At 56.7% G+C, this 57,671-nt stretch carries 56 protein-coding genes and 1 tRNA gene (2 of these 57 running past the window's edge); 33 read left to right on the plus strand and 24 right to left on the minus strand.

The genetic code is table 11. From position 1 onward, the window contains the following. Positions 1-926, minus strand: partial view of an alpha/beta hydrolase family protein gene (locus tag ABNS66_RS00550; RefSeq protein WP_286695161.1) — the 5' portion only. It extends 283 nt beyond the left edge of the window; the window shows 926 of its 1,209 coding nt (coding positions 1-926); its start codon is at positions 924-926; the stop codon falls past the left edge of the window. A 146-nt stretch (positions 927-1,072) separates the two neighbouring features. Between ABNS66_RS00550 and xerC the strand changes: the two genes are divergently transcribed. Together xerC and ABNS66_RS00560 are read left to right on the plus strand one after the other, a co-directional pair. Beyond that, the gene (gene xerC / locus ABNS66_RS00555; RefSeq protein WP_204994754.1) at positions 1,073-1,966 is read left to right on the plus strand and encodes a tyrosine recombinase XerC; all 894 of its coding nucleotides are present in this window, start codon (positions 1,073-1,075) and stop codon (positions 1,964-1,966) included. Positions 1,967-1,968: 2 nt separating this feature from the next. Next, positions 1,969-2,676, plus strand: a complete 708-nt coding sequence (locus ABNS66_RS00560; RefSeq protein ID WP_286839747.1) for an HAD family hydrolase — start codon at positions 1,969-1,971, stop codon at positions 2,674-2,676. Here ABNS66_RS00560 and ABNS66_RS00565 read toward each other — a convergent pair. The 5 genes from ABNS66_RS00565 to ABNS66_RS00585 all read right to left on the minus strand — a co-directional run bounded on the left by ABNS66_RS00565 (position 2,673) and on the right by ABNS66_RS00585 (position 5,974). After that, complete coding sequence (locus ABNS66_RS00565; RefSeq protein WP_286695164.1) at positions 2,673-2,870, minus strand: hypothetical protein; 198 nt, start codon at positions 2,868-2,870, stop codon at positions 2,673-2,675. The genes ABNS66_RS00560 and ABNS66_RS00565 overlap by 4 nt on opposite strands. 200 nt (positions 2,871-3,070) lie before the next feature. Beyond that, a complete protein-coding gene (gene glnK / locus ABNS66_RS00570) occupies positions 3,071-3,409 on the minus strand; it encodes a P-II family nitrogen regulator (protein ID WP_027873226.1) in 339 nt (112 codons plus the stop codon). A 145-nt stretch (positions 3,410-3,554) separates the two neighbouring features. Then, entirely contained in the window at positions 3,555-4,814 is a 1,260-nt protein-coding gene (locus ABNS66_RS00575) for an ammonium transporter (protein ID WP_204994756.1), read from the minus strand. A gap of 70 nt (positions 4,815-4,884) precedes the next feature. Next, on the minus strand, positions 4,885-5,223 hold the full coding sequence (gene glnK / locus ABNS66_RS00580) for a P-II family nitrogen regulator (protein WP_027873228.1): 339 nt from the start codon (positions 5,221-5,223) through the stop codon (positions 4,885-4,887). A gap of 61 nt (positions 5,224-5,284) precedes the next feature. Continuing rightward, positions 5,285-5,974, minus strand: coding sequence for a TorF family putative porin (locus tag ABNS66_RS00585; protein ID WP_348655189.1), 690 nt, complete (start codon positions 5,972-5,974; stop codon positions 5,285-5,287). 339 nt (positions 5,975-6,313) lie between these two features. Between ABNS66_RS00585 and ABNS66_RS00590 the strand changes: the two genes are divergently transcribed. The 3 genes from ABNS66_RS00590 (at position 6,314) to ABNS66_RS00600 (ending at position 9,440) form a co-directional block, all read left to right on the plus strand. Further along, on the plus strand, positions 6,314-6,571 hold the full coding sequence (locus ABNS66_RS00590; protein WP_027873229.1) for an accessory factor UbiK family protein: 258 nt from the start codon (positions 6,314-6,316) through the stop codon (positions 6,569-6,571). A 60-nt stretch (positions 6,572-6,631) separates the two neighbouring features. Then, positions 6,632-8,110: a YifB family Mg chelatase-like AAA ATPase gene (locus tag ABNS66_RS00595; RefSeq protein WP_286839742.1), complete on the plus strand. Its 1,479-nt coding sequence runs from the start codon at positions 6,632-6,634 to the stop codon at positions 8,108-8,110. 91 nt (positions 8,111-8,201) lie between these two features. Next, entirely contained in the window at positions 8,202-9,440 is a 1,239-nt protein-coding gene (locus tag ABNS66_RS00600; protein ID WP_286695166.1) for a diguanylate cyclase, read from the plus strand. A gap of 3 nt (positions 9,441-9,443) precedes the next feature. Here ABNS66_RS00600 and ABNS66_RS00605 read toward each other — a convergent pair whose 3' ends face one another. After that, a complete protein-coding gene (locus tag ABNS66_RS00605; RefSeq protein ID WP_286695167.1) occupies positions 9,444-10,436 on the minus strand; it encodes an AraC family transcriptional regulator in 993 nt (330 codons plus the stop codon). 109 nt (positions 10,437-10,545) lie between these two features. Here ABNS66_RS00605 and ABNS66_RS00610 point away from each other — a divergent pair, with 109 nt between their 5' ends. From ABNS66_RS00610 to rep, 5 genes are all read left to right on the plus strand, one after another. Continuing rightward, on the plus strand, positions 10,546-11,064 hold the full coding sequence (locus ABNS66_RS00610) for a 2,4'-dihydroxyacetophenone dioxygenase family protein (RefSeq protein ID WP_204994760.1): 519 nt from the start codon (positions 10,546-10,548) through the stop codon (positions 11,062-11,064). Then, a complete protein-coding gene (locus tag ABNS66_RS00615; protein WP_286837371.1) occupies positions 11,061-12,047 on the plus strand; it encodes an NAD(P)-dependent oxidoreductase in 987 nt (328 codons plus the stop codon). The genes ABNS66_RS00610 and ABNS66_RS00615 overlap by 4 nt, the downstream gene beginning before the upstream one ends. 15 nt (positions 12,048-12,062) lie before the next feature. Further along, positions 12,063-12,881 (plus strand): SDR family NAD(P)-dependent oxidoreductase, encoded by an 819-nt coding sequence (locus ABNS66_RS00620; RefSeq protein WP_286837373.1) that lies wholly within the window; start codon positions 12,063-12,065, stop codon positions 12,879-12,881. Next, on the plus strand, positions 12,878-13,705 hold the full coding sequence (locus ABNS66_RS00625; RefSeq protein ID WP_286837374.1) for an alpha/beta hydrolase: 828 nt from the start codon (positions 12,878-12,880) through the stop codon (positions 13,703-13,705). Before ABNS66_RS00620 ends, ABNS66_RS00625 begins: the two co-directional genes overlap by 4 nt. Positions 13,706-13,814: 109 nt before the next feature. Then, complete coding sequence (rep, locus tag ABNS66_RS00630; protein ID WP_204994764.1) at positions 13,815-15,821, plus strand: DNA helicase Rep; 2,007 nt, start codon at positions 13,815-13,817, stop codon at positions 15,819-15,821. A gap of 1 nt (position 15,822) precedes the next feature. Here rep and ABNS66_RS00635 read toward each other — a convergent pair whose 3' ends face one another. Further along, the gene (locus tag ABNS66_RS00635) at positions 15,823-16,722 is read right to left on the minus strand and encodes a serine protease (RefSeq protein ID WP_286837376.1); all 900 of its coding nucleotides are present in this window, start codon (positions 16,720-16,722) and stop codon (positions 15,823-15,825) included. Between the two features lie 154 nt (positions 16,723-16,876). Then, positions 16,877-17,305, minus strand: a complete 429-nt coding sequence (locus tag ABNS66_RS00640; protein WP_204995020.1) for a c-type cytochrome — start codon at positions 17,303-17,305, stop codon at positions 16,877-16,879. Positions 17,306-17,504: 199 nt separating this feature from the next. Here ABNS66_RS00640 and ABNS66_RS00645 point away from each other — a divergent pair. The 3 genes from ABNS66_RS00645 (at position 17,505) to ABNS66_RS00655 (ending at position 20,267) form a co-directional block, all read left to right on the plus strand. Continuing rightward, positions 17,505-17,581: transfer RNA gene (locus ABNS66_RS00645), tRNA-Arg, on the plus strand. 321 nt (positions 17,582-17,902) lie between these two features. Further along, on the plus strand, positions 17,903-19,321 hold the full coding sequence (locus ABNS66_RS00650) for an SDR family NAD(P)-dependent oxidoreductase (RefSeq protein ID WP_286837377.1): 1,419 nt from the start codon (positions 17,903-17,905) through the stop codon (positions 19,319-19,321). Between the two features lie 22 nt (positions 19,322-19,343). After that, a complete protein-coding gene (locus ABNS66_RS00655) occupies positions 19,344-20,267 on the plus strand; it encodes a TIGR01777 family oxidoreductase (protein WP_286837379.1) in 924 nt (307 codons plus the stop codon). A 341-nt stretch (positions 20,268-20,608) separates the two neighbouring features. On the opposite strand, the gene ABNS66_RS00660 is transcribed toward ABNS66_RS00655, so the two are convergent. Then, positions 20,609-21,304 (minus strand): FKBP-type peptidyl-prolyl cis-trans isomerase, encoded by a 696-nt coding sequence (locus ABNS66_RS00660; RefSeq protein ID WP_286837381.1) that lies wholly within the window; start codon positions 21,302-21,304, stop codon positions 20,609-20,611. A 197-nt stretch (positions 21,305-21,501) separates the two neighbouring features. Here ABNS66_RS00660 and ABNS66_RS00665 point away from each other — a divergent pair, with 197 nt between their 5' ends. Next, positions 21,502-22,233 carry a hypothetical protein gene (locus ABNS66_RS00665; protein ID WP_286837383.1) on the plus strand — a complete coding sequence of 244 codons (732 nt, stop codon included), beginning with the start codon at positions 21,502-21,504 and terminating at the stop codon, positions 22,231-22,233. Between the two features lie 8 nt (positions 22,234-22,241). Here the strand turns inward: ABNS66_RS00665 and ABNS66_RS00670 are convergent, their stop codons facing one another. Beyond that, a complete protein-coding gene (locus ABNS66_RS00670) occupies positions 22,242-22,739 on the minus strand; it encodes a TIGR02444 family protein (protein ID WP_286837385.1) in 498 nt (165 codons plus the stop codon). 45 nt (positions 22,740-22,784) lie between these two features. Here ABNS66_RS00670 and ABNS66_RS00675 point away from each other — a divergent pair, with 45 nt between their 5' ends. Then, entirely contained in the window at positions 22,785-24,665 is a 1,881-nt protein-coding gene (locus ABNS66_RS00675) for an ATP-binding cassette domain-containing protein (protein ID WP_286837386.1), read from the plus strand. Between the two features lie 19 nt (positions 24,666-24,684). Here the strand turns inward: ABNS66_RS00675 and ABNS66_RS00680 are convergent, their stop codons facing one another. After that, a complete protein-coding gene (locus ABNS66_RS00680; RefSeq protein WP_204994770.1) occupies positions 24,685-25,341 on the minus strand; it encodes a glutathione S-transferase family protein in 657 nt (218 codons plus the stop codon). Between the two features lie 136 nt (positions 25,342-25,477). Between ABNS66_RS00680 and ABNS66_RS00685 the strand changes: the two genes are divergently transcribed. Continuing rightward, positions 25,478-26,104 (plus strand): class I SAM-dependent methyltransferase, encoded by a 627-nt coding sequence (locus ABNS66_RS00685; RefSeq protein WP_286837387.1) that lies wholly within the window; start codon positions 25,478-25,480, stop codon positions 26,102-26,104. A 1-nt stretch (position 26,105) separates the two neighbouring features. Here the strand turns inward: ABNS66_RS00685 and ABNS66_RS00690 are convergent, their stop codons facing one another. Beyond that, positions 26,106-26,762 (minus strand): 2OG-Fe(II) oxygenase, encoded by a 657-nt coding sequence (locus ABNS66_RS00690; protein WP_286695187.1) that lies wholly within the window; start codon positions 26,760-26,762, stop codon positions 26,106-26,108. Positions 26,763-26,831: 69 nt separating this feature from the next. Beyond that, complete coding sequence (locus ABNS66_RS00695) at positions 26,832-27,704, minus strand: hypothetical protein (RefSeq protein WP_286837388.1); 873 nt, start codon at positions 27,702-27,704, stop codon at positions 26,832-26,834. 106 nt (positions 27,705-27,810) lie between these two features. On the opposite strand from ABNS66_RS00695, the gene argA reads away from it, so the two are divergent. Then, on the plus strand, positions 27,811-29,118 hold the full coding sequence (gene argA, locus ABNS66_RS00700) for an amino-acid N-acetyltransferase (RefSeq protein WP_286837390.1): 1,308 nt from the start codon (positions 27,811-27,813) through the stop codon (positions 29,116-29,118). A 19-nt stretch (positions 29,119-29,137) separates the two neighbouring features. After that, on the plus strand, positions 29,138-29,869 hold the full coding sequence (locus tag ABNS66_RS00705; RefSeq protein WP_286837392.1) for a 16S rRNA (uracil(1498)-N(3))-methyltransferase: 732 nt from the start codon (positions 29,138-29,140) through the stop codon (positions 29,867-29,869). A 3-nt stretch (positions 29,870-29,872) separates the two neighbouring features. Here the strand turns inward: ABNS66_RS00705 and ABNS66_RS00710 are convergent, their stop codons facing one another. The 6 genes from ABNS66_RS00710 to pilG form a co-directional block, all read right to left on the minus strand. Next, complete coding sequence (locus ABNS66_RS00710) at positions 29,873-30,352, minus strand: hypothetical protein (RefSeq protein ID WP_286837393.1); 480 nt, start codon at positions 30,350-30,352, stop codon at positions 29,873-29,875. Continuing rightward, positions 30,349-35,610: an Hpt domain-containing protein gene (locus ABNS66_RS00715; protein ID WP_286837394.1), complete on the minus strand. Its 5,262-nt coding sequence runs from the start codon at positions 35,608-35,610 to the stop codon at positions 30,349-30,351. Before ABNS66_RS00715 ends, ABNS66_RS00710 begins: the two co-directional genes overlap by 4 nt. 64 nt (positions 35,611-35,674) lie before the next feature. Further along, a complete protein-coding gene (locus ABNS66_RS00720; protein WP_027873257.1) occupies positions 35,675-37,702 on the minus strand; it encodes a methyl-accepting chemotaxis protein in 2,028 nt (675 codons plus the stop codon). Positions 37,703-37,750: 48 nt separating this feature from the next. Further along, positions 37,751-38,293 (minus strand): chemotaxis protein CheW, encoded by a 543-nt coding sequence (locus tag ABNS66_RS00725; protein WP_204994776.1) that lies wholly within the window; start codon positions 38,291-38,293, stop codon positions 37,751-37,753. A gap of 14 nt (positions 38,294-38,307) precedes the next feature. Beyond that, positions 38,308-38,670, minus strand: a complete 363-nt coding sequence (locus ABNS66_RS00730) for a response regulator (protein WP_204994777.1) — start codon at positions 38,668-38,670, stop codon at positions 38,308-38,310. 94 nt (positions 38,671-38,764) lie between these two features. Continuing rightward, positions 38,765-39,148 carry a twitching motility response regulator PilG gene (gene pilG / locus ABNS66_RS00735; protein WP_027873260.1) on the minus strand — a complete coding sequence of 128 codons (384 nt, stop codon included), beginning with the start codon at positions 39,146-39,148 and terminating at the stop codon, positions 38,765-38,767. Between the two features lie 362 nt (positions 39,149-39,510). On the opposite strand from pilG, the gene gshB reads away from it, so the two are divergent. The 4 genes from gshB to ruvX all read left to right on the plus strand — a co-directional run bounded on the left by gshB (position 39,511) and on the right by ruvX (position 42,481). Further along, positions 39,511-40,473, plus strand: coding sequence for a glutathione synthase (gene gshB / locus ABNS66_RS00740; protein WP_286837396.1), 963 nt, complete (start codon positions 39,511-39,513; stop codon positions 40,471-40,473). Positions 40,474-40,476: 3 nt separating this feature from the next. Continuing rightward, the gene (locus tag ABNS66_RS00745) at positions 40,477-41,361 is read left to right on the plus strand and encodes an energy transducer TonB (RefSeq protein ID WP_204994779.1); all 885 of its coding nucleotides are present in this window, start codon (positions 40,477-40,479) and stop codon (positions 41,359-41,361) included. 68 nt (positions 41,362-41,429) lie between these two features. Beyond that, the gene (locus tag ABNS66_RS00750; RefSeq protein ID WP_204994780.1) at positions 41,430-41,999 is read left to right on the plus strand and encodes a YqgE/AlgH family protein; all 570 of its coding nucleotides are present in this window, start codon (positions 41,430-41,432) and stop codon (positions 41,997-41,999) included. 53 nt (positions 42,000-42,052) lie between these two features. Next, the gene (gene ruvX, locus ABNS66_RS00755; RefSeq protein ID WP_204994781.1) at positions 42,053-42,481 is read left to right on the plus strand and encodes a Holliday junction resolvase RuvX; all 429 of its coding nucleotides are present in this window, start codon (positions 42,053-42,055) and stop codon (positions 42,479-42,481) included. Between the two features lie 11 nt (positions 42,482-42,492). Here the strand turns inward: ruvX and ABNS66_RS00760 are convergent, their stop codons facing one another. Next, complete coding sequence (locus tag ABNS66_RS00760) at positions 42,493-43,644, minus strand: PilT/PilU family type 4a pilus ATPase (RefSeq protein ID WP_204994782.1); 1,152 nt, start codon at positions 43,642-43,644, stop codon at positions 42,493-42,495. A gap of 32 nt (positions 43,645-43,676) precedes the next feature. Continuing rightward, on the minus strand, positions 43,677-44,711 hold the full coding sequence (locus ABNS66_RS00765; RefSeq protein ID WP_027873266.1) for a type IV pilus twitching motility protein PilT: 1,035 nt from the start codon (positions 44,709-44,711) through the stop codon (positions 43,677-43,679). Positions 44,712-44,810: 99 nt separating this feature from the next. On the opposite strand from ABNS66_RS00765, the gene ABNS66_RS00770 reads away from it, so the two are divergent. The 10 genes from ABNS66_RS00770 (at position 44,811) to ABNS66_RS00815 (ending at position 52,609) form a co-directional block, all read left to right on the plus strand. After that, positions 44,811-45,569: a YggS family pyridoxal phosphate-dependent enzyme gene (locus ABNS66_RS00770; protein ID WP_286837400.1), complete on the plus strand. Its 759-nt coding sequence runs from the start codon at positions 44,811-44,813 to the stop codon at positions 45,567-45,569. Between the two features lie 194 nt (positions 45,570-45,763). Continuing rightward, positions 45,764-46,591, plus strand: a complete 828-nt coding sequence (proC, locus tag ABNS66_RS00775) for a pyrroline-5-carboxylate reductase (protein WP_286837401.1) — start codon at positions 45,764-45,766, stop codon at positions 46,589-46,591. An 8-nt stretch (positions 46,592-46,599) separates the two neighbouring features. After that, a complete protein-coding gene (locus tag ABNS66_RS00780) occupies positions 46,600-47,187 on the plus strand; it encodes a YggT family protein (protein WP_286695198.1) in 588 nt (195 codons plus the stop codon). Between the two features lie 7 nt (positions 47,188-47,194). Further along, positions 47,195-47,497, plus strand: coding sequence for a DUF167 family protein (locus ABNS66_RS00785; RefSeq protein WP_286837402.1), 303 nt, complete (start codon positions 47,195-47,197; stop codon positions 47,495-47,497). Between the two features lie 9 nt (positions 47,498-47,506). Beyond that, positions 47,507-48,658, plus strand: a complete 1,152-nt coding sequence (locus tag ABNS66_RS00790) for a homoserine O-acetyltransferase (RefSeq protein WP_204994786.1) — start codon at positions 47,507-47,509, stop codon at positions 48,656-48,658. Further along, entirely contained in the window at positions 48,658-49,248 is a 591-nt protein-coding gene (gene metW / locus ABNS66_RS00795) for a methionine biosynthesis protein MetW (RefSeq protein WP_204995023.1), read from the plus strand. The genes ABNS66_RS00790 and metW overlap by 1 nt, the downstream gene beginning before the upstream one ends. A 27-nt stretch (positions 49,249-49,275) precedes the next feature. After that, on the plus strand, positions 49,276-49,746 hold the full coding sequence (locus ABNS66_RS00800; protein ID WP_286837404.1) for a DUF4426 domain-containing protein: 471 nt from the start codon (positions 49,276-49,278) through the stop codon (positions 49,744-49,746). Between the two features lie 3 nt (positions 49,747-49,749). Then, a complete protein-coding gene (gene rdgB, locus ABNS66_RS00805; RefSeq protein WP_286837406.1) occupies positions 49,750-50,349 on the plus strand; it encodes an RdgB/HAM1 family non-canonical purine NTP pyrophosphatase in 600 nt (199 codons plus the stop codon). Between the two features lie 162 nt (positions 50,350-50,511). Then, on the plus strand, positions 50,512-52,161 hold the full coding sequence (locus ABNS66_RS00810; RefSeq protein WP_286837408.1) for a TIGR03545 family protein: 1,650 nt from the start codon (positions 50,512-50,514) through the stop codon (positions 52,159-52,161). Positions 52,162-52,270: 109 nt separating this feature from the next. Then, positions 52,271-52,609 (plus strand): HopJ type III effector protein, encoded by a 339-nt coding sequence (locus ABNS66_RS00815; RefSeq protein ID WP_286695203.1) that lies wholly within the window; start codon positions 52,271-52,273, stop codon positions 52,607-52,609. On the opposite strand, the gene ABNS66_RS00820 is transcribed toward ABNS66_RS00815, so the two are convergent. Next, positions 52,610-53,644, minus strand: coding sequence for an AraC family transcriptional regulator (locus ABNS66_RS00820; protein WP_286837410.1), 1,035 nt, complete (start codon positions 53,642-53,644; stop codon positions 52,610-52,612). A gap of 102 nt (positions 53,645-53,746) precedes the next feature. Between ABNS66_RS00820 and ABNS66_RS00825 the strand changes: the two genes are divergently transcribed. Continuing rightward, a complete protein-coding gene (locus tag ABNS66_RS00825; protein WP_286837411.1) occupies positions 53,747-54,916 on the plus strand; it encodes an alkane 1-monooxygenase in 1,170 nt (389 codons plus the stop codon). A 42-nt stretch (positions 54,917-54,958) separates the two neighbouring features. Here the strand turns inward: ABNS66_RS00825 and ABNS66_RS00830 are convergent, their stop codons facing one another. Beyond that, positions 54,959-57,671: the 3' portion of a parallel beta-helix domain-containing protein gene (locus ABNS66_RS00830; RefSeq protein ID WP_286837413.1), read on the minus strand. 347 nt of this gene lie beyond the right edge of the window; the window shows 2,713 of its 3,060 coding nt (coding positions 348-3,060); the start codon falls outside the window, past its right edge; the stop codon is at positions 54,959-54,961.

The raw sequence follows: 57,671 nt of genomic DNA on the forward strand, positions 1-57,671 counted from the left end.
AAGCCAGAACGCCGCTCGATCAACTCCATAATCTCGTGGGTCGGCTGCCAGCTTCGAATGGTGTCTACCGGCGCAACCAATGGGGAATTGGGTATGCAGAAAGCCAGACGCGGCTCAACCGCCGCCAACAAGGCACTCAAGTAGCCCCCCAAACTCAAACCGGAAATCCCGATATGCGGCGCACCGCGCCGTTCTAGGAAGTCGACCAATACTCGCAGGTCACAGATCGATTGCAGCATGCCCTCGGTCATCTGAGCAAAACCATCACTAAACAAACCCTGACCACTAAACAATGACAAACGCCCTGCACGCTGCCCATGAAAGGGAATAGTAAACAGAGCAATGTCATAGCCGCGCTCGTAAAACCACGGCAACGAGAAGAAACGGCTATTGAACTCGTAGTCGCTGGCTACCACGCCGTGCACAAAAATCAGCGTCGGTCGCGGCCCCTCCGGGTGACTCCAGTACTGCACCTGCGCGCGGCGATTGCGCTGATGGCTGAGGTAGCGGTCCACCATATCCGGGTTCAGTGGTTCAAAGGGGCTGTCGAAGCTGAGCTGAAGGGTGGGTACTTTCTTTCGCCATCCGGCCCAACGCGGTGTTTGCACGGCCTTTACATCCACCTGCGGGGGCGTCTTAAAAACCTTCGTGACATCGCGCTGTGCGGCCAGTCCGGCGTAAAAGTCCATGAACCGGCGCTCATCTGCCAAGGCGCTGGGGTTTAACAGTAGTTTGGGCAACAACGATGCACTAATCGCCGACCCCAACGCAGTGCGCAGCACACGGTCTACCGCAGCGGTTCCATAAACTTGCAAGGGGGACTCACCGTCGAGCTCGGTACCGTCGGACTGACTGTAAAAATCTTCCGGGAGACTCAACCACCACGGCGGCATCTCCGTCACTTTGGGCAGCGCGTTATCAGTCATTGTTGTCCTTATTATTTATCAGCGTCTCACCTCGTTTTATCATATTCTCCATTAAATGAAAGCCCGCATGTGTCGAGATAAGCTCCTAGCCTTGCCCACTGGCGCGCGACAACCTAAGCTGAGACCTTCGAACACAGGCCAACCGTATGCTCGAACAGGAAATCCGGCAATTCCTTGACTATCAGCGCGATGTCCGACGGCTTTCCCCCCATACAGTGGAGGCCTACCAGCGCGACCTGAGCAAGCTCGCCAATTATTGCCAAGAGCGCAAACTGACGCACAGCGACGCGCTCGACGCCGCCCATATCCGCCAGTTAATTGCCCAGCAACGAAGCAGTGGCGCCTCTCCGGCGAGCATCCAGCGGCAACTGTCATCACTGCGCAGTTTTTACCAGCATCGCCAGCGCGATTTCGGTGCGAAGAAAAACCCCGCCAGTGGAATCGCCGCGCCGCGACGGGGGCGCCCCCTGCCTAAAACACTCAATGCAGAAGCGATAGCGCAATTGCTTGCCTTTCCGGGAAGTGAGCCGATTGATCTACGCGACCGCGCCATAATGGAGTTGTTTTATTCATCGGGCCTGCGTCTCGCTGAGCTTGCCGACCTGGACGTCGACGATATTGATCTGCGCGAAGGATTAGTTGCGGTCACCGGCAAAGGACGCAAGAGCCGCACACTCCCTGTGGGCCGGCTGGCGTGCCAGGCAGTTAAGCGCTGGCTGCGCTGTCGCCCCCAGCCGCAAGACACCGCGCTCTTCACCAGCATGCGCGGCGGGCGCCTCGGCCACCGCGCAATTCAGGGTCGCATCAAACTTCGGGCCCGGCAGCAAGGTATCCCTGAAAACCTTCACCCACACATGCTGCGGCACTCCTTTGCCAGCCACCTATTGGAATCCAGCAGCGACTTGCGCGGCGTACAAGAATTACTGGGTCACGCAAACTTATCCACGACCCAGGTATATACGCACTTGGATTTTCAGCACCTCGCCAAGGTTTATGATCAGGCTCACCCCAGAGCGGGACGCAAAACCAGAAAGGACTAGCCATGGCACGCATTCGCGCAATTAGCTTTGATCTCGACGACACACTCTGGCCAAGCCGCCCGGTGCTGGAGTCCGCAGAGCGCGTGTTTCAGCAAAAAGCACTGGAGCTTGCACCAAAGCTCGCGGAACATTACCCCGCCGAAGCGCTGCGCGAGCATCGCCTGGCGTTATTGAAGCAGCAACCCGCACTGCGCCACCAGATCAGTGAATGGCGTCGACTCAGTTTGGAACTTGCCCTGCGCGATTGCGGCTATGGCGAGCAGAGTCCCGAGATCGCTGCCGAAGTCTTTACTCACTTCATTGCTGCTCGCCAAAATGTTCAACTCTTTCAGCATGTAGAAGAGGTGTTACGCACGCTTAGCGAGCGATTCCTTTTGGTCAGCTTAACCAATGGCAACGCGGACCTGCGCATGCACCCCTGCAGCCGACATTTTCACGCCTGCATAAAAGCGGAGGACATCGGGATTAGCAAACCCGACCCTGCTGCCTTTCACGCCGCGCTTGCTGCCGCCGGCTGCGCTAAGGATGAGTTGCTTCATATTGGCGACCACCCACGGGATGATATTGACGGCGCGCAGGGGGCGGGCTTAACCAGCATTCAAGCACTTATGCCCGGGATTGGCCGCGAAAAGCACACGGGGGCTCACGGCCACTTTACAGATTGGCGCGAGCTACCCACGCTTATCGAGCAGGTTGAAAATAGGCGTTAAACGCCGTCTTGATCAGCATCCGCATGCCCGCTGCGCATATGCGGCTCAAGCTCAGTAATATGACCACCGTGCGCCAGGAATTCAGCGACGTCCCTAGCGAGTTGCTCCCGCATACGGTCGTGACTCGTCAGCGGCTCATTCACGCCTAAGCCAAGGTGTTTTTTTGTATCACCGCCTCGAACTTTTGATCCCATCAGCTTACCCTCCGCGTTGGAGAACAGTCAGTCGTCACCGCTTTATACTGCGACCCCAGCCGGGCTGACAAGCGCCTTATTAGGCTTTTTCGTTATGTCACTCAGGCAATATCTACTCAAACAATAATAATGCGTTGATTGACGAACATTCAGGCAAAAAAAATGGCGCCGAAGCGCCATTCACTAAAAAGCTCTGCCGGTTAAATCGCTTCTTCGCCGGTTTCGCCGGTGCGAATACGAATCACCTGCTCCAGCGCGGTAACAAAGATTTTACCGTCGCCAATTTTGCCGGTATTGGCCGCTTTAGTAACGGTATCGATGACCTTCTCCAGCAGGTCATCTGCCACCGCGATTTCCAGCTTCACTTTCGGCAGAAAATCAACAACATATTCCGCGCCGCGGTATAGCTCAGTGTGCCCTTTCTGGCGTCCGAAGCCTTTTACCTCGGTAACCGTAACCCCTTGAACACCAATTTCAGACAAGGCCGCACGCACGTCATCCAGCTTAAACGGCTTAATTACTGCACTTACCAGTTTCATCTCGAAACTATCTCCCAAATGTCGACTTTGCGCTAACTTAGCCTAGGCCCAGTACCCTTGGCAAGCATAGCGCCATTGCTGCAGCCTATCCCTACAACGGCAAAAGGGCGCCGCAAGGGCGCCCTGATCAAAAGGAGGCGTTGACTTAGCTCTTCACAAACTCGGGGTATGCTTCCATACCGCAGTCTGCCAAGTCCATGCCTTCGTATTCTTCCTCTTCGGTAACACGGATACCCATGACCATTTTCAGTACCAGCCACACTACCAGGCTTGCACCAAATACCCAGCCAAAGATGGTTGCAGCGCCGATCAGCTGACCGCTGAAGCTCGCACCGTCATTGGTAACTGGCACCAGCAGCAGACCCAGAAGACCCACAACACCGTGAACAGAGATGGCACCAACGGGGTCGTCGATTTTCAGCTTATCCAGAGCCAGGATGCTGAATACCACCAGTACACCACCCGCAGCACCGAACAAGGTCGCTTGCAAGGCAGTAGGTGTAGAAGGTTCAGCAGTAATCGCTACCAGACCAGCAAGCGCACCGTTCAGCAGCATAGTCAGGTCAGCTTTGCCGAATAAGATGCGGGCTACCGCCAGGGCTGCTACGGCACCACCGGCTGCTGCCGCGTTGGTGTTCAAAAAGACCATGGCAACAGAGTGTGCGTTAGCAGCATCGCCGAGTTTCAGTACTGAGCCACCGTTGAAGCCGAACCAACCCATCCACAGGATGAAGGTACCCAAGGTCGCCAGTGGCAGGTTTGCACCAGGGATCGCGTTAACCTGACCGTTTGCACCGTATTTGCCCTTACGAGCACCAAGCAGCAACACGCCAGCCAGCGCCGCAGCGGCACCTGCCATGTGTACAATGCCCGAGCCAGCAAAGTCAGAGAAGCCAAGGTCGCCAAGGTTATACAAACCGAATACGTCGTTGCCACCCCAGGTCCAAGACCCTTCCAGCGGATAGATCACACCCGTCATCACAACCGCGAAGGCCAGGAATGCCCAAAGCTTCATGCGCTCAGCCACTGCACCGGATACGATCGACATTGCGGTTGCAACGAAGACTACTTGGAAGAAGAAGTCGGAAGCGCCAGAGTATACTGAACCGCCGTCAAAGCCGGCTTCTGCCGAGTCTGCCAACACGCCTTCAAGGTCGAAGTCGCCAATGCCACTTAACAAGATGTCACCGCCGTACATGATCGCGTAACCGCACACCAAGTACATGATGCAGCTGATCGCAAACAACGCGACGTTTTTAGTCAGGATTTCTGTGGTGTTTTTGCTGCGAACCAAGCCCGCTTCTAGCATGGCAAAGCCTGCAGCCATCCACATTACAAGTGCGCCACAGACAAGAAAGTAAAACGTGTCCATTGCGTACTGAAGTTCAAAAATTTGATTTTCCACTGGGATTCCTCCGGAAAAATTTGGGGGCCTACTGCTTTACCACCACCGTGTGGCGGGTAGCCCGCTACTCTTAGATCGCGTCTTCGCCAGCTTCGCCGGTACGAATACGGATCACCTGCTCAAGGGCAGAGACAAAGATTTTGCCGTCACCAATCTTGCCGGTATTGGCAGACTTGCTGATAGCTTCGAGCGTAGCCTCGACATCGCCATCGGCGACCGCTACCTCAATTTTCACTTTCGGCAGAAAGTCCACAACGTATTCCGCGCCGCGGTACAGTTCTGTATGACCTTTCTGTCGCCCGAAACCCTTCACCTCGGTCACGGTGATGCCTTGCACACCGATATCTGACAGGGACTCGCGAACGTCGTCGAGTTTGAAAGGCTTAATAATCGCTGTAATTAATTTCATGTTGTTCTCCTGCTAATAGCCTTGAGGGCAGGCGGGCACTGGAGTACCCGCCGCGATCTAATTACAGGCTTTTTGAGATAGAGAAGACGAAACGGTCGTCTGCAGCGCCGTCAGCCGCCGCGTCGTTGTCAACGTCAGTGCCGTAGTAGGCCAAAGTCAGCGTTACATCAGCAACGTCGTAGTTGGCACCGATCATGTAATCGATGTAGCTATCGTCGTCATCTACCAGGCCGTCTTCGTCTGTGGTAGTTTGACCCACGTGGAAGTCAAGACTCACGTTCTCCGCCACACTCATGCTGTAGTCGAGGTTAATTACCGTTGCGTCACCGTTGCCATCACCAAAGTAATCAGGTGAATACACCAGGCCGAAGCTGAAGTCTGACACCGATACCGACGCAATATATTCTTGGTAATTCAGTGCCGCCTCATCACCGGGGTACATAAAGTGAACAACACCCAGGTCCAGGCCAACACCTTCAGCAACGTCGAAGGCATAACCGCCGTAGAAATCCATCTCGGTAGTTACTTCGCTGCCGAAATCGACGTTAGACGCCCAAGTACCAACGTAAAAGCCGTTGCCAAAGTCGACGTCAAAGCCGCCTTGGATGGCGCCTTTTTCACTAGTTTGTGAGTAGCCACGGAACACATAGTCCGTTGCCATTGTCACGTTACCGCTAATTTCCGCAGCTGAAGCCGCGAAAGGGGCTGCTGTTACAACTGCTACACCAAGCATTTTTTTCCAAGTGTTCATGTTCTAGTCTCCGATAGTCTTCTCTCGTTGAACGTATGCGGTTAAGGGAAGGCCCTGAACATCACATGCCTAGCTATATGCATGGGGCGTGCCAGGTTTTAAAGCGCCCAAAATCAGGGCTTTCCCGCCACAAAACACCCCATCACGCCCCTTTCCGCACTATTTCAGATCACAAAACAACAACACACCTGAGTTAAGCACCATATCGGTGCAATTTCACATTACTCTCGTTTGCCGCCCCTAAACAGCGCAAACACCACCGGGAACAAAAACTGTGCACGCTCTGCGACGCCGTGCAAAAGTGCGATAAACTGTCGCCAGCAACGAGAGAGTATCGCCATGGCAAAACCCGACTTTATTTCCCAACTTGCTGAACAGGCCGGGCGCCTGATCAGCCAAGGCCCGGATATTCAGCAAGACATCGAAGCCAAACTGCAGGCACTACTACAAAGCGCCTTCAGCAAGATGAATGTGGTATCGAGAGACGAATTCGATGCGCAAACCGCGGTACTCAATCGCACCCGCGCTCGTCTGGAAGCCGCCGAGCGACAGCTGGCCGAGATTACTGCCAGTTTGGAAAGTGCCGAGAATAAATAAACCGTCTTGCGCGCAGCAGGACGGCTGCTCGCAATTGCAAAAATACTCAGGGATTGAGTTATGCCACTGGCCACTGTACACAGCCGTGCGCGCCTCGGGGTAGATGCCCCGCTCGTCACCATTGAGGTGCACCTTTCCGCCGGGCTTCCGGCCTTTAATATTGTCGGGCTGCCGGAAGCAACCGTACGCGAAGCCAAAGACCGCGTGCGCTCGGCGCTGATCAACTCTCACTTTACCTTTCCCGTCAGCCGCATCACCGTCAACTTAGCGCCAGCAGACCTGCCCAAAGAGGGCGGCCGCTTTGACCTGCCTATCGCCATAGGCATCCTCGTTGCCAGCGGCCAATTACAACAACGCGAGACCGAGTCCTATGAGTTCATCGGTGAGCTGGGGCTAAGCGGCGAGCTGAGAACGGTCAATGCCGCCCTGCCCACCGCCCTGGCAACCGCAGACGCATCCAGGCAATTGGTCTTGCCCGCCGGCAGCGCCTCACTGGCAGAGCTGCTCCCCCCGGATACATTGCAGGAGGCCACAGACCTGCTTGGCGTGGTGGCTTTTCTAAAGGGCCAGCAGAGTTTGGGGCCGCCGACAGACGCCGCCGATACACAGCCCGCTGCGTATCCGGACATGCGCGATGTACGCGGCCAATTGTTGGCAAAGCGTGGACTGGAGATCGCTGCAGCGGGATTTCACAGCCTGCTATTTAGCGGCCCTCCCGGTACGGGCAAAACGCTGTTAGCAAGCCGGCTGCCCGGTATCCTCCCGCCCCCAACAGAGCAGGAGTGTCGCGAAATCGCCATTGTCCAGTCGATCGTTGGCCAACCACTGCAGCTTCAGCGCCCATTTCGCAACCCACATCACACCGCCTCGGCCGCTGCGCTTGTCGGCGGCGGTAGTAGCCCGCGCCCCGGCGAAATCAGCCTTGCTCATCGCGGCGTGCTTTTCCTCGATGAATTGCCCGAGTACCCACGCAAAGTGCTGGAAGTACTGCGCGAGCCCATAGAATCGGGCGAGGTGGTCATCTCCAGAGCGCGCCATCAACTCCGATTCCCGGCTCGATTCGCTTTGGTAGCGGCAATGAATCCTTGCCCCTGCGGCTTTGACGGCGATCCCCAAAAAGCTTGTCGTTGCACCCCCGACCAAATACTGCGCTATCGCAGCCGTGTATCGGGGCCGTTGTTGGACAGGATTGACTTGCGCCTGCGTCTGAATCGCATGGCCGCTGGTGAGCTACAAGACAGCCCCGAGGGCGAGCCCAGCGACGCCATACGCACCCGGGTGAGTGCAGCGCATCGGCGTCAGCTCAACCGCCAGGGCTGCAGCAACGCCCTACTTGATGCCGGCCAGCTCAGCCGGTTTTGCCCCTTGGATACCGAGGGTAAAGCCTTTATCCGGGACATCGAAGCGCGCATCAACCTCAGTGCGCGCGGCCAGCACCGCCTGATAAAGACGGCGCGCACCATCGCCGACCTCGAAAGCAGCAACGATATTTGCCTGAAGCACTTGCGCGAGGCCGCGCTCTACCGCGGAGAGCTCTGATCCCAGGTAGGTGACTATACGAATCTATTTCACAGCCATCGGCACTTACAATCGAGCACTATATAAGAAGAACTTCTAGGATTTCGGAGTTATGCCGAATGTTTTGATCGTCGAGGACAACCGCTCGCTGGCCAGCATGGCCAGAGCAATTATCGAGGATATTCCCGGCTTTCAGGCCTGCGTCGCTGCCAGCGGCGCCGAAGCAAAACAGTTAATACGCGACACCAAAACGCCCTTTACCGCCGCCCTCGTCGACTTGAACCTACCTGACGCCCCCAATGGCGAAGTGGTGCCAGTGGTGCAATCCTTTGACATCCCCGTGGTGGTGCTAACCGGCTTCTTCGGCGACGAGTTGCGCAACCGCATGATCGAGCTCGGTGTTGTCGACTATGTGCTAAAGAAGAACATTAGCGCCTATGACTATGCCAGCCGGCTGGTCGAGCGCATTCATCGCAATCGCAGCACGCAGGTATTGGTTGTCGATGACTCGCCATCGACCGCCGCCATGCTGAAGCGCCATTTGGAAATTCAATGCCTGAATGTGTTGGTTTGCCACAACGGCCAAGAGGCCCTCGACTGTATTCGCGAGCAACCCAATATCCGCCTGGTACTGACTGACTACAATATGCCGGTTATGGACGGCTTCGACTTTATTCAACAAGTGCGCGCCAAGTACGCAAAGGATCAACTGGCCATCATTGGCCTGTCCAGCTCTAGCGACGCGCGGCTGTCCGCTCATTTTTTAAAAAGTGGCGCCAATGACTTTATTAGCAAACCCTTTGGCTACGAGGAGCTGCTCTGCCGGGTAAACCAAAACCTGGAATACATGGATCGCATCGACGAGATACGAGACGCGGCAAATCGCGACTACCTGACCAAACTCTACAACCGCCGCTATTTTTTCAGTGAGGCGCAATTGCGTCATCAGCAAGCGCAATTTCACGACCTTCCCCTGTCGGTTGCCATGCTGGATATCGACCATTTCAAGCACATTAATGACAGCCTCGGCCACGACGCCGGCGACACGGCGCTAAAACATATCGCTGGGCTGCTGCAGTCGGCCTTCCCCGACGACCTGATCGCCCGTTTCGGCGGCGAGGAGTTTTGCATACTCAGCGAGCAAAATGCCGAACACACCTTTGATCGACTCGACGACTTTCGCCGCAAGCTGGCGAGTAATCCCGTTAAAGAAAACGGCTACGATATTACGCTGTCCGTCAGCGGCGGCCTGAGTAATGGCCAAGATGACAGCCTGGATACACTGATAAAAATGGCTGACAGCAAGCTGTACCTAGCGAAAGAATCCGGTCGCAATCGCATTGTTGTGTAGGGCTTAAGCCAATTGCTTGCGCCACTGGCTTGGCGACACCCCCGTCCACACTTTGAAGGCCCGACTAAATACCGCCAGCTCAGAATAACCCAAGCTCAAAGCCAGCGTTGTCAGGTCAATATCGCTGTGCGCTAAATGCTCGCAGGCCAGGTATTGGCGGCGCGCGGACAGCACCTCGGCAAAGCTGCTTCCCTCGCGCTGCAGGCGCTGCTGAAGACTCCTCGGGTGCAAACCCATCACCCTAGCCACCATGCTTAAGCTGCACTCTCCCGTTGGCAGCAACGCCGTTATCGTTTGATCCAACTGCTGGCGCAGGCTTAACGAGGCCGGCTCAGATGCGCCCCGCCACTGCGCGCTTAAGCGTGAGCGCAGGCCGGGCTCTACATCGACCGCCGAGCTCATCAGCGACAATGGATAACGCAGTGCATCGCAGCCCTCATCGGGCTCTACCCGGCAGCCAAACAGCGCCGAAAGCTCCGCCGCCGCAGGTGCCTGCGCTCGCAGAGCCAGGGAGTCTGGACGCACGGGGGAGCTCTGCAACTGCTCCAAGCAACGCGCCAACAACGCCAAACTCAAGCCTGCCAGCTGCCCGCAATCCACCACCGAGGCGAAAGCAAAGTCCATGCGTATCTCGATGAATCGCTCGCTGGATATTGCGCTAACCACCACACCCCTGGCATGAAAATCGAGGTTACGCTGCATCATTCGCAGGGCATCGGCTATAGTTGCCTGCAAACACATTGCCGAACCCAGCGCCCCCACTGCCTCTAACCCCTGGCGCATTCCCAACTGCACCCCAAAATCCTCGCGCCCACAGCGTTCGGCGGCAGCCGTCATTAACTGTGCTAAGACGGTGTAGGAAAGGTATAGATCCGGGTCTTGCACCACCGCCGGCGTCAAACCAAATTCCGCCATCAGCGCATTGGGATTCTGACCGCAATCCCGGACCCACTCAGAAAAGCCCAGTAGGGCGCCACTTCGAACAAAATGCTGCACGGCAGACTCGTGTTTTATCAAATAATGACTCGCAATATATCAAGCCTAACCATAAAAACGTAGATAAGCTCCAGTCTGCAATAACGCTAATAATTAGGAGGCGCTCACCATGCTCCCCAAACCCGCTATGGATCACAAAGCATTACTCACGCTAAACACCCACGAAATGCCCATGTACAAAGATGCCTTGCCAGGCGTTCCTGGTGTTGATGCGCAACCCCTGTTCCTCGATCCCCATCAGGGCATTTGGGTGCTACGCGCCGTCTTTCACCCCGGCGTCGTCTTGCCCAAGCACTACCATACCGGCACGGTGCATCTGTTCACCCTGTCGGGCAGCTGGAACTATGTGGAATACCCCGACCAACCCCAAACTGCAGGCAGCTACCTCTATGAACCCGGCGGCTCTATTCACCAATTTACGGTGCCCGCAGACGCCAGCGAGCCAGCCGTTGCCGTGATGGTGGTTTATGGCGCCAACGTCAATTTCGACGATGAAGGCAACTACCTCGGTATTATGGATGCGAGCGATATCATGCATATGTTTGACGAGCTAGTCGCCGAGCGCGGCATGGAACCCGCCCGCTATATTCGCCCCGCCGCTGCCGACTACACGTGCCCCACAGCATGACCACAGCGCCACTGCCAAAGCGGGTATTCATCACCGGCGCACAAGGCTTTATCGGCCAGCAGTTAATGAGGCGCTACCGGGACCTCGGCTGTGACGTGCGCGGCATGGACTTGCAGGGCAATCCAGAGCAAGGCATCGTCGCCGCCGACCTCTGCCAGCCCAAGCAGTGGGCCCACCATGTGGAGGGTTGTGAGTTATTCATACACACCGCAGCGGTCGTGTCACTGTCGGCATCATGGGCAGACTATCGGCGCATTACCGTCGACGGCGTGCGCCACGCCTTGGCAAATGCGCAACGCGCTGGCTGTCGACGATTCGTGCACTTCTCTTCGATTCTTGCGATGGGCTATGACTACGTTGACGGCGCTGACGAGCAGGCTCCCGTCGTGATCGGCAAAGATTGCCGCTATGGCGTTGCCAAAGGTGCCAGCGAACATCTGGTACTCGCCGCCCACGCCAGCGGCAACATCGACTGCTGCATTATTCGCCCTGGCGACGTTTATGGTCCCGGGTCGCGAGCCTGGCTGCTCGAGCCCCTTAAAATGGCGCGATCCGGCAGGCTTTTGTTGCCCAATGGCGGTCGCGGTATCTTTACGCCCATCTATATCGACGATCTGATAGACGGCACGCTGCTCGCGGCGCACAGCGAGGCGGCCAGCGGGCAGATTTTCATCCTGTGGGGAGAGCAAGCCGTCAGCTGCGGGGAGTTTTTCAGTTACCACTGGCGCTGGGCAGGCCGCCGCGGTCGGCCACCCAGCCTGCCGCTGCAGGCCGCCATTCCCCTAACAAAAGCAATACACACCCTTAATCGATGGCGCGGCGTGCGCGATGAGGCCTGCCCGGATACGATGCGCATGTTCAACCGAAAAGGGGCCTTTAATGGCCGTAAAGCCCGGGGTTTATTAGGATTTGAGCCCAAAATCTCCCTCGCCGAGGGCATGGAATATTCAGCGCAGTGGCTTCGTGAGATCGGCGAGCGCTAAAGGCGAAATAACACTATGAAAACACCCCCTCATTGTATTATCTCCGGAGGCGCCAGCGGTCTCGGCCTTGGACTGGCACTTCGTATGCTCGAGCGCGGCTACCGCCTCAGTATTCTCGACCTCTCATTTGGCGAAAGCGCCAAGCAGCAGCTGTCACAAGCCGCCGCATCAAGCGCGCATTGGCAGGCCTACACCGTGGATATTCGCAATGCGCAGGCCTGCGCAGAAGCCGCTGCCAGAGCGGCAGACAACTATGGCACTATCGAGCTGGCAATCAACTGTGCCGGGGTCATACTCAACTGCCGGTTTGCAGAGATGACCGCCGAGGACTTTGCCCGCGTTGTTGAGGTCAACCTCTGCGGCAGCGTGCACTTTGCCAGAGCGGTCTTGCCCCACATGTCGGCGGGCAGTCGCTTAGCACTGGTTGCTTCAATGGCAGGGCTGGTCAGCAACTATGGCTACGCCGCCTATGGCGCGTCCAAGTTCGGGGTTGTCGGCTTAGCAACCACTCTGCGCTATGAATACGAGCCTCTTGGAATTGGCATCTCCTGTATTTGCCCACCCGAGGTCGAGACGCCCATGGTTGAGAGTGAGCGCCAGCATGGCGACCCGATCTCTCTGGAGCTTAAAAAATTCGCCGGTTCACTGGATACCAACACCGCACTTAACGGCATAATGCGCGGACTGGATACGGGTCGCTGGATGATCATTCCCGGTGTGCGCAGTCGTTTTACGGCGTCCCTTGCCAGATACTTTCCGTGGCTTTTTAACCGAGTTATGCAGTCCATGATCCGCCGCCTGCTGCACAAAGGCCACCATAGGAGTTCACCGTGACACCCGAACGCCATACTTTCAGCCACCGAGGACTTCGCCTGTCCTATTTGGACTCCGATCCTAATGATCACCTACGCCCGGCTGTACTGCTGTTGCATGGTTTCCCTGATCACGCGGAAATGTGGCAAGCGCAAATACAGGCTCTGCACCAAGCGGGCTTTCGCTGCATTGCCCCTGACACCGTAGGCTGTGGCCATTCCGAGATTGCCCCCAATCAAAGTGATTATCACGCCGACGACATTATCAGCGATCATCTGGCACTGCTTAAGCACCTAAAAATCAAGCAGAGCCATGTGGTCGGCCACGACTGGGGGGCCGTTATCGCTTGGCTATTGGCGGCGAAGCATCCTAGCAGTGTCCAGCGCCTGGCGGTTATGTCGGTCGGCCACCCCACCGTTTATGCTCGCGCGGGTTGGGGCCAAAAACGCGCGGGCTGGTATACCTTGTTTTTCCAGCTGCGCGGCCTGGCGGACAGGCTACTCGTCGGCAACGGGCGCTTCTCCCTCGGCCAGATCTTTGGGTCCCACCCAAATATGGACGAGGTGATGTCGCGTTTACGCCAAGCCGGTAGAATGCGGGCCGCAGTGCGCATTTATCGCGCCAATTTTGCCGAAATACTACTGCGCAAGCAGCCGCCTGTTACCGCGCCGACGCTCGGTTTGTGGAGTGCACAAGATGCTTTCTTAACCGAGGATCAAATGCGCGACTCTGCAGCGTGGGTCAACGGGCCGTGGCGCTACCAAAAGCTCGACGGTGGACACTGGATGAGCCTCAGCCAGACCGAGACCGTAAACGCGTTATTGCTCGAGCACTTTTGCACTTGACGCCTCGCCCTCAGTAAAGAAACCGCTGCGCTCAGCGCGTGGATAGCGGTGTCGAATTAACGATGGCACTGCTACAATTGCCAGCCTTTTTTCGGCCCAGTGATATAGCGTGAGCAAACTTAACGATCGACAACGCGAGGCGGTACTCTACATCGATGGCCCGTTGCTGGTATTAGCCGGTGCAGGCAGCGGCAAGACCAGTGTTATCACGCGCAAGATGGCCTACTTGATCGAAAAGTGCGGCATTCCCGCCCGGCATATCGCGGCGGTTACCTTCACCAACAAAGCGGCCCGCGAAATGAAGGAACGAGTGGGCACACTCGTCAAAGGCAAAGCCGCTCACGGCCTCACCGTGTCGACCTTCCACAACCTCGGTATGAATATCCTGCGCCGTGAATACGCCGCACTGAAATACAAATCGGGCTTCTCAATTTTTGATGCGCAAGATGCCCAGGCCCTGATTCGCGACCTACTTATTCAAGAACACGGCAGCGACGGCGATCAAGCGGACCGTATCCAGCAACGTATTTCCCATTGGAAAAACGAGTTCGTTATGCCCGAGCAGGCCGTCGCTGAGGCGGAAGGCCCCGCTGACATGCTCTGCGCCCAGGCTTACATTCGCTACCAAAAAGCATTGAAAGCCTATAACGCCCTGGACTTCGACGATCTGATCCTGTTGCCAGCGCTGCTGTTTGAGCAGCACCCCGACATCCTCGACAAGTGGCGCAATAAAATTCGCTACATGCTGGTCGATGAATATCAGGATACCAATAGCGCGCAATATACGCTGGTGAAGCAATTGGTCGGCGACCGGGGCGGCCTCACCGTGGTGGGGGATGACGACCAGTCCATTTACGCCTGGCGCGGCGCAAAACCGGAAAACCTGTCACTACTAGGCAAGGACTACCCTCACCTGAAGGTCGTCAAGCTTGAGCAAAACTACCGTTCTACCGCGCGCATTCTTAAAGCGGCCAATACCGTTATCGCCAACAATCCCCACGAGCTGAACAAGGCACTGTGGTCCGACCTAGGCTTTGGCGACCCCATCCGCATTATTCGCTGCCGCAATGAAGATGCCGAAAACGAGCGGGTGGCAGTCGAGATTCTCGACCACAAGATTCGCACCGGCGGTCGCTTTGGTAATTACGCCGTGCTGTATCGCGGCAACCACCAGTCACGCCTGCTGGAACTCAAACTACAAAGCCACCAAATACCTTACAAGCTGAGCGGCGGTACCTCCTTCTTTGGTCGCAACGAGATCAAGGACATCATGGCCTATCTGCGGCTTATCATTAACCAGAATGATGACAACGCCTTTCTGCGCATCGTCAACGTGCCGCGCCGCAAAATTGGTACCTCAACACTCGAAGCCCTGGGGAGCTACGCCACCGAGCGGGAAATTAGCCTATACAGCGCCTGCGAGGAAATGGGCTTGGCTCAACGACTGCCGGAATCGGCCATCACCCGCCTGCGTGAGTTCACTCAATGGCTGGACGGGATGCGGCGGCGCTGCTACGAAGATGACGCCATCGCAGCCGTTAAACAGCTCTGCAACGATATCGACTATCTGGACTGGCTGATACAAAACAGCTCATCGGTCGCCGTCGCCGAACGACGCATGAACAATGTGCACACCCTTATTGCCTCGCTGGAGCAAAACCTCAACGACGAGGAACGCGACGAAAGCTTTGAGGAAGCGATCAGCCGACTTGTGCTCCGCGATTTAATGGAGCGCCAGGCCGACGAGGAAGAAAGTGCCGACCAAGTGCAGCTGATGACACTGCACGCTGCAAAAGGCTTGGAGTTTCCCCACGTGTTTATGATCGGCATGGAGGAAGGGCTACTACCTCACCAAAACAGTATCGACGATGACATGGTGGAAGAGGAGCGACGGCTCTGCTACGTCGGTATCACTCGCGCCCAGCGCACGCTGACGATGACCTACTGCGCCAAGCGCAAAAGCTTCGGTGAATTTACCAGCTGTGACCCCAGCCGCTTTTTAGCTGAGCTGCCGCAGGATGATGTCGAGTGGGAAGGTCGCGCCGATGCCGACCCGGCGCAAAATCAAAAACGCGGCGGTGAAACCTTGGCCAGCCTGCGCGACATGCTTGGCTGAATTAGAGATCCCCGCCGGGGCGAAAGTCTGACCAGGTAATCAAGCTCAACCCCTTGTCGACAAAGCCATTGTCCTTGGCATAGCGCAACGCCCGATCAAGATTAACAACGCCGTTTCTCAGCGGATCGAGTCGCACACCAACAGAAAGCACACTCGTGGCTGCCAGCGCTCGGCCCTGACTGTCTAATACCGGCCCGCCACTGTCTCCCGGCACCGCAGGCGTATCGGTAGATACGCTGTAAGACCAGCCGCCACCCTCAACCGCAACAATACTCCCCACCATCGTTTCTAACTCCCGAACACCAAAGTGCAGCGACGAATGGCCGTAGAGAAAAATATCCTCTCCCACGTCAGCGGTGCCAGTGGCCAGCGCAACGGGGCCACCAAAAGCGACGGTGGCAGGATGAATATTCGCAATATCATCGGGGTGCAGTTTTACCAGGGCAAAGTCGTTGTAGCGGCACGCATCTGAACCGGGGGTTTCACCCACCTCTTGCATCGCCCGCCAGCTGCTGTATACCAGCTCCGCTGGCTGCTGAGCATTTTCGACTATCACCTGATTAAAGCCGATATCCAAGCTGCGGCTCTCACAGGGGTCAACCCCGCTGTTGGTGTCGGGACTAAAGCAATGTGCGGCCACCCCAAGAAACACCGTTTCGGCGTTGAGCTGGTAAAGAAAATTACTCGTGCAGCTGGAGCCGTCGGCAACAACCTCAACACCGGGACGTATCTGAGTCGCCAGCGGCTCGCCAAAGCTCACGGCTCCACCGCCACTCACCGGTGGCTGACTGCCCCCTGCTGGGGCCTCCGGTGAACTCGGCGTATTACCGCCGCTCGAGGAGGAGCCACCACAGGCGGCTATCAAGCAGCCTGCCGCTATCAGAATGAGTACCTTGTTCATCACGTTTCGCCTGCCCCGCTCGCTAGTTACTGCATAATGTACGCAGCTATTACTCAAAACTCTACGAAATGTCACAGCGTGCAGATGCCGCCCGTACCTTTTTCAACGCAAAAAAAAGCCGCGACTAGCGCGGCTTCGGCAGACTGAATAGCAATTACTTGCTGTTCTCAATCATGTAGTCGACGGCGGCGATCACCTCGTCGTCTGAGCAGCTCATGCACAGGCCTTTCGCCGGCATCATGCCAATGTTGCTGAAACCGTTAATAGCATTAGCATAGACGGCGTCCAAACCTTTTTCCGTGCGCGCCGCCCAGTCAGCAACGTCACCCAACTTTGGCGCACCACCCGCGCCAACCGCATGACAGCCCTGACAGCTGCTGGTATACACTTCTTCGCCTGACTTCGCCGCGCCGCCCGCAGCCGCCACGGTGGCGCCACAGCTGCTGTCGCCCTGCAAGCAAACTTGGCCAGCTGGCGCGATGCGAGACTCAACCTCTGCACGCTGCTTATCAGTCATTGCCCATGCTGAAACACCGGCCAGCAACGCAACGACCACTACCAGCATTTTACCCATCTGATTCATCACGATTTTCCACCCTCTCGAAATTGCGGCTGCTCAGCCTAAAAATTCTGCTGCGCATTATATCCACATGCTGCCTATTACTCCACTGACCAAAATGCCGCAGCCCAAGACCCGCGCAGAACCGGTGGCAAGGTGTGAATCTGCCGAAATTCCAAATTGAGAGTCCCACCTTGCTCTGCTATAGTTGCGCGCTGCTAAACCGCCCGTAGCTCAGCTGGATAGAGCGTCGCCCTCCGGAGGCGAAGGTCAGAGGTTCGAATCCTCTCGGGCGGGCCATTCGCGGCCTCTTCTCCTTTCTCTTCTGCAGTGCCTCACCCCTTCGGCCTAATATTATTGCCAAAATTCTCGATAGGGCTTTGTTACCGGCTATTAGATAATGCGTCTCTCGGATGGATCCGACGGTTTTGCCACGAAGGAACGCAGCTATGTTTAATAACACCCTGAATAACCACCTTATGATTCTCACCGGTGCCATGCTGGTGTTGGCCTTATTCCTCCCAGAGATTCACTAAGCCACGGCCTTACCGACACCACTCGTCCTTGATCTGTAAACATTTGCACCGCGTAAATGTGATAAATCCTTCAGGGAGTGACGAGATGCAACAGCAATTGTTTGAACGTATCCGGGTACAGCGCGCCGTGAGCGACTGTTATTCGTACCTGCGCGACTTTTCCAACATCGAGCAGTGGGATCCGTCGGTGTATCGCGCCGAAAAACTCGCGGGTGCCTCATCGGTGCCCGCTAGCTATCGACTCAGCTTTAACAGGCCCAGCAAACAGCTGACCATGCACTATCGGGAAACCCACGCCGAGGAAAATAAATTGGTGTCCTTGGAGGGCTATTCACTGGCAGATGAAGGCGGTGACAACCCCGGCCGTCTGCACGCCGTGGACGATATCGAATTTGAAGCGCTCGGGCCCGAACTCACCGAAATTCGCTACCGCGCAACGCTCACCTTCGACGGTTTACCGTCGGCACTTTCTCCGCTTTTCAAGCCCGCCCTTAACCGGCTCAGTAAACGCGTGGCAAAAGGGATTGCCGATGCCTTGAACCCGAAGCCGAGCCCCAGCGCCAAGCCCAAACTGTCAACGCGTATTCACGACCAACTTATCCTGCCCGGCGCAATAAATTTCAGTAAACACGGCTATTTAAGCATGGCAGACAAAGCGCTGAGCGAACGCATGGACGGCAAGGTCGTGGTGTTAACGGGGCCTACCAGTGGCTTGGGGCTCGCCGCGGCTAAGCTTCTGGCCGGCCTGGGCGCTACGTTGGTACTACTCGGGCGCGGTGACGAGCGCTTGCGGGACTGCACTCGCGACATTATCAACAGCAGTGGTTGCGAGACCAGCAACATACACTATTACAACGTCGAGCTATCCTCCCTCGCACAAACCTCGGCGACGGCCAAACAGCTGCTCACGGACTTTCCAAACATTGATGTGCTCATCAACAATGCCGGAGCACTGTTTGCTGAACGCGAAGAAACCGAAGAAGGCAACGAACTTGCCTTGGCAGTAAATCTGCTCAGCCCAGTGTTGCTGAGCAAGCTGCTTTGCCCAGCCTTTACTGCCAATTCACGCATCGTCAATATTGTGTCTGGCGGCCTGTATTTGTCGGCCCTTCGCCAACACGATATGCAATGGCGCAAGTCGAAGTACAACGGCAGTGGCGCTTACGCAAACGCGAAGCGAGCGCTGCTGTGCTATACCCAAATTCAACAGCAAGAGACTCTGCCAGCCACCTACGCTATGCACCCAGGCTGGGCGGCCACCCCCGGCGTGGAAAAGTCACTGCCTGCGTTTAACCGACTGATGTCCGGGGTGTTGCGCGACAGCCGAATGGCTGCAGATACCGCAGTTTGGCTGGCATCCGCAGCGAAATTACCGCGCAGCGGAGCGCTCTGGCTAGACCGGCAGCCGCACCCGACGTCGGTAATACCGGGCACCGAGCCCAGTGCATCGCAACAAGCCTGGCTAGAACAGTGGCTAGACGACCAACTGGCGCCGTATCTATAACCGGGTAGCCAAGGAGCACGTTATGGGAACACAACAGGAAAGTGTCGCGGTTATTGGTGCCAGCGGCTTTATAGGCCAGGCACTATGCTGCCAACTGCTCGCTCAGGGCTACAAGGTGCACGCGGTGGGCCGCTCGAAGGCCCATTTACAAGCAATTTTTGAGGAGTGGCAAGCTGACATCCAGCTGCATGATTACAGCACCTTGCGTGAGACCGACGCCCATATCGTGGTGAATCTGGCCGGGGAAAACATTGCCGCAAAGCGATGGAGCGCACAGCAAAAAGACCGGCTACTTAGCAGCCGCCTCTCAGCAACTGAGCAAGTAAACGTCGCGGTAAAACACTGGCCGTCACTTCACACCTTCATTAATGCATCGGCGATCGGCATTTATGGCGACGGCGGTGACAAAGCGCTCAATGAAAATTCCCCAGTTGGCCGAGGATTCTCTGCTGAACTTTGCCAGCGCTGGGAAGAGAGCATCAACAGCCCCTGCAGGACCATTATCGCCAGGTTTGCGGTCGTGCTGGACAGAGACAGAGAGGCAGGCGCTCTGGCGAAAATGCGGCCGGCCTTTTCACTCGGTGTTGGCGCCTGTTTCGGCCACGGCAAGCAGTGGCAGGCCTATATCCATCGCCATGACGCCGTTAAAGCGCTACTTTTTTTGATTGAGAACAAGGAGTTAGAGGGGCCGTTCAATATCAGCGGGCCCGAGCCTGTCACAAATCGCGAGTTCAGCCAGTTACTTGCAAATAAACTGCGACGGCCCCTGCTGTTTTCAATTCCTGAATTTGCCGCGAAGATCCTGTTTGGAGAAATGCGGGAGTTATTCTACAGCTCCCAACGCATTATTCCTGACGGCTTACTGAGGGCAGGTTTTTCCTTCGACTTTCCCACCGTTGACCGTATGCTCGACGATGCGCTCCAACACCCCGACAGTCACCAGTAGACGATGTCTCACATTATCTCGCTCTGATCTCGTCTGGTGGCAGAACGAGGAAAAGCTATGATGAAGGTGTCAAGGATGACACCGGTGCATACAAGGACGTATCGCACCACTTGGGTTTTCTGCTAGGCAGTGAAACACCCCATTTTGCAGAGACGGCTTTGCAGCTCTTTCCCAAACTTTGCACAATGGCGGCGTTATACCATCGCTCAGCAAAAGCTCCCTGAGGCACTATCTCCGATCTAGAAAGAATTCACCCCAGCGAATACTGGGGTTTTTTTATTGGGGGTAAAATGCCAATAAGGGCTCTCTGAGCACCCGCACAAAAGAGCCCTTATCTTCTTTTACTTGCCTTTAATGCCCAGCAGTTCCACTTCAAAAACCAGTGCCGCATTGGGGCCAATCATCTGTCCCGCGCCACCAGGGCCGTAGGCCAGGTCAGAGGGGATAAACAGTTTCCACTTGGAGCCGACCTTCATCATCTGCAGCGCTTCAGTCCAACCCTCGATCACACCATTCACAGGGAAGCTTACGGTTTCACCGCGCTGATAGGAGCTGTCAAACACACTGCCATCCAGCAATGTTCCCTCGTAGTGCACTTCTACCGTGTCACTCTCGCTCGGGCTCGCGCCATCTCCTTCAGCCAGTACCTTGTATTGCAGGCCACTATCGGTGACAACAACACCCTCGGCAGACGCATTTTCAGCCAGAAATGCTTCGGCTTCTTTACGGTTTGTTTCAGCCAGGGCCTGAGATTCTACCTGACGTTCGGCCATCTGCTTTTGCTGGTAAGCCTGCAGCGTTGACATAATCTCTTCATCGCTCATTTTCAGCTCACCGCCGGCAATGGCGTCGCGTACACCCGCGCTAAATGCATCGACATCCAACGGCAAGTCGTCGCCGAATCGCGAGCCAATATTTGCGCCAATTCCGTAGCTTACCTTCGCAATCTCGGAATCTAATGATGGTTCAGAGTTATTGCCACCGCAGGCAGCCAGCAACCCGCTCATTACCACCGCACCCACTACTGTTTTTTTCATGAAACTACCTTAGTTTTCAGGGAATTGGGAACCGCCGAGTCATTCGGCGACACCTGTGTCAGACCATAGTCTGCCACAAGCGTTCACATAGACACAGGCGCAGACAAAAATTGGCGCCAACCAGCAGATAGCTTCCCGCCAACAAGTTTGTATAATGGAATTTGACGGTTTTTTAATCATTCCGCGGGCCCACAACTATGGTATTCAATAAAAAGAAAGTAAAAGAGAAGCCCCTGGCCGAGCTGCAGCGCCTCCAGTCAGAACTGGAAACGCTGCGTGCCAAACAGCTCGCCACCCTAGAGAAACAACTACAAGCCATTGAAAAATCAGTAGAAACGCAGAAAACAAAAACAGAAAAGGCGCGCCACAACCACAGTGAAGCGAAACAGCGGCTGCGCGACAAGCAAGGCGAGAAACCCAGCCTGATCAAGCGGGCGGAAGATAGCCTGACCAGGGCCCAGCAACAGCTGGACGATGCGCAAACCCAGCTTGCAGAGCTACGCAGTGAAGCATTAAGCCTAAAGCTCCAGTTGCGCAAAGAAAAAGCGGTTATAAAAGCGATGAGCGATGCCGAAAAATCGCTCAAAGCGACAAAAGCAGCTGCAACAAAAAGTACCAAGGCCGCGCCGAAAGAAAGCGCCTCCCCCTCTCCGACCAAAGCCGCATCAAAGCCGAAGCCGAAGCCGAAGTCAAAGCCGGAACCAGCAGCCGCCAAAAAGCCCGAAACGCCTGTAACGCCGGCCAAAAGCCAGGTTCCGCCGAAAGCAAAAGCGCCAGCCACGCCCAAAAGCGTTGACGCTACCAGCACTACCGCAACGCTGGCGAAGAAAGCCACACCACGACAACGTCTGCCAAAGCGGATGAGCGACATTCCCAGCCACCCGAATAAGGCCGAAGACCGCCTTGCAAGCCTGTTCGACGACTTCTAACGCCGCCCTCACCGGTCTGTGCGTAGTGCTCTGACGAGACGGTCGAGCATAGACTTCTCGGCGGCCCCGGCAACAGCGCGGATATTACGTTGCAATAATTGCAGCGTTGGCACTTGCTCTGGATTCCAAGGCAAAACTAGCTCCGCGAGCTGTGCCAGCTGCCAGCGCTCGGCCGCAAGCTCCGCCTGTTTCAAGCTCTGATAGGTATCGCGCTGCCGCTCACAGGCCTCGCCGTCCAACGGTCGATTGGCCCGCCGCAACGCGCGAAGCGGCTCTATCAGCGAGGCCTGCAGTGCGCTCGCGCCGCTAACCAGCACTCGCACACGCGGCCCTGTCAGCGGTATGCCGCGCTCGGCCAGATAGGCTGCAACGATAATTAACAGTACGTTCGCCCCGGCTTCATCCTGCAAGGCCACGCAGCATTCGGCGACGCCATCGCGCGCATACCGCTCAAGCGCATAGTCCCACAACACACCGCTTTGTGAAGAATCTGTCTCGCTTGCCATAAAATCTGCCGACTCGCCCATACACCCGCGCTATAATCGCGCCCCATGATTGAACTGATAAATCTCAGCTTACAACGCGGTGGCAAAGCCTTGCTAGAGGAGGCGTCGCTGCGCGTGAATCCGGGCGAGCACATGGCGCTGGTTGGTGCCAATGGCAGCGGTAAATCCAGCCTGTTTAAACTGCTATGCAATGAGCTCAGCTATGACAGCGGCGACCTGCAGATGCCCGCGCAATGGCAGATCGCGCAAATGCGCCAGGAAGTAGAGGCCAGTGACCGGCCAGCAATCGAATATGTGATTGACGGCCACCAGCAATACCGCCGCATCGAGGCCGATATCGAGGCCTGCTCTGACGACCATCGCCTTGCCGAGCTGTTGGCGGAGATGGAGCTGATCCACGCCTACCAAATTCGCAGCGACGCCGAACAACTCCTGCAGGGGCTGGGCTTTGCGCTGACAGAGGTGGACAAGCCGGTCAGCGACTTTTCAGGTGGCTGGCGCATCCGCCTCAATCTAGCCCAGGCCCTGATGTGCCCATCAGACCTTTTGCTGCTCGACGAACCGACCAACCACTTGGACCTCGACGCCAGTCTGTGGCTGGAACAGTGGCTGCGACGCTATGAAGGTACGCTGCTGCTTATCTCCCACGACCGAGATTTTATCGACGCCTGCTGCGACTTTGTCGTTCACCTGGAACACCATCAGCTCCATCGCTATCGCGGCAATTACAGTGCCTTCGAACGCCAGCGAGCAGAACGCCTGGCGCAGCAACAGCAAGCTTATGAAAAGCAGCAGGCTGAGCGCGCCCATATGGAAGATTTTGTGCGCCGCTTTCGCGCCAAAGCCAGTAAAGCCAAGCAGGCACAAAGCCGACTTAAAGCCCTTGAGCGCATGAGCGAGATCGCCCCCGCGCATGTGGACTCCCCCTTCCATTTTCGCTTTTATGCGCCGAGCCAGTACTCCGACCCGCTGCTGGGACTCAGTAATGCCGCGCTGGGGTATAGTGAGCCCTTACTCAACAAGGTAAACCTGAGCATTCACCCAGGCAGCAGAATAGGCCTGCTCGGTGCTAATGGCGCGGGTAAGTCGACTCTAATGAAATCCCTCGCGGGCACGCTAGCGCCACTCAGCGGGCAGCGCCACAGCGGCGAACACCTGCACATGGGCTACTTCCACCAACACCAACTGGAGTCTTTGGATCTCAACGCCAGCCCGCTGTTGCAGCTTCAGCGTCTTCGGCCCGACGCCCGAGAGCAGGATATTCGTAACTTTCTCGGCGGCTTTAACTTTAAGGGTGAGCGCGCCGAAGGTAGCTGCTTACATTTCTCCGGCGGTGAAAAAGCGCGCCTTGCACTCGCCATTATTGTTTGGCAGCGGCCCAACGTACTGCTACTCGATGAGCCCACCAACCACCTGGACCTGGAGATGTGTCACGCGCTCACCAGCGCCCTCCAGGAATTTGAAGGTGCGGTGATTGTGGTCTCCCACGACCGCCACCTGTTGCGCAATACCGTCGACGAGCTACTGCTTGTCGACAATGGCTCGGTTAGCCCCTTCGACGGCAGCCTGGATGACTACCGCCAATGGCTATTGAGCCGCAACAGAGAACTTGGCGATAAGCCGCAGTCGGCCAGCACGGCGCCCGTTGTCGACAAGAAGAAAGCGCGCCAAGACGCCGCCGCGAAACGCGCAAAACTGGCCCCCCTCAACAATGAGATCAAAAAACTAGAGCGGACACTGCAAAAAGTCGCCGAGCAACTGCAGGCCATAGAAGCTCAGCTCGCCGACACCAGCCTGTACGACGAGACCAACAAACAACGATTGAAAACACTATTGGCTGAGCAGGCGCACCTGCAAACAGAAAACAACACTGCAGAAGAGGCGTGGCTGGAACTGCAAGAACAACTGGAAGCACTGGCAGACTGAGCCTGCCAGTGCTAGCGGGCTACTTGCCCTGAACCATTGCCATGAAGGCCGCCATGGCTTTTTCAGACTCCGCATCCAGCTGCTGGCTGATGGGCATCTCTGCCATGCGCGCTTTCCACTCAGGCAGACCGGCCACTTCGGCGCAGATATCTCGCTGATACAAGGCGCCGCTAACCAGTTCAACAACGACCAGAGCGTAGCGCAATACAATATCCGCAGCCGTCATCTGCTCACCCATAACAAAGGGCTGAGGCGAAACCAGCGCCGACAGCGCCCGAACGCCCTTGTCGAGTGCCTCAGCAACCTCGGCGACAACGCTGTCATCGGCTTTTGCTGCCCCCAGCACCGCTGGCAGCAACCGGCGAGCAGGAAGCTCTAAATACAGCTCGATAATCTTCATTAACTCCCGACACTTCGCTCGCTGCCACTCGTCACTTGGGAGCAGCGGCTGGTCTGGGTAGCGCGCATCCAAGTACTCCACTATCACGCTGGTCTCTGCGAGGAAGCCCTGATCGGTTTCAATACAAGGCACCTTGCCCAGTGGGCTCTTGCGCAGGTAGTCGGGCTCGGCACTCGGGTATACCGTGACCTCGTCAAAATCAATGCCCTTATGCAACAGGCTGTGCTTAACCATGTTGAAATAATTACTCACAGCAAACCCATAGAGCTTAAGCATGTTGTTCTCCAGATCGAGGTAATAAGCTCATCAGTATAGACACGCGACACAACAGAGTGAAAGCTGACAGGATGGTAAGTTGCTCACCGACAGGACTTTGGCTAAGGTTTCGCTTCCGTATTTTTTGGTGAACACCATGCCCGTTTCTCTGCCCATCGATATCGCCCTTGTGAAAGGCTTTCTCGCCGATGACGAAGCCGATGCCCTGTACCGCCACGGCTGCGAGCAAGCCCCGCGGGGCGCCCTGTTAGAAGTGGGCAGCTATTGCGGAAAATCTACTCTCTATCTTGCCAAGGCTTGCCAGGATAGCGCCCCAGAGAGCGGTGTTGTGTACGCCGTTGACCACCACATCGGCTCAGAAGAACACCAATTGGGGGAAATGTTTCACGACCCCGAGCTGTACAACGCCAACGACGCCCACTTCGACACCTTTGCAGAGTTTCGCCGAAATATCCGTCGCGCTAACTTTGAGCAGTGGGTGGTGCCGCTGGTTGCGCCCTCCGAAGTGTGTGCCAAGCATTGGCAAACCCCGTTAGCAATGGTCTTCATCGATGGTGGGCACAGTCTCGAGGCAGCCCTAAACGACTACCGGTGCTGGACAAGCCACATTCAACGCGGCGGCATTCTGGCTATTCACGACCTATTTCCCAACCCCGAAGAGGGCGGTCAAGCGCCTATTGCCATCTATCGCTTGGCACTTGCCTCCGGCTTATTTGAAGCGATCGAGCGTGTGAATAGTCTGGGTGTTTTGCGGCGCTTATAAGCTACGACGGTGGGTCGATGTTTGCTCCCAAGCTCGCATTGACCCGAAACCAACCCGCAATGCTATGGCGCAGGCGCGCGGCGGGGAGCACTTCGTGGGGAACCGTCTCGCTGAGGAAGACCACCAGGGTTCCCATCGTCGGCTTAACTGACGCCTCCACCTGACCGTCACCACTGTATATCAGCAGCTCACCGCCATCGGCAGAACCCCACTGCGGATTGAGATAGAACACCGTCGACAGTACGCGGTTGCTACGTCCGCGAAAAGCGTCGACATGTTTTTTGTAAAAACTACCCGGAGCGTAGCGCGCAAAATGGCACTCATAATCAAACAAGCCGAGGAAAAGCCGCCGATTGATACCGACGCGCAGCATTTCCATCCACGCCAAATACTCCGCCTCGCTCGGCTCGCTGTCAGAAAACCAGCGTATATGGTCGCTGCGCACAAAGTCGTCGCGCTGATAGGCCTGCTGTCGCCCCACTCCCGCAGGGCGGAAGGCACTGTCATCCAGAGAAGCGACTCGCTGCTGCAACGGGCTCGCTAAGCGGCTGGGAAGCGCAGATTGAATAACCGCGTAGCCGCGCTCCGACAGCGCCGCTGCCAGCTCATCAAACATCGCTTCGCGCGACTGCGCGCTGTCCAATGGCTCTGTTGCCACACCCCCCCCAGAAAATAGCGGCTAGAAAGTCGCGGAGTGTAACCCGCGCCAGCCCTGCCAATACATCTTTTATTTGAGCTGCCGCAGCAACAACAATAAATCAGGCAAAAACTGCAAGTAGCTGCCGTAATGCCAAAGCTGCTCGCGCAGCGGCGGGCGCAGTTGGCGATGCACCTCGTCTAACAATCGGTGCAAGCGTTGCCGACGCCACATCCGGTTCATGCCACACTCAACAAAGGGCGCAGCTAGCGGTGTCAGCAGTAATACGCCCACCATCCCCGCCGCCGCACCACTGATTGAAACCCATGCGGGCACACCAACCCAACTCGACCACCAGGCGGTTAACCAGCCTTGATTGGCAATATATAAAGAGCTGGCTGCCGACGCCCCCAACAGAGACGCGCTGCCAAACAACACTTTGTCACTCAGGCCTCTGCCGGCAAGCCCGAGAGCGAGGAACACCAGCATATCGCGACTGCTATCCTGGCTTAGCCCCCATCGCGCGACGGCTTGCTTCAGGCGCCGCTCAGCCAACTCTGGCTGCAAGGGCGCCAACTCGGACTGCAGCTGCGCGACCGCATTGGGGTCGTAATCTGGGTGAGACGCCAGCCGATTCATCAGCAGCGTTTGCAGCCCATTGAGGTCAATCACGTGGTCTGCCAACAACTGGGCAACAGCCTGCTCTTTACCGGTAAGCGGCCTGACGCTGTGAGGTCTGCGGCGAACGATCCGCCACAGGCTGCGCGGCAGTGCCGCTAAATCCGCCGGAATATCTCGGCGGTGCTGCCAGTGACGGCGCACAACGGCTGGCAAGGCTCTGAACTCGCGACGGTACACATCATCCAGCCGCTCATGTGCTTGCAGGAAATGCCGGTCGATATCCTCGGCCAGCTCGCTCGCCCACTGCTCCACAGCCTGCGAAGGCTGCCGGCTAGGCCTCACCGCGGCCCCCTGCACTCACTAGGCCCAAGCATTTTTCAAAAATGCCTTGTAAGCTACTGACCATGCAAACAAAATACCCCTATTAACACAGCAAGCGGCCACCGCCATGTCAGAACACACCGAATACGTGAAATGGTTTAGAAATTCCGCACCGTATATCAACGCCCACCGTGGAAAAACCTTTGTACTGATGCTCGGCGGCGAGGCGATAGCCGATGCCAATTTCGCGAATATTGTGCACGATATCGCTTTGCTAAACAGCCTTGGGGTGCGGCTGGTGCTCGTGCACGGCGCCAGACCTCAGATAGAACTGCGCGTCAGCGACGCAGGCCTGTCCAGCCAATTCCACAATGACTTACGCATTACTGACGAACAAGAGCTGCGCTGCGTAACCGATGCTGCCGGCTCACTGCGCGCCCATATCGAAGCCCTGCTGTCGATGGGCGTTGCCAACTCGCCCATGCACGGGGCGGCCATTCGCGTTTGCTCAGGCAACTTTGTCACAGCCCGGCCGATGGGCGTGATCGACGGAGTCGACTTTAAGCACACCGGCGTGGTCCGCAAGGTCGATGCCAGCGCACTCCGCCAGCAGCTGGATCAGCAGGCCATCGTATTGCTGTCGCCACTCGGCTATTCGCCAACGGGAGAAATCTTCAACCTGAGCGCCGAAGACGTCGCCGTTCATACCGCCGCGACCCTAAAAGCCGACAAGCTGATTTTGCTCACAGGCGCCGCAGGTTTATTAGACAGCGAACAGCGCCTGATTCGCCAGTGCGAATACCGTGATGTCGATGCCGAACTGCAACGACAGCCCACCCTGGGCAGAGACAGTATTGTGCAGGCGGTTGTTGACGCAGGAGACCTTGGCATTGATCGCTGCCATATGGTGTCGTATTCAGAGGACGGCGCCCTATTGCAAGAGCTCTTTACTCGCGACGGCGCGGGTACGCTGGTAACCCAGGAACATTACGAGCAACTCCACACCGCGAGCATTGACGATATCGGTGGCATCTTAGCGATAATTGAGCCGCTGGAGGCGAGGGGCGTATTGCTGAAACGCTCGCGCGAACTGTTGGAAAATGAAATCGGTCATTTCAAGATTTTGGTTCGCGATGGCATGGTCATCGCCTGCGCAGCACTTTACCCTTACGCCGAAGCCGGCGCCGGGGAAATAGCCTGCGTCGCCACGCACCCCGACTACCGAGGCGCCGATCGCGCCGAGCGACTGCTGGCCCAACTTGAGCGGGAAGCCCGGCAACAGGGGCTAAACCAGGTTTTTGTACTAACCACGCAAACCGCTCATTGGTTTCAAGAGCAGGGCTATGTGCAATGCCCCTTTACCGAATTGCCCGAAGCCAAGCAGAAACTCTACAACTTTCAGCGCAACTCAAAAGCGTTTATCAAAGCACTGTAACGGGGAAGATAGTTAGATAATGCGAATCCCCCGAATCTATACCTCGCAAGCCCTAAGCAATGGCCAGCAGCTTGAGTTGGAGGAGCGCGCAGCACACTATCTGCTGCAGGTGCTGCGCATGAAAGTGGGCCGCTCTGTGCGCCTGTTTAACGGCGACGGCAACGACTATCTGGCCACCATTTCCGACGCCAACCGGCGCCAGTTGTGGTGCTCGGTCACCGATGTGGACAGCTCGCAGGACTGCGAGTCACCGCTGCGAATCGAGCTGGGCATTGGTCTCTCGAAGGGCGACCGTATGGACTGGGTTGTTCAGAAAGCGACTGAACTGGGCGTTGCGCGGATAGTGCCCTTGCGCAGCGAACGGGTCGATGTGAAGCTCAATGCCGAGCGCGAAGAAAAGAAATGGCGGCATTGGCAGCAAGTCATGATCAGCGCCTGCGAACAATCCGGCCGCAGTCAGCTGGTAGATGTCGCCACCCCTCAGGAACTTGAGCACTGGATCGATAGCTGCCGCGCCGATTACAAAGCGGTACTCAGCCCTCACCACGGCGAGGGCGTCGCTCCGCCGCCGGCCCCAAACAGTGTTGCCTTATTGGTGGGCCCCGAAGGCGGGCTCACTGACGATGAGGTTGCCCGGAGCATCGAGCTGGGCTTTAACTGCATGGCCCTGGGGCCGAGAATTCTGCGCACCGAAACGGCACCACTGGCGGCGATCAGTGTTCTTCAGGCGCGCTGGGGAGATTTTACCTAGCGATCACTCCGCCTGCTCTGCAGGGGAGAGTTCCGTGAGGATCTTTTCCTCAAGTACATCAATATCCGGTATCAACAAGCGTTGGCCATGCACTTCAACGTCGGCAAAAATCGCCGGCTGGTCCTCACAGTGGCCCAAGGTTTTAACATCGCCGGCGTGAACACTTAACAAGTGGGGCACCGACGACAGCAAGATCGCGTAGTGCGGCAAGCGCTCGCGGTCGTTGAGTCCGGCCATCACCGCCACTTGCCGGATCGCTGGCTCTGCAGGCAACTCACCGTCGCGCAAGCCCTCAAAGCACACCAGTGGAATCTCGCGCTGGCGCCAGCGCAACATCCCCAAGATGAAGGTCGATGACATGGCAGAGCTTAACTGTCGCGCACTGGCAACCTCCACCACACAGCTATTGGGTAGCAGCAGCCCGCCACCGGAGATGGGCATAATCAGGTTCGCCAAGGAGGCATCAGGTAAGGCATGCATCATTCCGCGTCCACCTTCGACATAACTTCCTCAATCGCTTTTAGCAGCTGTATTTCCTGATAGGGTTTACCCAGGAAGCGCGTGACACCCAGGCCTGACGCTCGCTGCCGGTGCTTCTGGCCGGTACGCGAGCTAATCATAATAATGGCAATGTCCTTGAAGCGCGGCGAGCTCTGCAGGCGGCTAGCCACTTCAAAACCGTCCATCCTCGGCATCTCTATATCCAGTAATATGACATCCGGCAGCGCGTCCATTTCCTGTAACTGGTTGACGGCTTCCAGCCCATCGCGCGCCAATGTGACCTTCATCTGCTGACGCTCAAGTAAGCGCGACGTCACCTTGCGCACAGTCACCGAATCGTCGACGACCATGACATGTTTGACGGGAACGTCGCTGCTGGGCAACTGCCCCTGCATTTCAGAACCACTCAAGCGCCGCGTTGCATCGGCACGGATGCTGGCCAGCATATCCAAAATCACCACCACACTGCCGTCACCCAGCACCGTGGCGCCAGACAATCCCGGCACGGCGGCAAACTGCGGCCCCAGTGATTTCACCACCACTTCCCGCGAACCCATCAATGAGTCGACCTGTACCGCGGTGGCTGGCTCGGCATTGCGAATCAGCAGTACAGGTTTCGGCTCCAACTGGCCCTCTAAGTGGGGGGCAGACACACCCATCAACTGCCCCATATAGCGCAGCTTGTATTGCTGACCGGCATACTCAAAATCCGGGCCACCGTCCTCGTAGTAAACCTCCAGCTCATAAGGGCTGACGCGCACGATACCTTCAATGTTGTTCAGCGGTACGGCATAGACCTCACCCCCGACACTGACCATGAGAGCGCGGTTAACCGACACCGTAAACGGTAGGCGAATTTCAAAGCGGCTGCCCTGGCCTTGCGAGGTGCTCACCTCGATGGAACCGCCGAGCTGCTTGATCTCGCTGTGCACCACATCCATACCCACGCCGCGGCCGGAGATCTGCGTAACATTGTCTGCTGTGGAAAAGCCCGCATGGAAAATAAAATCGAGTAACTGACGTTCGCTAAGTTCAGCCCCCGCTGCAACCAAGTGCATGCGCTCAGCCTTGGCCCGAACCGCAGCCAAATCAATACCCGCGCCATCGTCGCTAATCGTAATCACGACATCACCGCCCTGGCGATCAAAGCGCATCGACAGCTCACCCTGAGCAGGCTTACCGCTTTGCTGACGCTGTTCCGCCGACTCTATGCCGTGGTCGATGGCGTTTCGCAGCATGTGTTCCAGCGCGGGAATAATCCGCTCTAACACCCTGCGGTCCATTTCGCCTTCGGCGTTGTAAACCTTGAAGTCGACGTCTTTATTCAGCTCGCCACACAGCTGACGAACGCCGCGCCGCAAACGCGGAACCATGCGAGAGAAATGCACCATCTGCGAGTGCATCAGGCCTTCTTGAAGCTCGGTATTTACTCGCGACTGCTGCAATAGCAAGGTTTCCATATCGCGACTTTTATCGACAACCGTATTGCGCAAATCGACCAAATCCGATGCCGACTCCAACAGTGCTCGCGACAGCTGTTGCAGCTGTGAGTAGCGGTCGAACTCCAATGGATCGAAGCCCTCAGCCCCCTCACTCTCCATTTGCTCCTGGCGGTGAATAATTTGCGCTTCGGTTTCCATGTCCAGCCGGCGCACCTGCTCCTGCAAGCGCTCAACGGTCATTTCCATTTCTTCCAGTGAGAAATGAACTTCACTCACCTGTTCTTCGATACGACCACGAGCAATCGAGGTTTCACCGGCGAGGTTGATCAGGCGCTCCAACAACTCAGAGGGTACTTTGATCATCTCCTGCGGGCCGCGAGCCTGTATCGCAGACCACTGCGGCGCCGTGCCTTCAGAAGGTTTAGGAGCCACTTCCTCCGACGCCGGCGCGACCTCTAAGGTCACAACCGGTTCTGCGGGGGTAGGGGCGGCTACCTCGGTGTCCAAACCGTCGAGCATTGCCACCAGTTTGTCTTGCGCCTGCTGAACAACCGGCAGCAAGTCCGCCAACGACGCCTCGCCTTTGGCGAGGGATTCGGAGATTTCGGTTTCCATCTGGTGGGCGAAATCACCCATCGCCGTTAGCCCGGTAAGGCGCGCACCACCCTTAAAGGTGTGCAAATAACGCTGCACATCGTCTAGGTAGCGGGGATTGTCGCGATCTTCATCCCAACTGTGCAGGGCATTGTCCAAGCCCTCCAGTAAGTCCCTTGCCTCTTCCATAAAGATTTCGAGAATATCCGGGTCGATATCCTCAATATCTGCCGCGGGCAATGGCGCTGCCATCGCGGTACTGTCTTCAGACAACTCAGCCGATGCCGGAGTAGCGGCAAGAGTATCGGCGGGCGTTTCGACACGCGCCGAGGCGTCGAAGTCGCGCAGCTGCTCAAGCAGCTCTGCATTCACCTCGGCACTGTTTTCCGCAGCAATTTGATTCAGGTCGTCCATCAGTTGGTCGAGGGCACGCTCGGTCAACTGCAAGAACTCGGCCGGTAATGGGTCGCGACCATGGCTGAGCAATACCTGCAGGGCCTGCGCTATTTCGGCGGTGCTTTCACTGCCAATATCCTCTGCGCGCTGGGCGAACTGCCCCATTATCGGCGCGTACTCCTGCATGACCGAGGCAGTTATCGGCTGACCGGCATCGCGAATTTTATCGATCAAGCCCTGAATATGATCGCCAAAGGTGAGTAAGAACTGATTTAGCGCATCAGGGGCTATTTGGCCGGCTTGTCGCTGGGCCTCGGCGGTTTCCGCCTGCGCCATCAAGCTGATTTCGGCCTGCTGAATACGTTCGCGCAACGCCGATGATGCCTCCAAACTGGAAGCCGGGCTGTGGCGCAAACGCTGCACTAGCTTGCGTGTTTCCGCCAGCACATCAGCGACCAACTGTATGAACGCTTCATCCACCGCGATGCGCATCGAGCGGGCTTCTTTTACCAGCCCTTCCAGCGGCGTAATAATACTGGCCACCGCCCATATTTCGGCCATTTTCGACGAGCCCTTCAAGGTATGTAGGGCGCGCTGCAACTCATCGCTGAGATGAACGGGATAGCTGTAAACACCTTGAAGAAACTGCTCAACCTGGCGCAGGTGAACTTCCGCCTCGCCGATAAACACGGCGGTTAGCTCGGCTTGTTCTCCGTCGCTGGCGGCAGGCGCCGGCGTACTGAGCTCCGGACTTTGCTCCTTTGCCAACAACTCAGCGTCGGCAAGTAAATCGCGCAACTGCGACGGTGGTAGGGCCCTTTTATGAGACAGCTCTTCGATCAGCTCGGGGAGTATTTGAGCCGCTCGCTCAACCACACCAAGGCGCAGCGGATCCATCGTGAAGTAACCGTCGACAACCTTGTTGAGCATGTTCTCAATCGCCCAAGCAAAGTCGCCGCACTGCTCCGCCCCCGCCATTCGCCCACTACCTTTCAGGGTGTGGAAGGCTCGGCGCACGTCCGCTAACAGTGACGGCGATGACAGGCCATCGCGCCAGCGAGGTAACTTCTCGCCCAGGCTTGCCTGAACATCTCCAGCTTCCTCGATGAAGATATCGAGCACATCGGGATCCAGAGCCAGCTCTTCTGAGGTGGCGACGGGATCGACAAACTCTTCGCTCTCGCCCTCAGCTAAGGATGCCTCGTCAGCCGCCTTAACCGGCATGGCAACAATATTATCTGGCGCGCTTTGGTCGACGGGATAGCCCAGCCTTGCCACACACTCCGCAGCGACCCGAATCAGCCCCTGGTCTTCTACCCTCGGCCCGTCGGCACTGCGCTCGAGGTAGTAATCGACGGAGGTCATTGCATCGGCCAACGCGTCGAGCATCGGCCACTCTGGCACCTGTTCGGCGTCCACTAATTGCTCGCGAATGTAATCCGCCGCCCGTCCCATCACCGCAGCTGCATCGGCGTGTTCGCTCGCCTGCAGCGCGAGCGCCAAATCGCTGATACGCTGTGGCAAGCCCTGCAAATAGTGATGCTGGCATTGTTCTGCCACATAGTTGACGAGCGCTTCCTGAATGTCTGCCAATTCGGCGCGCGCTGCACCAATCGTCGACTGCTGCTCACCACTCGCCGGCAGTTGGGGTGCAACAGGCTCTGGCTCAACATCGAGCTGTTCGGCCACTCTCGCAAGCACGCGGCTCAAGCTAAGCTGTGCACTCTCAACCCCGGATTCAATACCGGCAGCCGCGCTGCGCAGCGCATACAGAGGCTGGATTAAGCCCAATATCGCCATGGCGTCGGCAAAAACCTCGACCCGTTCATTTAAGCGACTGGCTTCAACGCCGCTATCCAGCTCTGCCGATAAATCCCGCAATGCCACAACCAAGCGCGGCTGGGCGGTGGCGATAAACTGCTGCTGGCCCTCAAAAGAGGTGAGACCGGTGGGGAAACCCTGAGTCTTGCGAAGCCGGCTCAGCGCCTCGCTCTCGTTGGCACTGCACAGCGCGTAGAAAACAATATCGTCGAGCAAAGCATGTCGCGACGCATCGGAGGGTGCGCCGTTGGCAAGGGTGCGAATCTCATGCCCCAAGCGGTGCAGGAAGTCGATGCGCACCGCACCCGCGGGGAGACGGTCAGCCTGAATCGCTTCAATAAGTACACTCGCAGACTGCCACAGCAAATAGCTGGCCTGCTCACTCTGTAAGCGCGCCACGCGGCTACAGACTTTATGCAGATAGGCGAGATTTTTGTCGTCGTCGCCACCGTCGAGGTAGGCCTTAAGGGCAATTTGGTACATTTTGTGAAGCTTGGCCATTAACTCAGCCAAGTCATCGCGCTGCAGCGAGGGTTCCACCGCGAGCTGTGTTTGCGAGGCCTCAAACAGCAACCCCGAGGAAAGCAGGCGACCACCGCGCGCCGCGCGCAATTCGTTGAAAACGAGAATAAGGTCGACGGGCAGTTCACTGCGCGCATTGCGCAAAGAGTCGAAATATCGAGGTAACGCCTCACAGGCAACGGCAACCGCTTCCAGCAGGTCTCCGCGCTGCGCCACCGGTACGTCGCGCTCTATCACTCCGGTTACGGCAGCTTCCATTTCTGCCAGCAACAGCGCGGCACCGCTGAACTCGATCATTTGTAGCGAGCCCTGCACTTGGTGCAGCTGACCGCTGAGTGGCTCAAGCGTTGCCGGCTCACTGCTGTGTAACGCAGAATCGCGAATCATCGCAGCACATTGCAGCAGTGTGGCTTTAAGCTCTTCGCTCAGCCACTCCAGCGCAATAAAATCTCGGCGGTCACTCATATCCGTCAGCCTTTGTTCCTATTTTTCACCGACAGCCCCTGTCGGCCAGCGCTCAGGGCTTATGCTATTGGTTCGGCAAGGTGAAACCGGCCACCGAGCTGCGCAGGTCGTCGGTCATGGTGGCCAACTCCCCAATCGAATTCGCTGTTTCGGTACTACCCGCTGAGGTTTGCGAAGTAATTTCTTGAATGATCTTCATCGTTGACGAGATTTGCCCCGCCGACTTCGCCTGATCGGCCGCTGCGTTTGAGATCGTTTCGATCAATTCCGCCAATTCCTGAGATACCGTTTCGATCTCTGTTAGTGCGGCACCCGCGTCCTGAGCAAGGCGTGCCCCCCGGACCACTTCCGAGGTGGTTTGCTCCATGGAAATAACCGCTTCATTGGTGTCGGACTGAATCGTTTTTACCAGGGCCTCAATCTGCTTTGTCGCACCCGACGAGCGCTCAGCAAGACGCTGAACTTCATCCGCGACCACCGCAAAACCACGACCCGCATCACCGGCCATCGAGGCTTGAATAGCAGCATTCAGCGCCAGGATATTGGTCTGATCGGCAATATCGTTGATCAGCGAGACGATGTCACCGATCTCCTGCGTCGACTCACCCAGTCGCTTGATACGCTTGGATGTCTCTTGAATCTGCTCACGGATATTGTCCATGCCTTTTATCGTGTTCTGTACGACTTCAGCACCGGTATTAGCGATCGCTACCGAGCGCTGGGCAACCGCAGCAGATTCACGGGCATTGCTGGATACTTTATCGATCGTTACCGCCATTTCGGTGATGGCCGCCGAGGCACCGGCAATTTCGCGGGCCTGACTCTCTGAGGCCTCGGCCAAATTCAGCGCGGTGGCCTGTGACCCCTGGGCCGCGAGCGACACCTCCTGCGCGGTTTCGTTAATCTGCGAAACCAAGACCCGCAACTGGTCGATGGTGTAGTTAATCGAGTCGGCAATCGCACCGGTGAAGTCCTCGGTCACCGTTGCCGACGTTGTCAAATCACCGTCGGCCAAGTCAGCCAATTCATCAAGCAGGCGCAAGATTGCCGTTTGGTTTCGCTCGTTGGTTTCCGCCGTTGCCCGCAAACGCTGCTGCGCAGTGCGGATGGAGTTCATACCCAATAAGCCAAGTGCAATAACAACGACGCCCACAAAGCCAATCGCGGTAACCACCGACAGTGGGCGCTCTTCATCAAGCCGGCTAATGCGACTGGAAAGGTTACTGGTGACCTGCATAATCTCCGGAACATTTACGACAATCACGCCTGCCGCTTCTGCCGACTTCAGTAGCTCCGGAGACACTTGGAAAATTTCGTCCACCGAACCACTAATCATCTGAAAGTCCTGCCCGACCCGCATCAGCAGGTTGCGCGCATTTTTGTCGGCAACCGGGGCCACGCCGATCGCCTTATTGCCCGCCAGCATGCCGCGCAGCACCGTGCCAAATTCATTGGCGTCGACCGTAAACTGCTCGGCTGCCGCGGTAGCCGCATCGGTGCCTTCCAACATGCGGTCTACGTTGCGCGCAATCCGCTCCAGTAGCAGCGACTGGCGCTGAGCAATGGCCACTTGGTTAGCCGAGGCATCGCTCTTGAGCATAATGCCTACAACTTTGTTGTAGGCATCTTGAAGCTGGGGAATGAGTTGGTTGAGGTTTGCAGCGACCTCGTAGAGGAAAACGATGCGCTCGCGGTTGCTAACAATGGTTTCTGCAGCACTGTCTACCTGTGCCCACAAGCGATTGAGCTGAGCAATGTCGCCGCCGAGCATGTCCGCCGGCGAGGGCAGGTCTTTGCTCCCCTCCACTAGTTCGCGACGCACCGCACCAAAATTCCGCTGCGCCCTGGCAAGCGTATCAAAGGAGGCGGTGTCACCCAGCGCGGCCTCGCGCGACGCATTGGCCAGCTGCTGCGCATAGAGGCGCATTTCACCCGTCAACTCCAAGTAGCGCTGATCGTAGCCGGCATCGCGCAGTATCACATAGGTGTTAAAGCCTGCCCCGATAAACCCAACCAGCATCAATGCGACAATAACACTGGCCGCACGCCCCGTTTTTAGCTTAGCGGCATCGCCTTTTCTTGCTGCTTTCATTTGCCCCGACTCCAGGATATTTCCATGTTTTTCTTGTCGTTGTCGCGCCTATACGGCGACGTCGTAGAAGTCTCTGACTTCCATCAGTTTTAGTGGTCTGAATAGCGCCCATTCCCGGCTGCCCTGCCGATAAACACCGTCGCTGAAGCGCTGCATTGGCGGCAAAATACTGCCGAGCTCTTCACTGAATGCATCCGCGTGAAAATGCTGCATACCGAAAACGTCATCCACGACCAGGCCGGTATAGATCTCGCCGCGCTCAAGCACCAATACGCGGCGCTGACCACTGGCCGTTGCGGATGTGTCATCAAGGAATTGTGCGAGATCCAGCAGCGGCAACAGACGTCCCCGCACATTGGCAACGCCTTTGATCCAGCTTTTCACACCCGGAAGCCGAGTTGCCGGAGGCTCGCTGAGGACTTCAACAATTTCGCCCATAGGCACCACACAGTACTGGGAACCAATAGCGAAACCGATACCGCTCCACAGGGATTCTTGGCTGTCGGTTTGTTCGACAACGTCGCCGTCGGCACGGCGACTGCGACGGGCCAGCTCACTTAGATAACGAAAGGCGCTCTGCGCTTCGGTCATGGTGACGGGCTACCTTAATTCAGAACTGACTCAATCGTTTTGATCAACAGCTTGCCGTCTACCGGCTTAGTCAGGTAGCCCTTCGCCCCCTGACGCTGCCCCCAGAGGCGATCCGTTTCTTGATCTTTCGTGGTAACAATAATCACCGGTACGCTGCTGGTATCAGGGTCCCGGCTGAGCTGACGTGTTGCTTGAAAGCCATTGAGGCCCGGCATCACTATATCCATCAGTACAACGTCGGGGTTTTCCGCTCGCACCAGCTCAATGCCCCGCTCGCCACTCTCTGCAGTAATCACGTCGTAGCCGTTTTTACTGAGAATTTGGCGAATCTTCACAATTTCTGTGGGCGAATCATCAACGATCAATACACGTGGCATTACATCCCTCTCGCAGTAGCACCCCTGTTTTGTAGATTCAGGGGTTTATAGCAGGCCTTTCTGTGCGGCCCTTTTATGTGGTTTATATTTATTATCAGTTTGATACGTGTGCCTGAATGGCATCGAGTAATTCATTCTTACTGAAGGGCTTGGTCAGATACTGATCCGACCCAACGATACGGCCTTTCGCTTTGTCGAACAAGCCGTCCTTACTTGAGAGCATGATCACCGGCGTCGACTTAAACTCGCTGTTGTTCTTGATCAAGGCACAGGTTTGGTAACCATCGAGCCGAGGCATCATGATATCGACAAAAATAATATCGGGCTTGGTATCGGCGATTTTTGCCAGCGCATCAAAGCCATCTATTGCCGTCACCACGGTGCAGCCCGCCTTGGCGAGCAAAGTCTCCGTCGTTCTGCGAATGGTTTTACTGTCATCGATGATCATGACCTTCAGGTCAGAAAAATTGGCTTCCATAAACTCACAACCTTATTCTGTGCCAATCCGATAGCGTCGCGACGGTGCGTCGCAACCTATTTTCAGAGCGAAATTTTTACCACGGAATGCTCGCACCCGCCATCATCTTATTATGTAAAAGCGCCCACTGGCAGGCGGCTTTACCGCAACACCAATTGCCGTAAGCACGGGGAATACGGTATTTTAGTTGAGCGATGAGAGCATGCTCCACAAAAGAGCATAGCGCGTTTACCCGTAGATAGCGCCTCCCTCATGAAGGCCCCTACCCAAATACCTCGCCATCATCGCAAGGCCTTCGGGTCGCGTCCCCATATTCATTAAGGGTTTGGGAGCTGTCTCACATATTTGCCACAGGTGATTAAATGACGATTCGCTTAGGCGTGGTCATGGACCCGATCGAACAGGTCAACTACAAAAAAGACTCCACTCTCGCCATGCTGTGGGCCGCCGACGAGCGCGGCTGGCATATCGATTACATGACGCTGAGCGACCTGTATATCACCGCAGGGGCTGCGCGCGCGCAGGTGCGCAAGATCACCCCATTCAAAAACCCCGACAACTTTTATCAGCTCGACGACGCCCAAGACATCGACCTTGGAGAACTTGACGTCATTTTGATGCGCAAGGACCCCCCATTCGATAACGAGTTTCTCTACGCCACTCACATACTGGAACTGGCCGAACGCCAGGGCGCCATGGTGGTGAACCGCCCCCAATCACTGCGTGATTGCAACGAAAAGCTGTTCGCACTGCAATTCCCCCAGTGCACACCGACCCAGCTGGTCAGCCGTGACCCCGCCCGCTTGCGCGCCTTCCACCGCGAACACGGCGACGTCGTCATGAAGCCACTCGACGGTATGGGCGGCAGCTCTATCTTTCGCCTGCGCCCCGACGATGCCAACGTTTCAGTGATCATTGAAACCCTCACGAACCACGGCCGCACCATGACCATGGCACAGCGCTACCTCCCCGAAATTAAAGATGGAGATAAGCGCATCTTGCTGGTCGACGGCGAGGTGGTCGATTACTGCCTGGCGCGGATTCCCGCCGCCGGAGAGAGCCGCGGTAATTTGGCAGCAGGTGGCAGTGGGCGGGCACAGCCGCTCAGCGAACGCGACCGCTGGATAGCCGCCCAGGTCGCGCCGGTAGCACGCGAAAAGGGTCTTCTTTTTGTCGGCCTGGACGTTATTGGCGACTCGCTGACGGAAATCAATGTCACCAGCCCTACCTGCATCCGCGAAATCGATGCGCAGTTTGGCACCGACATTGCCGGCCAGCTCATGGATGCAATTTCGAATAAACTGGCAGCCAAACGGGCCCGGTAATCCATGGCCGTCGCCTTCCCTATTCACGAAGAGCGTTCGGACTCGCCCGAGCGCCTAGGCTTTATTTTCTGTTTCGCAGCGGCGCTGCACGCAGCACTTATTTTGGGCATCAGCTTTTCTGCGCTGAGCAGTGATCCAAAACTCCCCAGCCTCGAGGTCACGCTCGCGCAATATCAAAGCGAAAATGCGCCGGAAAAGGCCGACTATATTGCCCAGCACGACCAATTAGGCAGCGGCAGCCTGAAGGACAAAGCAGAGCTTAGCAGCCGGATAGATAGCGCCTTTCACGATAATAGCGCGCCACCTGAACACGTTTTCAAACAAGCGAAGGCCCAGCAGGCCAGTGAAAATCGCGCCATTCTCCACAGTCGCAACGCCAGTGCGCAGCACATCACTACGGACCAAAACGCCGATAAGCGCCAGCCGCAGCCTCTCAATGGCGATGACGATATGACCGAGCTGAGCGAGAACATCGCGGCGCTCGAAGCCCAACTTGACCACCTAAACCAGGCCTATGCCAGCATGCCCAGGCCGAAATTTATCACCTCCGTCGCAACCCGCGGCTCACCCGACGCCTTGTATCTGGACCGCTGGGAGTCACATGTTGAGCATATTGGAAACCTGCACTACCCGGAAAGCGCCCGAAAACAAGGCCTGACTGGCGAGCTACGCATGCTGCTTATGCTTTTCCCTGACGGCCGTATCGATGAAGTGAGAATTATGCGTAGCTCTGGCCATCCGGAGCTCGACAAGGCGGCGAACCGAATCGTCAGACTTGCGGCCCCCTACGAAGCCATTCCCAAAGATGTGCTCGATGGCAAAAATCGCCTGGGCATCGTTCGCACCTGGCGCTTCGAGCGCAACAGTCTGCGCGCGAACAGCCGCTAGCGCTTGAGATTGGCAAAAATTACCCCATACTAAAACTTACTGCGCTAACTGCTTGCCTCGGAGCTGTTATGGCTGAGCCCACCTTTTCGTCAATGCAGGATCACTTCCTTGTCGCCCTTCCCAACCTCGGCGAAGGCATTTTTGCCCATAGCCTGGTCTATCTCTGCGAGCACGACGAGAATGGTGCTATGGGCTTAATCGTCAACCGGCCGCTGGATATGGATGTTGAGGAAATTCTGGCCCAGCTCGACTTTGACGAACCCGGGCAACACCGCAAACAGCCCGTCTTTGCCGGCGGTCCCGTTCATACAGACCGCGGTTTTGTTTTGCATCGCCGCGACAAACAGCGCTGGGATGCCAGCCTTGAAATCAGCCCCAAACTGGCACTTACCACCTCACTGGACATCCTCGACGCTATCGCACGTGGCAGCGGCCCCGCTGACACACTCATTGCCCTTGGCTATGCTGGCTGGGCGCCCGGCCAATTAGAAGAAGAGCTCGCCGACAATGCCTGGCTGTCACTACCCGCTGACGATAAAGTTATTTTCGATACGCCTGCCGATCAACGTGTCGATGCTGCACTGGCGAAACTCGGCATTAATTTCGCCCAGCTCGGCTCCGATAGCGGCCACGCCTGAAGAAGGCCCTTCGCTGCGCTACAATGCCGCCTCCCCAATAGAAAACTACCCTTATGAGTGCAGCACAACGTTATCTCGCCTTTGACTATGGACTCCGCTGGATTGGTTGCGCCGTGGGCCAAAGCCTCACCGGCAGCGCGTCAGCACTGAAGTCGCTGCGCGCCAAAGATGGCATTCCGCAATGGCATGAAATTGAGGCGCTACTGAAAGAATGGCAACCGCAAACCGTGGTCGTCGGGCTACCGTTAAATATGGATGGTAGCGAGTCAGAAATGTGTCAGCGCGCGCGAAAGTTCGGCAACCGCATTCACGGTCGTTTTGGCGTTGCAGTCGACTTTGCTGACGAACGACTGTCCAGCTTCGAAGCCAAAGGGGAGCTGATTGAGCAGGCAGGCAATCAGGCTTTCAAAGACCGCGGCGTCGACGGACTCAGTGCTGCGATCATCTTGGAAAGCTGGATGCGGGAGCAGGGGCAAAATTAGTCCCCTGCAAACTAGCGGCGGCCAATGCCGCCCGGGGTGTCCTTTTCCACCTCTTGCATCGTCAAGTTACCCGCCGCACTGTGCATCTGGTCAACGTCGTTGTCGGCACCCAGCTTGATCAGCAGCCGCAGATCGTTCGCCGAATCCGCGTGAGCGATGGCATCCTGGTAAGTAATTTCACCCGCCACGTACAGGTCGTACAAGGCTTGATCAAAGGTTTGCATCCCCTGCTCGGTGGACTGGCGCATCAGGTCTTTCAGCGCGGCCACTTCGCCCTTGCGAATCAAGTCAGCAGCCAGGGGTGTATTAAGCAGTATTTCCACACAAGCGCGGCGGCTCTGTCCATCGCGGGTCGGCAGCAGCTGCTGCGCCACCATCGCCCGCAGGTTCAATGACAAATCCATCCATAGCTGACTGTGACGCTCTGGCGGAAAGAAATGCAAGATTCGGTCGAGTGCCTGGTTGGCGTTGTTTGCGTGCAGGGTGCAGAGACACAAATGCCCGGTTTCAGCAAAGGTGATGGCGTGCTCCATGGTTTCCCGCGAGCGCACCTCACCGATCATGATGACATCCGGCGCCTGGCGCAGCATATTCTTCAGCGCCACTTCAAAGGACTCCGTATCAATGCCCACCTCGCGCTGAGTAACGATACAACCACGGTGCTGATGCACAAATTCGATGGGGTCTTCCACGGTGATAATGTGGCCGCGCGAGTTTTCGTTGCGGTGACCGATCATCGAGGCCAGCGACGTTGATTTACCCGTTCCCGTCGCACCGACAAAGATAATTAGCCCGCGCTTGGTCATCGCCAGATCCTTGATCGTATCCGGCAGCCCAAGCTCATCGGTGGTGGGAATGCGCGTTTCAATTCGGCGCAACACCATCCCCACCAGATTACGCTGATAAAAGGCACTGACACGGAAGCGACCAATGCCCCGCGAACTGATGGCGAAGTTACACTCTCTATCGCGAACAAACTCGCGGCGCTGTTGCTCATTCATCACGCCCAGCACAACTTCCCGAGCCTGCTCGGGGCTCAAGGCATTACTGCTCATGGGAATCAGCTGGCCATTGAGCTTCACCGAAGGTGGCACCCCTGCCGAAATAAATAAGTCTGACGCGCCTTTTTCCTGCATGATGCGCAGCAGCTTCTCGATTTCCACCCTACTCTCCTCGGCGCTCGCGCCCTCTTATTCTAAAAATTCTCGGGGAAGCGCGCTTTTAACTTAGCCGCATCGCGCGTGACCTGCCGCTTGGACAGCAGCTCTTTCAGGCACTGATCCATCGTCTGCATACCAACATTCGCCCCGGACTGGATGGCTGAATACATTTGCGCGACTTTGTCTTCACGAATCAAATTACGAATGGCGGGCGTGCCAATCATAATCTCATGGGCAGCAACCCGTCCGCCCTCCGGTTTCTTCAGCAGTGTTTGCGAGATAACCGCCTGCAGCGATTCGGAAAGCATGGAGCGCACCATAGACTTCTCTTCCCCTGGGAATACGTCGACAACCCGGTCAATGGTTTTTGCCGCAGAGGTGGTGTGCAGGGTCCCGAATACCAGGTGCCCGGTTTCAGCGGCCGTCAGTGCTAAACGAATAGTTTCCAAATCGCGCAGCTCCCCCACCAGGATGATATCGGGGTCTTCACGCAGCGCCGAGCGCAGTGCCTCGTTAAAGCCGTGTGTGTCGCGGTGCACCTCGCGCTGGTTCACCAGGCATTTCTTCGACTCGTGTACAAATTCTATGGGGTCTTCAATAGTTAGAATATGGTCAAACTTGTTGTCGTTGATATAGTCGATCATCGCCGCGAGTGTCGTCGACTTACCCGAACCCGTGGGGCCCGTCACCAACACCAGCCCGCGCGGCAACATGGATACGTCCTGAAAGACCTTGCCCATACCCAGGTCTTCAAGGGTCAGCACCTTCGACGGAATTGTCCGAAATACCGCGCCAGCGCCGCGGTTGTGGTTAAAGGCATTTACCCTGAAGCGGGCAACACCGGGCACCTCAAAGGAGAAGTCGGTTTCGAGGAATTCTTCGTAGTCACGCCGCTGGCGGTCGTTCATAATCTCGTAAATCAAGCTGTGAACTTCGCGGTGCTCCATGGGCGGCACATTGATGCGCCGCACATCGCCATCGACACGAATCATCGGCGGCAGGCCGGCAGACAAGTGTAAATCCGAGGCATTTTGCTTGGCGCTAAACGCCAGCAACTCTGTAATATCCATGATTCTCCTTAGTTACAGCAATGGGCAGGCTGCCGCTCTCTATTATTATGCGTAGTAGGATAATGCGTTACCGCAGCGCGCCAACACAATGCTTTTATTATGGCAGCACCCTATCAACCACAACGCGACGTGGAGCAAAAAATAGCGATGACTCACTCCCAGGTATTGTCTTCAAATATAGCATCCCTGCGAGCGCACATTGCTCAATGTGCCGCTGATGCGCGGCGCAATCCAGCAGAAATTACCCTGCTAGCGGTAAGCAAAACCCGCAATGCCGACGAAGTTGCCGACGCAGTGGCCAACGGCCTGGATAATATCGGCGAAAACTATCTGCAAGAGGCCAGGGAAAAACAACAAGCACTGAGCCACCTCGATATCTGCTGGCACTTCATTGGCCCGATACAATCCAATAAAACCCGCGAGATCGCCGAACATTTCTCTTGGGTGCACAGTGTTGACCGACTCAAGATCGCCCGTCGACTCAGCGATCAGCGGCCAGCATCACTAGCCCCGCTGAATATTTGCTTGCAGGTCAACATTAGTGAGGAAACCACAAAGTCGGGGGTATTACCCAGCGACGCACTGGATCTCGCCCGAGGCGTCGCTGCACTGCCGGGGCTCAGACTCCGCGGCCTCATGGCCATCCCCGCCGCCAGCACCGACCTTGCCGAGCAGCGGCAAGCGTTTGCGCAACTTCGGCAACTTCGCGATCAAATCGCATCAGCGCTACCCGGGCTCACCCTCGACACGCTGTCGATGGGGATGTCCGGTGATATTGACGCCGCCATTCTCGAGGGCTCTACTCTGCTGCGCGTCGGCACCGCCATCTTTGGCCCGCGAACACCCGCCACGAATTAGGGCGCGCCCACATTCATCACGCAACCGACGTTGTCTGAAATGGCTTAAGGACGTAAGCCGGGCTGAAAGTCAGCGCCAGCAGCGATAATTTAGTGAGTGTAAACAGCCCCTAACTTCAGCCCCCATTTGCAGCCTGATATACTCGCTGGCCTATTCGCCTTGCCAGCGCGGCAAGATAGCACCGGAGGTTCTCGTTGAGCACAGCAACAATCGGATTCATTGGCGGCGGCAATATGGCTGCCAGCATTATCGGCGGACTGCTCGCCAGTGGCATCGACGCTGAGAATATTCGCGCGGGCGACCCCAACGCCGACAGTCTGTCCAAGCTGTCAGCGCTGGGCAATATTCAAACCAGCCAAGACAACCACGCGATCATTCCCGGTTGTGATGTGATCGTTATGGCAGTCAAACCGCAACTTATGAAAACCGTTGCCGGCGAAATCAGCGCACTGGTACAGCAACATCGCCCGATGGTCATCAGTATTGCAGCAGGCATCACCAGCGACAGCCTAAACCGTTGGCTTGGCGGCGATTTAGCAATCGTGCGCTGCATGCCCAACACCCCCGCGCTACTTCGCTGCGGCGCAACAGGGCTCTATGCCAATGATGCCGTCTCCGAGCAACAGCGCCAGTTGGCGGAAAAAATTATGCAGGCCACGGGCCTGGCGCTCTGGGTAGACAGCGAAGCGGATCTGGACGCCGTTACCGCGGTGTCTGGCAGTGGCCCGGCCTACTTCTTCCTGTTGATGGAAGCGATGCAAGCCAGCGGTGAAAAGCTGGGACTAAGCAGCGAGCTAGCCGCCAAGCTCAGCCAGCAAACGGCCCTTGGTGCCGCCAGAATGGCACTGGAGGGCGATGTGGATGTCGCCGAGCTACGCCGCCGCGTCACCTCACCAAATGGCACGACTGAGCGCGCGATCACTATTTTTGAAGACGGCGGCTTTCGCCAACTCGTCGACGCCGCACTCAGCGGTGCGGCCTTGCGGGCCGAAGAACTAGGCCGAGAGCTCGAAGGGGAATAAAACCAGCCATGTCAGCATTCAATGATATTTCCTATTTACTGCTTAACACGCTTATCAGCCTGACCCTGCTGGTCTTTATGCTGCGGTTAATTTTGCAGCTGGTGCGGGCCGACTTTTACAACCCGATCTGTCAGGCCATTGTGAAACTCAGCAACCCGCTAGTGCTGCCCCTGCGCCGTTTACTGCCGCCGCTGGGCCGCATCGACAGCGCATCGTTGCTACTCGCCTTTGCGGTGCAGGCAATAGGCATTACGCTGCTGTGCAAAATTTTGTTCGGCGTATTCCCAAACCCTGCGCAAATTCTGCTCTGGTCAGTCATTGGCCTGTGCGCGATGGTTCTTAACCTGTATTTCTTCGCCATCATCGGCAGCATTATTCTTAGCTGGGTGGCTCAGGGTAGCTACAACCCCGGCGCGCAATTGCTCTACCAAATCACCGAGCCGGTCATGGCGCCGTTTCGCAAGTTAATACCACCACTCGGCGGACTCGACCTTTCGCCAATACTGGTGTTTCTGAGTATTAATGTTTTGGAAGTTCTGCTCCGCCATATGGGGGCGTCCGTCGGCCTTCATCCCGCACTGGTAATGGGTTTGTAGCAGCCCAGTGGCAGACTTTTATTCCTGGCAGGACGATACGCTGATATTGCGCTGCCACGTGCAGCCGGGGGCCAGTCGCGAAGAGTTTGCCGGGCATCATGGCGAGCGCCTGAAGGTGCGATTGCGGGCAGCGGCGGTAGACGGCAAAGCCAATCGGGCACTTTGCGCCTTTCTCGCGTCCCAATTCGGGGTAAAAAAAGCCCAGGTCAGCCTGTCGTCAGGCGCGCAAAGTCGACAAAAAACCCTTAGAATTCAAACACCCGGCAAGCTGCCGGAAAATTTGCACATCACCGCCGTTAACAAGGGGTAATTCAGGAAGGTGACACACCAGCCAGAGCAACAAGACAGCGTCGGCATCGTCACGCCACAGACCCTGCATTTTGATCAGCCACTGGCGCTCTCCTGTGGTCGCAGCCTGCCCGAACACGATATCGTTTTTGAAACCTACGGCGAGCTAAATGCCGCGCGCAGCAATGCCATTCTGATCTGCCACGCACTCAGCGGCCACCATCACGCCGCGGGGCGACACCACCCCGATGAGCGCAAGCCCGGCTGGTGGGACAGCTGCATTGGGCCTGGAAAGCCGATCGACACCAATGTGTTCTTCGTGCTCAGCATTAACAATATCGGCGGCTGCCACGGCTCTACCGGCCCCACCTCCACCAACCCGGAAACCGGAAAGCCCTGGGGGCCGGACTTCCCGCCGTTACGCTGTCGCGACTGGGTGGAGAGCCAACGCCTGATGATGGCGCACTTTGGCATTGAGCAATGGGCCGCCATTATCGGTGGCAGTCTCGGCGGTATGCAGGCGATGCGCTGGGCACTGGAGTACCCCGATGCCATGCGCCACTGCGTCGTGATCGCCTCGGCAATGAAGCTGTCGGCGCAGAATATCGCCTTCAACGAGATCGCTCGCAATGCCATTTGCTCCGACCCCAACTTTCACCAGGGCCGCTATCTAGAGCACGACACGCTGCCCCGCCAGGGCCTGGCACTGGCCAGAATGATCGGCCACGTTACCTATTTGTCCGACGACGGCATGAAGGAAAAATTCGGCCGCGACCTCAAGGCCGGAGACCTGAAACTCGGCTCCCAAGGGCCCGTGGAGTTCCAGGTAGAAAGCTACCTGCGCCATCAGGGTTCGCGCTTTGCCGAAAGCTTCGACGCCAACACCTATTTATTGATGACGAAGGCTCTGGACTACTACGACTTGGCCCGCGAGTACGACGACGATCCAGTCGCGGCATTCAGCCACGCCAAGTGCCGATTTATGGTGATGTCATTTACCTCGGATTGGCGCTTTGCCCCGGACCGGTCGCGAGAAATCGTCGATGCCTTAGTCGCGGCGGGCAAATCCGTTAGCTACGCAGAAATTGAGGCGAATCACGGACACGATGCGTTTTTGATTCCCATCCCGCGCTATATGGCGGTATTCAACGCCTACATGAAACGTGTAGCGGAGGGCCTGTGATGCGCTTTGACCTGACCCTGATCCAGCCCTGGATCAAGCCCGGCGCCCGGGTTCTCGACCTGGGCTGCGGCGACGGCACACTACTCAAAACCCTGGCTGAAGAGAAGCAAGTTTCCGGCTTGGGCCTGGAAATCGACCCCGATAATATTACCGAAGCGCTGAGCAAGGGCGTGGATGTTATCGAGCACGACCTCAACACCGGCCTGGGGAATTTTCGCGACGACAGCTTCGATGTTGTGGTGATGACGCTGGCCCTGCAAACGCTGCGGTATCCGCACCTCGTTATCGACGAAATGCTGCGGGTCGGCCGCGAGTGTATCGTCACTTTCCCGAACTTTGGCCACTGGCGCAGCCGTTGGCACCTCACGGGCCGCGGACGAATGCCGGTGAGTAAGTTTTTACCCTACACGTGGTACGACACGCCCAATATCCACTTTTGTACCGTGCGCGACTTTGAAGCCCTGTGCGAAGAAAAATTCATCCGCATTCTCAACAGCAGCGTAGTCAGCGGAGACAACACGCAAGGGGCCCTCGCCCAGCGCTTTCCCAATGTGCTCGGGGTGACGGCGGTCTACCATATTAGTAAATAAACCACTGCAAACGGCAAGGAAATGAACATGAGCGCAGCCCGCCAACTCGTAATGCTGATGATTGTAGGCCTGTGTGCATGGCCCAGCCTCGCCCAAGACCCCGCCGCGCCGGTGTCGCCGCCCACATCGCAAACCTTCGGCGCTGACACCGTTTACTTCAATGTTCTCAACACCGGTTTTCTCACCCCTGAGGTTGCCCGAAGCTATGGCATTACGCGCGGCAAGGACAAATTCCTCGTCAATGTATCGGTTCGACATGCCAGCGATGGCACAAGCGAGCCTATCCGGGCCACAGTCAGTGGCAGCAGCTCAGACCTGATACACCGAACGCCGCTGAACTTTAGAGAAGTCATCGAGCAGGATGCTATTTATTACATCGCCGAGCTGTCCATTGATGGCAAACAGGAAACCCGCGATTTCCGCCTGCGCGTGAACACCGCCACTCGCCCTCAGCCCTACGATATTCAGTTCAATAAAACCCTGCATATAGAGAATTAAGGCATGACCTTAAAAATTGTCGTCGCCACAGGCAACGCTGGCAAACTCGCCGAATTCAGCCAGCTTTTGGGTGAGCGTTTTTCAATGATCAGCCAGCGCGACCTGCAGGTTGAAGAGGCTGAGGAAAACGGCCTAAGCTTTGTTGAGAATGCCCTGATTAAAGCGCGCAATGCCGCCCTGCAAACCGGCCTGCCAGCACTGGCAGATGACTCCGGGCTGTGCGTCGACGCGCTGGGCGGCGCGCCCGGTATCTATTCCGCCCGCTATGCCGGTGCCGGCGCGAAAGACGCCGACAACAATGCCAAGCTGCTGCGCGATCTGGCTGACATCCGCCAACGCAAAGCCCACTTCCACTGCGCGCTGGTATTTGTTCGCCACCCGGAAGACCCCGCCCCGATCATTTGCGAGGGCCGCTGGCTGGGCGAGGTTGTGGATACACCACGAGGCGAAAACGGCTTTGGCTACGACCCCCATTTTTTTATCCCCGCGCTAAACAAGTGCGCGGCGGAGTTGCCCCCCGAGCAAAAAAACCGCCTCAGTCACCGCGGCCTCGCCGTTTCTCAACTGGTGAAGCGCCTGCCCACCGAATTCGGCGGCAGCTAAGCAGCCCCCCGCCACATTGGCTGACCGCTAAGACCGCGAACCAGCGGCTATCTCCGCGTCACAATTGAGCAAAATGGCGGTTTCGAGGTCACAAGGGAATCGCTATGCTGTCACCACTACTGGGTAAACACCTGCCCGCACCACAATAAGGAGTGTAAGCGCATGATGAAATGGATACTGCGCGGCCTATTACTATTGGTCGTTATTATCGTCGCCACAGTGGCCTTTGCACTGGAACCTATCGCCAAGTGGGCGATAGAGAGCGAAGGCAGCAAAGCCGTCGGCGCCAAAGTCAATGTCGACGACGTTGATATCCAGCTCTATCCGACCCATGTCGCCCTGTACGGATTGACCGTCGCCAACCCCAATGAACCGATGAGCAACCTGCTGGAAAGCGAGAAGGTGTCGGCCGACGTAGACAGCACGGCGCTGATCAAGCGTCAGTTTATCGCCGATCAGGTCTTATTGTCCGGGTTGCAGATGGCCACCGAACGCAGCACGCCGGGTACCCTCGACGGTAGCATGCCGCCCGCCAAGCCCAAAGAAGAAGGCGGATTGCCCAGCATTGAGCTGCCCGACGCCAATGCCATTCTGGCCGAAGAGCAGGCGATTATTCAGGCAGAGGTGGAGGAGATCGAAAACGGCTTCAAAACCCTGGAGGAAAAGTGGCAAGAGAAATCAAAGACGCTTCCTCAACAGGAGCGCCTCGACGAATTTAAAGCGCGCTGGGAGGCACTGAAAGAGAAGAACACCTTTGAGCGCATTGCCGGTGCCAAACAGCTGCGCGATGACATCAAAGACGAGCTCAAACAATTCAAAGGGCTGAATAAGGAAATTTCCGCCGACGTGGATACCGCCAAAGCCTTAAGTTCACGCGCAGCCCGGCTGCCCGCTGCACAGTCGCAGCGCATTATGAGCAAGTATGGCGTAGACCAAGGCACCGACGGCATGTTGCGCTTCCTGCTGGGTGACGATGCGACAAAATTCGTGCAGCGCGGCCTAACGCTTTATAAGCAAACGATGGGCGAGCTCGCCGCGAAGGAATCCTCTGCGCCCAGCGAGCCCGCCGGCAGCAGCGAACTGCCCGTCAGCATACTGATTCGCGAAGTGCTGATCGACGGCTACCAGATGGTTGGCGAGCAAAAGCTGGCTTACAACGGAAAAATTGAAGACATAACCGACAAGCTTGAAAAGCCCATTGCCATGAAACTGCAAGGCGGTGTTGAGGAGCAGGCGCAATTGCTCATCGACGGTCTGTTTAAGCAGCAAAATGATGCCATGAGCGCCAACGTAAGCATGACCCTCAAGCAGTTACTGCTGTCAGGTATCGCGCTCTCACAGAGCCCGCAGCTGCCGCTCCAGCTCGAGCAGGGGTTGGCCGATATTGCCGCGAACTTCTCTCTCAATGGCGACGATCTTAGCGGCTCGGTAAAAGGCCTGGTCAACCAAGCTAAAATTCTCGTGGCCAGTGCGGGCGGCGAAAACCCAACCGCGCAACGCCTGGCTCGCGCGCTGGAGGGTGTCAGCAAGCTGGTGATGGACATGCGCGTGAATGGCAGCGTCGACGACCCCATCGTTAAGCTCAAGTCCAACCTTGACAGCATTTTGGGCGACGTTCTGGGCGAAGAGTTGAAGGGCCAACTGAAAGAGCTGGAGGCCTCGCTAAAGTCTGATATTCAAAACAAATACGGCAGCGAGCTTAACCAGCTGCAAGAAAAGCGCGAATTGTTGGCCGGTTACAAAGACCTGCTCGGCGACCGCGAAGCGGCAATGGAAGCCTTGATGCAGGAACTGGCGCGCAAAATGCTGTAGCCCTGTGTCATGCTGTAGCCCTACGTCGACCCGGGCCTGCCTTGCACTGACTCATCGAGGCAGGCCCGCTATACTTCCCACCCCCGTTTAGCCATATTTCGGAACCCCCATGAACAAAGACACTTTGCTCGCGGCCCTGGAGGCCGGCAGCGCCCAATTTACTGATGTTATCGAGTATATCGACACGAACTTCGACTTTACGCCCACGGCTTTTCGCAACGGCGATACGCACAATGCCGCCAACAGCAATAATGGTTCCTGCAAAATTTTTGCCTTTGCCCTGCGCGAAGGGCTGAGCGAGCAGGCCACACTTCAGGCTTTCGGCGACTATTATCGCATCGATGTACTTCAGCACCCCGACGGCGATGATCACGCCAATATCCGCAACTTTATGCGCAGCGGCTGGACCGGCATCGCCTTTGAGGGCGAAGCGCTCACCGCCAAGTAGTCAGTAAGGCTGCAGCCCCCGTCGGTAGGCGCCCGGGCTACGCCCGGTCCAGCGACGAAAGGCGTGGCAGAAATTCGCCGTTTCACTGTAACCAAGGCGCTCAGCAATGGCTTCCAGGCTGAGTGCCGGATCGGCTAAGCATTGTTCGGCCAGCTCCCGGCGCACATCTTCTTGAAGATGTCGAAAACTGTGGCCCTCATCGCGCAGTTGGCGCCGCAATGTGCGCTCGGAAACACCCAAACGGCGGCACACCACTTTGATCCCCGCAAAATGGCTCTCGGCAATCAATTGACGCAAGCGAATCTCGAAGGGCCGCTCACCATGCTGCTGAGCAATCAGGTCCCGGCATTGGCGCACACAGGCGGACCAGGTAATCGGGTTTGCCTGAGGCAGGGGTTTCAGTAATTCCTCGCGATGAATGTGGGCGCGAGTATGCTCCGCCGCCCACTGAATCTGCACGCCGGCCATTCGCTCCAATTCCGCCGCGTAGTCTGGCCGCGACAAACTGATCTCCACATCAATGACCGGCAATCGTCGACCTGCCGCTTCCGCGGCAATAATCAAAGTGATCACCAAATCACGCTCAATAACGAAGTTTCTCACCGGACCGGCCGGGTAATCAGCATGCACCTCAACCGTGGCGATGTCGCCATCAAGCTTCAGCTCCAGGCCCGCGAAACTGTGGGTGAGCTCGATAAACTCATGAGCCACTTCAAAGGCCTGTATTAAATTTTCGCTGCTGGTCAGCGCCAAGCCCCACACACCAAAGGCGCCGTAGTGGTAGCGCAGGCCAACACGAAACGCCAGGTCGGCACGCGGATTACTGGCCAGCACATGCTCGATAAAGGCGATTTCCTGCTCCCGACGTATCAACGCGCCGGGCGTTTCCAAAAAGTCCCGAGTCAGCTGAGTGGCGACCAATACGGCATCGGTATCCAGTGCCAGCTCATCGAGCGCCTGGCACAACACGAGTAGTCCCAGCGCGGGGCGCAGCGCATGGTAGTTTGCCGACTCATAATTGTTATTTTTATCCATGATGGCCGAAATTAACAATAATAGAGGTCAGTCGCAACATGGGCAGCTCTAACAAGGCGGACTAAGCTGGGCGAAGATAATAACAAGGCGGAGACCTATCTCATGGCAAACACCACATCTTTCGTGTCGATTACCGACCTTACACAACGCCTGCGCTGGCTGTGGCTAGTCAACGCGGCCGTGATGCCCTGGGTATTACTAATTGGCATTATCCCCGCCGAGCTCACCGGCAACGTCGCGTGGCTGATGATCGGCTACCCGCTGTTTTACATCGGCGTCCCCCTGCTCGACCGCTTACTCGGCCAAGATCCGAATAACCATGCAGAAGAGGACGTTCCAGCACTGGAGGCCGACGGCTATTTCAAAGCCGCATTGTTCTGTGCACTCGGCGGCTCTATCGCTGCGCTCTGCGCCGGTATCTATTATGCGTGGTGGGCCGATCTGTCGATCTGGGGTTTGGCAGCACTGTCCGTTTCCTGCATGGGCTTTGGCGGCGGCCTGCTCAATCTGGGCCACGAACTCGGCCACAAGCGCAATCGCAGCGATCGCTGGGCGGCCAGCCTAGCCTTGGGTATCGCCGCGCTGCCGCACTTCAATGTTGAACACAATCGCGGTCACCACCGCTATGTCGCGACACCTGACGATCCGGCCTCATCAAAAATGGGCGAAACTTTCTACCAATTTATTCTCAGGGAGCAGCCTTTAACCTGGTACCGTGGCTGGAAGCTGGAAGCGGAGCGCCTGGCTAAGAAAGGCAAGTCCGTTTTGTCACTGGAAAATGAAATCCTACCCGGCGTGATCATCGGCCTCAGCTTTTTCACGGCGATAGGCCTGCTGTTTGGCCCTGTGATTCTTGGCTTTGCTCTGTTCAGTGCATGGTTGGGACATATGAACCTATCACTGGCCAACTACATTGAGCACTATGGTTTGCTGCGCGGCAAAGACAGCAGTGGCCGCTATGAGCCCCCTCGCCCACAACATTCCTGGAATCAAAATGCGCTGGTATCAAACCTGTTTACCTTCCAGCTGCAGCGCCACTCTGACCACCATGCACACCCCAGCCGCTCCTACCAATGCCTCCGCCACTTCGACGACGTGCCTCAGCTGCCATGGGGCTATTACGAAATGTTCTTGCTCGCCTATATTCCACCACTGTGGTTCAAAGTGATGGATAAACGCGTTATTGAATGGGCCGGCGGAGACCTGGAAAAGATAAATGTGCTGCCAAGCAAACGCGAAAAATACGCTAAGAAATTAGCGCTCGCCGCGTAACCGCCTCATAAAAAAGGGGGCCTTTTGCCCCCTTGCTCATCACTACAGCGGCAGGCACTCGCCACCAATGCCCGGCACTTGGTCCGGCGCACACAACGGTAACGTCGGCGAGTCATCCGGCTCATCTGAACTGCCGTTACAAGCATCAGCATTGTCGTAACTACTATCGACGACGTCATTGATCCATTGGCTCACCAGCGCAAAGGCGCCGCTGTGGACAGTGCTTCTGGCGATGGGCGGCATCTTCGCTGCCAGGCTGGTGGCCTCTGGCCCCAGTCGATAAGGCAGAATAGACTCCGCGGCACTTCCCGGTACGATGTCATACTCTCGGCCGCCGCGCCCCTCGGTTCCACTGGCAGTCGGCCCCTTACAAATCCCATAGGTGTCATTCACCTCACGGAAGACATCCAGATAGAAGCCGGTATTTTGAGCCAAACCGCGACGGTTGTGGCAGTGGGCGCAGTTGACCTCCAGATAGCTTCGCACCCGGGCTTCGATATCGGCATCGCTATCCGCATCGGCACCGGAGTCGCCGGGAACGTTAAAGATTGGGTTTCTTTCAATATTGGTGATGTAGCTAGTGACTGGATCGAGCTGCAAGCCCGCTGGGCAGTTTTTCATCAGGCCGTTGCGGCACCAATACAAGATCTGGTTTTCACCATTCACCGGGTGTTGCTCAATGCCAGAATTGATCGGCGATTCACTGGCAAACGGGCGATTCAGATTGCGCACTTTGGGCCCGATCGGTGCCGCACCGGTTTCCGCATCGTCATTCGAATGACAGCTCAGACACTGATTCGCATTGGGCAGTAGGTATTCGTCGGTGGCGCCGTTATACAGTTCACCGCTGTTTACATCGTGGTAATTCCACGACACGCTGGCAACCCCTCCGCCCTGGGCGAGGCGGGCAACCCGCTTACCATTTTCCTGCTCCCAGATGTATTCCAAACCGTCCCAGTAAACCTGTTCGCTGCTGGTTTTACGCTTGATCAGCAAACGTGTCTCCACTACCTCTTCGCTGTTGGTGGTTTCATCGGCGAAAGCAAAGCTCTTCGCGATGATTGTTCCCACCGGGAACAGGATCGTTGCATTGCTGCCATCGGCGCCATCTCGGTAAACGGCCTGCTCTCCCTCTGGGATAAACACTGCGCGATACTTGGTGGAGTAGTCGGAAAACAGCTTGCTGTTTAAGACAAATGGCACACCGCGGCCGTTGGGCATGCTCCGAGGATCCTCCGCATCAGCGAATAGCTGATACTGATCCAACTGCGGACAGTTGACGCGGTAGGCCGCTGCGTTGATCTCGCCCGCGGGGGTGGATGCCTCGCACAGTGCGTCGATCTCAGCCTGAGTAGGCGCGGGATCAACGGCGACTGACGGCTCAAACTCAGGAATGACAATAGGCGGTAATAACGGCAAGTTACTGCCGTACTGATCGTCACATTTATGGGGGCTAATATCGGTATCTGCAGCGAAACCCTGCAGCCCCTGCACCACCTCGATAAGGTCATCCGGTGACTCTGGCGGCGCATTAAGCAGTAACTCCAGGCCCTCGGTACCGTGGAAGTTGGCGTAGGCTAAGCTGTCACCATCGAAGTTATTGTCATCATCGATACACGAGAACCACCACTGGGGCTTTTTGCGCTCGACAGTCGCAGTATCAAACTTGTAAGCGTTGTAGCGGCAATCCGGGTTGGGGTAGTGGTTACCGGAGATGGGCTTGCCCTCTTCATCCCGAGGGATAGGCTGGCCTTGATCATCTGTAGGATAGGGGCAATTTTCGTTGTAGCTGTCTGCATAGCCATCCCAAACAATATGCGCGCCGCGGTATTGGCCCGTAGCGGCCGCCACCTTCAAGCCGACCAGCAAAGGAAACGCCGATGTTACCTGCTCGCCCTCTGTCGCCAAGATTGTCGCGAAATCCGGCTGGGGAACATCATTACCGTTGTTCTTAAAGGTATTGTTGAAAATATGCACACCCTCGGTGTACATATCCAGGCGCCGATCACCGGGTGGCCCCATCAACTCGTAGCTGGTGTGTACGATACCCGCTGTGCCGTGATCTTCGAAAACGTTATCGAACACGTCGATTTTATCGTAGCCGAGGGTGATCATACCGACCCCCCGGGGAACGTTTGCAACCAAACTGCCCGGCTCAGCAAAGTTGTACGTGTTATTGTTGCGGGCAATATTTTGATACATGCGCGTGCGGCTGCCGTAGCGAGTTAGGCCATCCAGGTCGTAGATCAGGAAACCGCCGGTATTACACTCGGCAATATTGCCCATGTATTCACCGCCGCGCACGTTCTCGATCTCAAAGCCGAAGACATTAAATGCCGCGCGACTGTTGCGAATGATCGCATTATCGGTCTGACCAACGTAAATCCCGGCATCCGAAGCACCGACAGACTCCGCATTCTCAACCAGGATATTCTGCGAATTGACCGGGTATATACCGTAGCGCCCCGACAGAATACTGACGGTGTAATCCGGCGATGTGGTATCGGTTTCAGTGGGGTTTGGGTTATTCGGGTTATGCCGCGCCGGATCGGTACAGGCAACCTGGAGCTTTTCTCGGTAATTTTCTGCCGTCACCGGGTCTTCGTCGGCGGTATTGCGGCCACTCGACCAAAAGGCCCTCACCCGACGCAGGGTGCCGTGATCAACCCCCTGAAGCTTAAAAGCGTCGCCCGGCGAGTCCAGAACGGTGAGGTCCTCGACAACCACCCCGCGGACCGTATTGGCTAAAAAGCCC

The sequence above is a fragment of the uncultured Spongiibacter sp. genome (assembly GCF_964011655.1).
Classification (GTDB): domain Bacteria; phylum Pseudomonadota; class Gammaproteobacteria; order Pseudomonadales; family Spongiibacteraceae; genus Spongiibacter; species Spongiibacter marinus.

Bases quoted from the DNA above. Each gene is read 5' to 3' on its own strand.
- metW (WP_204995023.1), top strand. From the start codon at position 48,658: ATGCGCTTTGACCTGACCCTGATCCAGCCCTGGATCAAGCCCGGCGCC.
- ABNS66_RS00705 (WP_286837392.1), top strand. From the start codon at position 29,138: ATGCGAATCCCCCGAATCTATACCTCGCAAGCCCTAAGCAATGGCCAG.
- glnK (WP_027873228.1), bottom strand. From the start codon at position 5,223: ATGAAATTAATTACAGCGATTATTAAGCCTTTCAAACTCGACGACGTT.
- ABNS66_RS00650 (WP_286837377.1), top strand. From the start codon at position 17,903: ATGCAACAGCAATTGTTTGAACGTATCCGGGTACAGCGCGCCGTGAGC.
- glnK (WP_027873226.1), bottom strand. From the start codon at position 3,409: ATGAAACTGGTAAGTGCAGTAATTAAGCCGTTTAAGCTGGATGACGTG.
- gshB (WP_286837396.1), top strand. From the start codon at position 39,511: ATGACGATTCGCTTAGGCGTGGTCATGGACCCGATCGAACAGGTCAAC.
- argA (WP_286837390.1), top strand. From the start codon at position 27,811: ATGTCAGAACACACCGAATACGTGAAATGGTTTAGAAATTCCGCACCG.
- ABNS66_RS00655 (WP_286837379.1), top strand. From the start codon at position 19,344: ATGGGAACACAACAGGAAAGTGTCGCGGTTATTGGTGCCAGCGGCTTT.
- ruvX (WP_204994781.1), top strand. From the start codon at position 42,053: ATGAGTGCAGCACAACGTTATCTCGCCTTTGACTATGGACTCCGCTGG.
- ABNS66_RS00825 (WP_286837411.1), top strand. From the start codon at position 53,747: ATGGCAAACACCACATCTTTCGTGTCGATTACCGACCTTACACAACGC.
- ABNS66_RS00715 (WP_286837394.1), bottom strand. From the start codon at position 35,610: ATGAGTGACCGCCGAGATTTTATTGCGCTGGAGTGGCTGAGCGAAGAG.
- ABNS66_RS00770 (WP_286837400.1), top strand. From the start codon at position 44,811: ATGGCAGCACCCTATCAACCACAACGCGACGTGGAGCAAAAAATAGCG.
- ABNS66_RS00780 (WP_286695198.1), top strand. From the start codon at position 46,600: ATGTCAGCATTCAATGATATTTCCTATTTACTGCTTAACACGCTTATC.
- ABNS66_RS00560 (WP_286839747.1), top strand. From the start codon at position 1,969: ATGGCACGCATTCGCGCAATTAGCTTTGATCTCGACGACACACTCTGG.
- ABNS66_RS00670 (WP_286837385.1), bottom strand. From the start codon at position 22,739: ATGGCAAGCGAGACAGATTCTTCACAAAGCGGTGTGTTGTGGGACTAT.
- pilG (WP_027873260.1), bottom strand. From the start codon at position 39,148: ATGGAAGCCAATTTTTCTGACCTGAAGGTCATGATCATCGATGACAGT.
- ABNS66_RS00640 (WP_204995020.1), bottom strand. From the start codon at position 17,305: ATGAATCAGATGGGTAAAATGCTGGTAGTGGTCGTTGCGTTGCTGGCC.
- ABNS66_RS00620 (WP_286837373.1), top strand. From the start codon at position 12,063: ATGAAAACACCCCCTCATTGTATTATCTCCGGAGGCGCCAGCGGTCTC.
- ABNS66_RS00815 (WP_286695203.1), top strand. From the start codon at position 52,271: ATGAACAAAGACACTTTGCTCGCGGCCCTGGAGGCCGGCAGCGCCCAA.
- ABNS66_RS00710 (WP_286837393.1), bottom strand. From the start codon at position 30,352: ATGATGCATGCCTTACCTGATGCCTCCTTGGCGAACCTGATTATGCCC.
- ABNS66_RS00725 (WP_204994776.1), bottom strand. From the start codon at position 38,293: ATGACCGAAGCGCAGAGCGCCTTTCGTTATCTAAGTGAGCTGGCCCGT.
- ABNS66_RS00810 (WP_286837408.1), top strand. From the start codon at position 50,512: ATGATGAAATGGATACTGCGCGGCCTATTACTATTGGTCGTTATTATC.
- ABNS66_RS00565 (WP_286695164.1), bottom strand. From the start codon at position 2,870: ATGGGATCAAAAGTTCGAGGCGGTGATACAAAAAAACACCTTGGCTTA.
- ABNS66_RS00665 (WP_286837383.1), top strand. From the start codon at position 21,502: ATGGTATTCAATAAAAAGAAAGTAAAAGAGAAGCCCCTGGCCGAGCTG.
- ABNS66_RS00600 (WP_286695166.1), top strand. From the start codon at position 8,202: ATGCCGAATGTTTTGATCGTCGAGGACAACCGCTCGCTGGCCAGCATG.
- ABNS66_RS00745 (WP_204994779.1), top strand. From the start codon at position 40,477: ATGGCCGTCGCCTTCCCTATTCACGAAGAGCGTTCGGACTCGCCCGAG.
- ABNS66_RS00820 (WP_286837410.1), bottom strand. From the start codon at position 53,644: ATGGATAAAAATAACAATTATGAGTCGGCAAACTACCATGCGCTGCGC.
- ABNS66_RS00615 (WP_286837371.1), top strand. From the start codon at position 11,061: ATGACCACAGCGCCACTGCCAAAGCGGGTATTCATCACCGGCGCACAA.
- ABNS66_RS00590 (WP_027873229.1), top strand. From the start codon at position 6,314: ATGGCAAAACCCGACTTTATTTCCCAACTTGCTGAACAGGCCGGGCGC.
- rdgB (WP_286837406.1), top strand. From the start codon at position 49,750: ATGACCTTAAAAATTGTCGTCGCCACAGGCAACGCTGGCAAACTCGCC.
- ABNS66_RS00585 (WP_348655189.1), bottom strand. From the start codon at position 5,974: ATGAACACTTGGAAAAAAATGCTTGGTGTAGCAGTTGTAACAGCAGCC.
- ABNS66_RS00720 (WP_027873257.1), bottom strand. From the start codon at position 37,702: ATGAAAGCAGCAAGAAAAGGCGATGCCGCTAAGCTAAAAACGGGGCGT.
- xerC (WP_204994754.1), top strand. From the start codon at position 1,073: ATGCTCGAACAGGAAATCCGGCAATTCCTTGACTATCAGCGCGATGTC.
- ABNS66_RS00750 (WP_204994780.1), top strand. From the start codon at position 41,430: ATGGCTGAGCCCACCTTTTCGTCAATGCAGGATCACTTCCTTGTCGCC.
- ABNS66_RS00730 (WP_204994777.1), bottom strand. From the start codon at position 38,670: ATGCCACGTGTATTGATCGTTGATGATTCGCCCACAGAAATTGTGAAG.
- ABNS66_RS00595 (WP_286839742.1), top strand. From the start codon at position 6,632: ATGCCACTGGCCACTGTACACAGCCGTGCGCGCCTCGGGGTAGATGCC.
- ABNS66_RS00610 (WP_204994760.1), top strand. From the start codon at position 10,546: ATGCTCCCCAAACCCGCTATGGATCACAAAGCATTACTCACGCTAAAC.
- ABNS66_RS00660 (WP_286837381.1), bottom strand. From the start codon at position 21,304: ATGAAAAAAACAGTAGTGGGTGCGGTGGTAATGAGCGGGTTGCTGGCT.
- ABNS66_RS00765 (WP_027873266.1), bottom strand. From the start codon at position 44,711: ATGGATATTACAGAGTTGCTGGCGTTTAGCGCCAAGCAAAATGCCTCG.
- ABNS66_RS00680 (WP_204994770.1), bottom strand. From the start codon at position 25,341: ATGCTTAAGCTCTATGGGTTTGCTGTGAGTAATTATTTCAACATGGTT.
- ABNS66_RS00800 (WP_286837404.1), top strand. From the start codon at position 49,276: ATGAGCGCAGCCCGCCAACTCGTAATGCTGATGATTGTAGGCCTGTGT.
- ABNS66_RS00635 (WP_286837376.1), bottom strand. From the start codon at position 16,722: ATGAACAAGGTACTCATTCTGATAGCGGCAGGCTGCTTGATAGCCGCC.
- ABNS66_RS00675 (WP_286837386.1), top strand. From the start codon at position 22,785: ATGATTGAACTGATAAATCTCAGCTTACAACGCGGTGGCAAAGCCTTG.
- ABNS66_RS00685 (WP_286837387.1), top strand. From the start codon at position 25,478: ATGCCCGTTTCTCTGCCCATCGATATCGCCCTTGTGAAAGGCTTTCTC.